Source organism: Nesterenkonia haasae (assembly GCF_010119385.1).
GTDB classification, from domain to species: domain Bacteria; phylum Actinomycetota; class Actinomycetes; order Actinomycetales; family Micrococcaceae; genus Nesterenkonia; species Nesterenkonia haasae.
This window is the reverse complement of record NZ_VFIE01000018.1, coordinates 120484-178154: the sequence shown is the minus strand read 5'-3', so window position 1 is coordinate 178154 and position 57671 is coordinate 120484. Positions and strand designations below refer to the sequence as shown.

Here is a 57671-nt window from a genome sequence, read left to right as displayed (position 1 = left end):
AACTGCTCACCGATCTGGCCGAGCGCGAGATCCCCGCGAGCCACGTAGCAGATGAACTGGAGCTCGCCTGGTGGCAGTCTGCCCTTGAGGCGATGATCTCCGGGGACGAATACCTCGCTATGACCTCCGGGGAGAACCTCCGGACGATCGAAGCTGAGTTTCGCGCAGCTGATGCAGCCCATATCGCGACCGGTGCTCAACGTCTCAACCACACCCTGGCAGTGCGGTGGAAATCTGCGGTGGAATCCCACCCAGAGGCAGCTGCTCATCTGCGAGGCCTGCTGCGGGAAGCCCAACCCACCGTGGCGGACCTGGAGTCAGTAGCGGCCGAGCTGACCCAGCCTCTGGTGCCGATCTGGGCAACGTCCCCGCTGGGCCTCGCGGCACACTTCCCCGTGGCCGGCGAAGAGCCTAGTTTCGACGTCGTTGTCCTACTCGACGCCGCAGCACTTGCCGTGCCAGCCGCTCTGGGCGCTATCTCACGAGCTCACCAGGTGGTGGCATTCGGTGATCCCGCCAGTGGGGCCCCCAAGCCGATGATTGTCTCGGCAGATCCGATTGCTCGCGAAGCTGAGGCCCAGGTGCCGGAGTCCAGTTACGCAGAGTTGGCACGCATTCTCCCTGAGCATTCGCTGCGCCACGTTCATCGTGGCGTCGACCAGGAGCTGACCCAACTGCTCTCAGCGGAGCTCTACGGCGACATGCTCGTGCGCCTGCCTGACGCCTCCCAACTCACAGGCCAGGGAAGACGCTTCAGCGTGGAGGAGGTTCAGGGCAGCGGGGGTCGGGAACCAGTTGAGTCGCCCACCGCTGAGGTCAATCGCGTGGTGGATTTGGTGTTCGAACATGTCCGCGCTCACCGGAACCGGTCATTGGCCGTCATTACGGGCTCCGAATGGCACGCCAAGCGGGTAGCGGACGCGATTCGCCTCCACCTGGCAAACCATCCCTGGGCTTCCCCGTTCTTCGAACACGGCGCAGCCGGCGTCCCAGGTGGTTCCGGTGCCGGAGCGGCAGGTGCAGGAACCGGAGAGAAGTTCGTCGTCGCCCCTGTGGAACGCGCTCATGGCATCGTACGAGACGATGTGATCTTCTCCATTGGATTCGGCCGGAGCTTCAAGGGAGAGCCTGCCCATGAATTGGGTGAACTGTCCGGACCTCGGGGCAAAGAGTACTTTGCACAGGCCGTCACTCGAGCTCGGGGGCGGTTGACCGTGGTAAGTTCGATCGCTTCTGCGGACCTGGACCGCAGCAGGCTCACCCAGGGTGCGGCGCTTGTCTACGACCTCCTGAAGCTCGGAACGGGGGACAGCTCCAATCCATCGGGATCTGCAGAACTCGACGACCCCCTTGTCCTCGATCTGGTGGACCGCATCAGGGCACGCGGCGGCCGGGTTGAGGACGGTTTTCGGGGCACCTTGGATCTTGCGGCCTGCCCGCGCCGGATCGCGGCCGAGAGCCCTGTGACGCCCGTGGCCATGGTGTCCGACGGGACACAGCAGTATGCGGCGCTCACAGTGCGCGAGCGCTCCCGACTGCGCCCCGAACGCTTTGACACCCTCGGATGGCACTACATGGTCCTGTGGACCATTGAAGTATTCAGCGATCCCGGTGCCACGACCGAAATGGTAGCCCAGAAGGTAGGGCTTGGCTCCGGTCCTGAGTTCGCTCAGCATGGCCGTGGAGTGCTGTCACACACCACAGGGCCGGTGCACTTCGGTGGAGCCGCTGATGCGCAGGACGAGGACTCTCACCGCCGCAACAAGCTCTGGCTCTCCCCCCAGGAGCGCAGACGCCAGTCATGAGCAATCCTGAGATGTCTCCACCCGAAGGAGAGGAACAGAAGAGGCCGCCCCACGGGCGGAGGAACCGCCGTGTCACGGCACCGGCCACCTCAGGCCAGTCGGAGGCTGTGGAATCACAGGTCTACGATCCGTTGAGCGCTGAACGCACCGGAGCCGAGAATGAGGGCCAGCAGAGAACAGATTGGCTTAAGTCGCAAAGGCCCCCCCACTGGGAAGGCTGAATGGCCCCCCTGGCACAGGTAAGAGTGACAGGCCTCAGGAAGCGGATTCGGCCAGCAGCACCTCAGCCGCCAGCTTCCCGAACGCATTCGCAGCCTTGGGGCTATCACCAGTGATGAGGCGGCGGTCACGGTGGCACGTGCCATTGGCCGTGGAATTCACCACGTTGACGCCCAGCTGAGCCAGACGCTCCCCGCAGAACCACGGCATAGGGCCGGGCATGTACCCCAGGAACGGCGTGACCCTGTCCATTCGGTCGGGGAAAACTGCCATCGAATACCCCCGATAAGCGAAGGCAGACGGAGATTGCCCAAGATTCTCCGCGAGCAGCGCTGCAGGGCCGTGGCAGATGCTGAGCATAAAGAGGTCTTCCTCGATCGTCCACCTGATGACCCTCTGCAGATCCTCGTTCTCGGGTAGGCCGAGCATGGCACCGTGACCGCCGGGAATGAACACAGCGGCGACGTCCTGATGCGCCTCCAATGTCGAGACGAAGTCACTGAGGGAATCCGGATTGGCGAAAGCATCACGGTAGCGGTTATAGATGTCCTGTACTGCCTCGTCCTGGTCTGGCATGGCCCACATTTCGATAGCCACCGGGCGTCCTGTCGGAGTGACTATGCCAATATGGAAACCGGCCTTTTCCAAATGGAGCATGGGCACCAGCATTTCCACAGGATGATTGCCAGTGGAGAACTTCTTGCCATTGCGCATCGTCATTTCACGCTGCTCGGTGCACACCATCAGGATCTTTTTTCTCGATCCCCGGGGCGAGCTTTGGTAGATCGTGTTGTCGTAGTCGGTCACAGAAGTAGTGGCCATCTTCAGCGCCAGGCGCGAAGGTGAGTAGCCACCGCGCTCATCGGCCTGCGGACCAATTCTGACGACGGACCTGATGTTCTGCCACATTTTCCAGCCTCCATTCCTGAGAGGTCAGCGGATCTCATAATTGGACTCATCATAATTCTCTCCGCCGATCAGGGGAGCATGTCTCAGCGAATTTCGGCGATTTCCCCACCGCCTGGGCGACGCCGCCCAACACGCCGCGCACTCCACACAAGAGTGGGGGTGGGCTCCCCTCGCCTACAAGATTCCGCACGCTGGGCGTCATGACCAGTGACAGGATCATCCGCCCTGTGCCCAAGCGTGCCCGCAAACCCTCCGGAGCGGGCCCGACTGCAGTGGTCGATGTCAACGATCGCCCACAACAATCCGTCCCCTTCATCCCCGAGCCCCCAAAGGGGGACAAGTCACCGGATCGGAGTCGCACGCGGGGCCAACAGCCGCCCAGGGAATTGTCCAGACCCAATAATCCTCGCCGCGTCCGGCGGCGCCTGAAACCGGGTGGGCTCTTCCGCTTGATACGACGGTTTCGGATTGGGGTTGCGCTGGCTCTCGCTCTCGCCGCAGCCGCCGCTGCACTCCTAGCGGGCGAACGTTCGGACGTGGAGATGGCAACAGCCGTAAGAGTGACCACGGATGTGGTCGCCGGCGAGGTACTCAATGCCGCGGTGTTGGAGCAGGAAGAGGTCCATGCGGTGGCAGTACCTGATCACTACAGCGCAGATCTCGGCGACGTAATCGGTCAGACCGCGGCAGTGGCCCTGCCCGCTGGGTCAGTGGTCCATCCGACCCAACTGGTGGGCCCCGGTCTGCTCACCGGACATGAACCCGGCACGGTGGCGGTGCCGGTGCGTCCCGCAGATACAGCAATCATCGGACTGCTGTCACCGGGTCAGCGGGTCGATGTTACCGTTTCACCTGACGCTCCGGAGTCACAGGGAGGCTCTCGCCGGATCGCAGAGGCTGTCCCGGTGATATGGATCCCGCAGGACGAGTCAGAGAACTGGCTTGGTGCCACCAGTGAGTCCAAGAACGTGGTCATCGTGGCAGTAGACGCTGCTACGGCGGGGGAGATCGCTGAGGCTACGAGTTCGGGCAGGGTACACGTGAGCCTGGTCAGTGCAACTGAGTGAGTAAAGAAGTGGCGTGGAGCCGTCTCTAGTGTGAGGAGGCTGCTGGGGTCTTAGCCGCGGAACTTCCTGAGTCCGTGGAGGCACCACTGGTGGAGGCTGGCTTTTCCGAGGCAGAACCTTCACTGCTTCCAGCGGCAGCTGTGCTCTCCCCTGAAGAGTCACTGCTGGAGGACGCCCCGCGTGAATCAGTCCGGTAAAAACCCGACCCCTTGAACGTCACACCTATATTCCCGAACTTCTTGCGCAGCCGACCGTGACATTGCGGACATTCCGTCAGCGAATTATCGGAGAAGGACTGCACGACGTCGAACGCGTGATCGCAATCCTTGCAAGCATAGGCATAGGTGGGCATGACAGCGGTCCTTCACGATTGGCACTCTAGAACTTCGAGTGCCAATTATAGGGTCTAGACGCCAAATACGCGGTATTCAGTCACTGCCCGGGAAACTCGCAGGTCGTGGCGTTCGACAGGAAAGGACCCAGGCGGCATCACTTCCTCAGAATGCACCACAGCGATCAACTCGCAGCTCAGGCCCGGGTGATTCTGCAGCACGGACGTCAACCGTTCGGTCGTCGTGTCGTAATACCCACCACCTTGCCCCAGGCGAGCGCCTCCAGAGTCCAGCGCCAATGTGGGAACGAGCACCACAAGTGGGCTGGGGCACTTCCCACGGGCCGCAGCCGCTTGCACGACCAGCGCTTCGACGTCATGGGTGGAGCTCGTTGATGGTTCGCTGATCGGCAGCTTCGAATGCTGGCGCAGCTGCGTCTGTGGGGTCCAAGGTGCCCACCTGAGAATCCGCCCTTTGGGCGGCACCACCGGCAGGTACACGCTTCCTGCGCGGGCAACGTGCCGCTCCAAGAACCGCAATACATTCGGCTCTCCGGGAAGTGGCACGTACCCAGCAACCACAGCCCTGGGGTGGACATGGCGTTCCAGCGAGGCAGCGATCGCCTCGCCTCGGCGTACAAGCTCCGCAACGGAGAGCTGGGCCCTGCCAGCCCTCACCTTCCGCCGGATCTCGGCTTTGGTGACCTCACTCATATCAAATCCACGATTGCACCCACATGCGCAGCCGCCACTGGTCGTAGGGAATGAACTCTGCGGTCCACACGGGCCAAAAGAACACCGATACAGCCACTGAGAGCAGAACGAAGCAGAGCACCATCACGGTATTGCGTTGCCGGGCAGACGCGATCTCGGCCGCCGACCGAACCTGTCCGCTCCGGAGGACGGTCCCAGTGCCTACTCGCAGAAGCAGGGACGCCAGTACCACCACGGTGAGGATGACGAAGGGGTGGTAGCTGATGGTGTAGAAGAAAAACATGGTTCGGTCGGGGAACATCAGCCACACAGCGCCCCCGGCGATGAAACCGGAGAGTATTGCCCCGTGTCTCCAGTCCCGGCGCCCCAGCCACAAGACCAGGACTACCAGCAGGCCCAGACCTCCGGCCCACCAAATGAGCGGATTCGCCAGGTCTACGATCGCTGAGGAGCAGGACTCTGCCTGGCATATTTCCGCTGTGTGTTCATACTCTTCGCCCTGACTCCGACTTTGATAATGCATTGACACGGGACGGCCCACGAACGGCCACGTCAAAGGATGTGAGGCGTACTCATGTTCTGATTCCAGACCAGTGTGGAACTCCGCGGCAGATCCGTGGTAGTTCCACAGGGCGCGAATAGCGTTGGGTACCAGCGCCACCAGACCGCTGGGCTCAGTGTCATAGGCTTGGCGTCCCCAACCGGTGTCACTGACCAACCAGCCGGTCCAGGAGGCCAGGTACGTTCCAGCAGCCACCGGAAGAACCGTCACTATTGCTGGAAGAGCGTCGAACAGCAGCCCGGCTCGAAGCCAGTTGCGGATCCCGACGATGCGGCGGGCTTGGACATCCCAGAGCACGACCATAATGCCGAAGACCAGAACAAAAGACAGAGCTGAGAGTTTCACCGCCACCGCACAGCCCAGCAACACCCCAGCAATGAGTCGCCAAGGACGCCACAGCAGCATAGGGCCTCTCGCCCATTGTGGAGACTTGCCCGGGGTCGCGGCAGCCCAGGCGGCCAGACGGCGTCGACCGCTGTATCTGTCGGCCAGAAGAGCCCCGAAGGCTGCAAGAACGAATAGCATCAGAAAGATGTCCAGCAGGGCGACCCGTGACATCACAAGGTGGTGGCCTTCCACGGCGGTGAGAACCCCAGCGACACCACCGAGAAACACCGAACGGAACATGCGTTGTGCGACCAATGAGATCAGCAGTGCACCCAGGGCACCGGCGACGGCTGATGAGAACCGCCATCCGAAGGGATCCTCCACCCCGAAAGGCAGGATCCCCAGAGCAATCAGCCACTTACCCAGCGGGGGGTGCACCACATAGGAGCCTTCGTTGGTAGGCTGTGGATCGCCGGCCAGCCAGTCATCATCGGCGCTATCCGGCCAACTCAGTTCATAACCAGCCTGCAGCAGCGCGTAAGCGTCTTTTGCGTAGTAGGTCTCGTCGAAGATCAGTGCGTGAGGATTGTTGAGGCCGTAGAGCCGCAGCCCCAGCGCGCAAGCGAAGATCGCCAGCGGAACGACCCACCCCATGAGGCCAGGCGCGAAATGCTCAGCGCCGAGCTTGGCCTCGAAGAACAGCCGGGTCCCTCGCGATCCGGTGGGGGAGCGGCGCTCAGTCAGGGTCTCGGCGCGGTTCACCCTGGATATGCTACTTGCCAGCAGAGACATTTCAGTGGAACGAAGGAGAACATGCAGGTGCTAGACCCGTCCGAGGATTGGCTTTGGGATGCCCCAGTCGTCCTTGCCGCCACTCCCATCGGGAACCTGGCCGACACCACCGAGCGGTTACGGATGTTGATTCGCAGCGCCGAGGTGATCGCCTGCGAGGACACCCGCAGCACACGCCACCTGCTCCAAGCCCTAGGTGAGCGCACAGAGGCCCGGTTGGTGAGCCTGCACGAACACAATGAAGCCAGCCGTTCGGTTGAGCTCGTTGAGCTGGCCCGCGCCGGGACCCGAATCCTTGTGGTCTCTGATGCGGGCATGCCGGCAGTCTCGGACCCCGGGCGCCGCCTCGTGGCGGCTGCGATCGAAGCTGAAGTTGCCGTCACCGCAGCCCCGGGCGCCTCCGCCGTCCCCACAGCGCTCGCACTTTCTGGCCTCCCCACTGAGCGGTTCACCTTCGGCGGATTCGTCCCCCGCAAACAAGCAGATCGCCGCAGGCTGCTCGACCGGCTGCAGCATGAGCACTGGACGACAGTCCTGTTCGAATCCCCACATCGGATCGTTGCCACCATCACCGAATTCGCCGAGGTGCTCGGCGGACGGCGCCGTGCGGCTGTCGCCAGAGAACTCACAAAAAAATACGAGGAAGTTCTGCGCGGAGAGCTCAGCGAGCTGGCAGAGGCGCTCGCACAGCGTGAGCGCGACGCAGGAATCAAGGGCGAGATCGTCCTGATCTTGGACAGAGCAGCACTCAGCGATGGTGGTGAAGTAGAGCCTCTGTCAGTGCAGGACGCCGCCGGGATCGTTCTCCAGAGCGCTGCCGCGGGCGAACGGCTCAAGGTCGCAGCGAAACGAGTCGCTCAGGAGCACGGGATGAATGCAAGCGAGTTGTATGACGCGGCGAACCAACTCAGAGGCTCTGACGGCTGACACTGCCGTTGCCCGTCCAGCTTGGCGCTGGTTCATCATCGGGTATGCCCAGGGACTGGTGGTTAGACTGGCGCGGTGACTACTGCTCAGCCTATTCATGAAACGACTACCGAGCCGATCACCCGAATTGGGGACCACATCAACGTCACCCACGGTGTCGTGGCGTTGGGCGAGGCGGAGCCTGGGCACCCCGTCTATGCCGTCAGCAACGGGGCCGGGGGATGGCTCGACATCACCATCAGCAGTTTCCTCGAGCAGGTCAGGAAAGTTGCCAAGGGGCTCATAGGCCTGGGTGTGAAACCCGGAGACAAAGTGGCCGTGATGTCAGCGACCAGCTATTCCTGGGCAGTGGTGGATCAGGCCATCTGGTTCGCCGGGGGAATATCAGTACCGATCTATGAAACCAGTTCAACCCACCAAGTCGCCCACCTGCTGGCCAACTCCGATGCCCAGCTCGTCCTCATCGGCGACGAGGGTCTTCGGAGCACAGTCCAAGGCGGAGCCAATATGGCCGGTGGCAAAAAATCTGGCCTAGAGATCTACTCCATAGCGTCAACCGCCGACCTGGATGAAATTGCTGCGAATTCAACCAACGTCACCAATAGCCAGCTGGAGACGGCCAGGACGACCGCTCGCGCTGATGACGTCGCCACATTGGTCTACACCTCAGGAACCACCGGAAAGGCCAAGGGCGTAGAGATCACCCACCGCAATCTCGTCGAGGGAGCGGCCAACATCGTGCCTTTCGCCTCCGACATTTTGGGCGAAGGGGAATCGCGGACACTGCTTTTTCTCCCCCTCGCCCACGTGCTGGCCCGTGCGGTCCAGCTCATCTGTCTGCACCGCGGCATCCAGGTCGCGCACACTGCTGATACTTCGACGTTGCTGGATGATCTGGGCACCTTTAGGCCCACCTGGCTGCTCGTGGTGCCGCGGGTGTTGGAGAAGGTCTACCATTCGGCAGCAGCTAAGGCCGCAGAGGATGGAAAAGGTGCCATCTTTGAGGAGGCCCGCAAAACGGCTGTTGCCTATTCGCAGGCCCTGCAGTCTGGTGCTGACGGTACAGCTTCCGGCCCGTCCCTGGGTCTGCGCGCCAAACACGCGCTGTTTTCCCCGTTGGTCTACTCCAAACTGCGCGCGAAACTCGGAGGAGAAGTCACCCACGTGGTGTCAGGTGCTTCGCCCCTCAACTCAGAGATCGCCCATTTCTTCGCAGGGATTGGCCTGCCAGTGCAGGAAGGGTACGGGCTCACTGAGTCAACCGCTCCCATCACACTGAACATCCCGGGAGCTACCCGCGTCGGCACAGTTGGCCTTCCTGTGCCTGGCAATACTGTGAAAATCGCCGAGGATGGGGAGATCCTGCTCAAGGGGCCAGTGATTTTTCGCGGATACTACAAGCAGCCGGGGGAGACGGCGGAGGCCTTCGACGACGAAGGATTCTTCTACACCGGGGACCTCGGTTCCTTGGACGCCGACGGATTCCTTTCTGTGACCGGCCGGAAAAAAGACCTCATCGTCACCGCCGGTGGTAAGAACATCTATCCGACGCCGTTAGAAGAGGCCGTGCGCAGTGACCGCTTGGTAGCCCAGACGGTTATCGTGGGTGAGGGCCGGCCGTTCGTCGGCGCTTTGGTATTCCCCGATCCGGAAGCAGTGCACGCATGGGCGGAACACCACGGATACGGTGAACTCACCCTTCGGGAAGCGCTCGCTGACGGTGTGGTGTCTGAGGCGCTCCACGCGGAGATCCAGCAGGCGGTGGATCAGGCCAATGCGCATGTGTCTCGGGCGGAATCGATCCGGTCGTTCAGGATCGTCGATGCGGAGCTCAGTGAAGACTCCGGGCACCTGACACCGTCGATGAAGCTCATCCGCGCCAAGGTGCTTGAGGATTTCGCCGATGTTGTCGAGGACGTGTATACGGCCTAGTTCCCGTCCTGTCTTCCATGCATGAGTGGGGACAGCGGGCGTTCAGGGCCGGTCGGCTGCGCGCAACGCGGCGGCGATGCGCGTGAAATCGTGGATGTTCAGCGTCTCACCACGGGCTTGCGGGTCCACCTCAGCCGCACGCAGAGCCTGCTCGGCCAGTGCTCCAGTGCCTACGAACCCGCTCAGGGCTGCGCGCAGCGTCTTACGCCGCTGGGCGAATGCGGCGTCTATCACGGAGAAGACTTCCTGCCGGGTCAGCTCCTCCGAGGCAGGCTCGCCTCGGTCGAATCGCACCAGTCCAGACGATATGCGAGGCTCGGGCCAAAAGACTCGCTTACCCACGACCCCAACTTTCCGTGCCTCAGTATCCCAGGCGATTTTGGCGCTGGGGACACCATAGATCTTGGACCCGGGTGCAGCCGCCAGCCGGTCAGCGACTTCATCCTGAACCATCACTAGGCCCTTCCTCAGACTGGGGAGGACCTCCAACAGGTGAAGGACCACCGGCACCGCCACGTTGTACGGAAGGTTGGCGACCAGGACAGTGGGTTCCCCCAGCGACCCGGGTTGGAGCCGCAAGGCATCCTCGCGGACCACAGTGAGGTTCGCGGACTTCTCGGGACGCATACGCTGCACGGTCTCAGGCAGCTGCGCCGCCAACTTCGGGTCTATCTCCACGGCCGTGACATGTTCGGCCTTGTCCAACAGGCCCAGGGTCAGCGATCCCAGTCCGGGCCCCACTTCCAACACATGCTCATCACCGGCCAAGTCGGCCAAATCCACTATCCTGCGGATGGTGTTTGGGTCGATGACGAAGTTCTGCCCCCACCGCTTGGTCGGCCATATGTCCAGTTCCTGAGCCAACCGGCGGATATGCGCTGCAGAGAGCAGACCTGGCAAGGCCCCGTCAGCGGGAGGTGAGGTGGTGCCGGTCATCGCGCTGCAGTCCACTGCCCGTAGGCCTGGTGGGTATTGAACATGACCTGCTGGCACAGCTGACTGAGCTCAGCTCCCCGCACCTCGGCCATGAGGCGCATCGTCTGCGGCACCATATACGGTGCGTTCGGCTGACCCCGGAAGGGATGCGGTGTCAGGAAAGGGGAATCAGTCTCGACCAGAATCAGGTGTGGATCTGCGATTCTCAACGCCTCCCGCAGATCATGCGAATTCTTGAACGTCACGCTCCCGGAAAAGCTCATGTACCAACCATTGCGGTTGCATATCCGCGCCAGCTCAGCGTCGCCGGAGAAGCAGTGGAAAACCACCGAGGAGGGAAGTGACGGGGCATCGTGGAGGGCTGCCACCACATCGCTATGCGCATCGCGGTTATGAATCTGCATGGCAAGCCCGCGCTCTGACGCCAGCTGGATGTGATCAAAGAAGCTCTTGCGCTGAGCGTCTCGACCCCACTCGGCGGTCCGGAAGTAGTCCAGACCGGTCTCTCCCACGGCGACGACCTCGGGCCGGGTGGCGAGTTCGGCTATGCGATCGAAGGCGGCGTCGTAGCCGCCCGTTTCCGCCAGGTGCGGAGCGTCATTGGGGTGCAGGGCCACAGCTGCCTTGGCACGGTGATCTCCTAGGGCCGCGCGAACTGCAAACTCGCTGCTGGCGGCGTCGTAGCCGACCAGGATCGCACCGGCGACTCCCACGCTCTGAGCAGTATCGAGATGCTGGGCGACGCTGACCTCCACCAGGCCGTCCCTGAAGTCCAGATGCGCGTGATTGTCGATTACCGGTACCGGCAGCGGCTCCGGGGCCGGCGGATAATCCAGTCGGCGTTTCTTCTTGGACTTTTCGTCACTCTGGCTGCGCACCGGCCCGTCAACCTCACCCGTGGTGGGGCTGATCTCCGGCCGGTAGGCGGATGGTGTCTCACCGGAATTCGCAATAGCCTCACTCACAGCAACCCAGTGTATCCACAGCCAGCAGGGCAGCAGAGCGGGACGATGTGCTGTGCAGAAAACGGAGGCCGGAGAAATGGGTGGTCAGGGCTAAGGTTGAGGGAATGAGAGACAGCGAGTTCTTCGGCCATGTCACGGCCTTGGCCCCGGGTAAAGTGAACCTGAGCCTGCGGGTCGGGCCGCTGCGTGCCGACGGCTACCACGAGGTGGCCACCTTGTACTATGCCGTCTCCCTCTATGAGGAGGTCCTCGCCAGTCCCCGGCAGGACGGCGCGATCACCGTCTCCCTGTCGGAGCGCTCAGCTTTCACAGGCGTAGAGCATCAAGACCAAATGACTGGCGGGACAGTTCCGGCGCAGATCCCTCTGGATGAGAATAACCTCGCCTATCAGGCGGCGGCCCTGCTGCGTGAGGCTCTCCAAGCGCGCGAGGCTGCGACCTTGAGTTTCCCCGGCACAGAGCGTCCCAGCTACGGCGTGGACCTCACCATTACCAAGAATGTGCCTATTGCCGGTGGTATGGGGGGAGGCTCAGCCGACGCCGCGGCCACGCTGGTCGCCTGCTCGGCGCTCTGGGAGGCGGGACTCACCAAAGAGCAGCTGGCGGAGCTGGGCGCACGCCTAGGCGCTGATGTGCCGTTCGCGATCTTCGGCGGCGCGGCCGTTGGGCAAGGCGTGGGGGATAACCTCTCGCCTCTGCTGACCCGCGGAGAGCTCCACCTGGTTATTGTCCCGGCCAGCACGGGCCTCTCCACACCGGAGGTGTACAGAAAGCTCGATGCTATGCGCGACGCCGTTGAGCTGACGGCTGATCAGCCCGAACTCGACGACGACCTAGTCCGGGCTGCCTGTGCTGCGGACGCGGAGATGATCACCACTCTGATGACCAATGACCTGCAGGCTCCGGCAGTCTCGATGCTGCCAGCCCTCGACGACATGATGGACGCCGGCATGGCAGAAGGTGCGATGCAGGGTATGGTTTCCGGTTCTGGTCCCACGGTGATGTTCCTAGCACGGGATGCGTCGGCGGCCAGCCGGTTGGCCACCGGATTGCAGGAGCGGCTCGATGTCTGGGCCATTCCAGTCTCGGGTCCAGCGCCCGGGGCACGGCTGCTGTAGATCATGGGCGAAGAAGGCGTGCTCCTCGCTGTAGTTTTCGGCCTCATCTTGGTGGCGGCGGTCCTGCAACGGATCACCGGCCTGGGATTTGCCATGATGCTCGCCCCCTTCCTGGTGGTCATCCTGGGTCCACACACCGGAGTGATGCTGACGAACATGTTGGCTTTCGTGGCCCCACTGCTCATGCTTGCCCTCGTCTGGCGAGAGATCGAATGGCGGCGTCTGCTGATTATCGCTCCAGTGGCGCTCCTGGTCATGCCACTGTTCGGCTGGATTGCAGCCGTTTCGGCACCCGGACCGCTTTACATCGTGGTGGCATCGTTGGTGCTGATCGGGTTGTCCCTGTCACTGATCGTCAGCCGCATCCACGCCCGGGCGGACGGTCCCCTGACTCGAGTCCTCACCGGGATCGGGGCTGGCGGCGGCGTCGTCTTGGCCGGAGTGGGAGGACCCGCCATGACCGTGTATGCGGTGGTCTCACGGTGGAATGTCAGATCTTTCGCGGCCACTTTGCAGCCCCTGTGGATCCTTCTCTCGGTTGCCGGATTTCTGACCAAAGTCACCTTTAGCGGCGACGAAATTCCCGTTTTCCCCTGGTGGTTTTGGATCGGAAGCCTGGTCGTCATCGTGGCCGGACTGGGCATCGGCACCTTGATGCGCAGCTGGGTTCGTGATGCTGCCGTGCGAAGGCTGGTGATCTTCCTGGCATTCGTGGGGGCGCTGCTGTCCCTGATGACCGGGATCCGCGAGACCATCGGGGCTTAGACGCTTCGATTTGTCCAGGCCCAGAGTGTCACTACCCTAGACAAGTGGCACATCTACTTGGCGCTGAGGCTCTGCACATTGAGTATCCGACGCATACTGTCTTCGAATCCATCACCCTGGGCGTGAACGAAGGTGACCGGATCGGCATTGTCGGTCATAACGGGGGCGGCAAATCGACGCTGCTCGGGATGCTCTCCGGAAGCGTAGAGCCAGACTCCGGACGAGTGACTCGCCGCAATGGAGTCCGCTTCGGAGTGCTGGACCAGTCTGATGATCTGCGACCTACCGAGTCAGTGGGTTTCTCGATCGTCGGCGATCAGGCCGATCATGAGTGGGCCTCGGATGCAAAGATCCGTGAGGTCATCTCCGGGCTGGTCACCGACCTTCCATGGGAAGCCACCATTGACTCGCTCAGCGGGGGCCAGCGCAGGCGCGTCGCTCTGGCGAAGCTGCTCGTGGGGGAGTGGGATCTGATGGCCCTCGATGAGCCGACGAACCACTTGGATCTGGAAGGTATCGCATGGTTGGCGGACCATTTGAAGCGCCGCTGGGCCAAAAACTCCGGTGGGTTACTGATCATCACTCACGACCGATGGTTCCTCGACGAGGTGTGCACGACCACCTGGGAGGTTCATGACGGTACGGTGGAACCCTTCGACGGCGGCTATGCCGCCTACGTGCTCCAGCGCGTTGAACGGGACCGCCAGCAGGCCGCAGTAGAGGCCAAGCGGCAGAACCTCATGCGCAAGGAACTCGCCTGGCTACGCCGCGGCGCCCCCGCGCGCACCTCGAAGCCAAAATTTCGGATCGATGCCGCTAATCAACTCATCAGTGATGTTCCTCCGCCGCGGGACAGCATCGAGCTGAAGAAGATGGTGACGGCACGGTTGGGCAAAGACGTCGTCGACCTGTTGGATGTCTCCGTCTCCTACGGAGAGAAATCTGTCTTGCAGGATGTTACGTGGCGAATCGCACCGGGTGAGCGCACAGGAATTTTGGGTCCAAACGGCGCCGGAAAATCTACACTGCTGGGATTGGTCGCCGGCACAGTGGAGCCCAGCTCCGGGCGTGTAAAGCGCGGCAAGACCGTTGAGGTCGGCATCTTGGACCAGCAGTTTTCGCAGCTGGCAGAGATCGAAGGTGATCGGGTCCGAGACGTGCTCGCCCGGGAAAAGACCGAAGTCATGGTCGAGGGCAAAGAGCTCACCCCGTCTCAGTTGTTGGAACGCCTAGGCTTCTCCCGCGCGCATCTGTCCTCGCGGGTGGGGGACCTCTCAGGCGGCCAGCGCCGTCGTCTGCAGCTGCTGCTGGTGCTGCTCAGCGAACCGAACGTGATGATTCTCGACGAGCCGTCGAACGACGTGGACCTGGACATGCTCGCCGCGATTGAGGACCTGCTGGACTCCTGGCCCGCCACGCTTCTGGTGGTCTCTCACGACCGCTACCTTCTCGAACGCGTCACCGACCAGCAGTACGCCATCCTCAATGGCACGTTCCGCCACGTCCCCGGTGGGGTGGACGAGTACCTGAAGCTCAGAGAGCAGCAGAACACCACAATCTCCAACCCCAAGCAGCCGAACCCCACGGGCTCAGCAGAGCAGAAGGAGGCAGCCCACAGCATCTCCGGTCCTGAACGCCGCGCCGCACAGAAGGAAGCCTCCTCCATTGAGCGGAAGCTGCAGAAACTTACGGAGAAGGTCCGGGACCTCGACACGCAACTGGCCGCACATGACCAGAGCGACTTCGAAGCCCTGGGGCAGATCACGGCAGAGCGGCAGCACGTCGCGGCGGAAGTGGACGAGCTTGAGGAACGTTGGCTGGAGCTCTCCGAATTGACCGACTGATATCGTGCACGCTGGAGATCCCCAACGCAAGAGGAGACAAAGTCGATGAAGGTCACACCTGCCACCCGGTTTGTGGCTCTGCTTCTCGTGGCCCTACTGATCCTCAGCATCGGTGCCGGAGCCTTCTCGAGCTTCATGTAGGGGCCCAATGCCCACCGCGCCCAGACGTCACCCGGTCGCGGTGTGAGGTCTCAGCCGCCGACAGTGTCGTAGAGTTTACGGGAGCAAACTGACTGCACAGGAGTGTGAGCCTTGAGTGATACGACCCACACTAACCGGGAGGCCCAGCGTGCCGCCTATGGCGAGCCGTTGAATGAGACGTTCGATCGAATCAGGCAGGCCCTCGGACTCAACCAAGCTAGCCTGGCAGACATCATCGGGTTGTCCGCGCCCATGCTCTCGCAGCTGAACAGTGCCCAGCGGGTAAAAATTGGCAATCCCGCGGTGCTCTCTCGTGTCCATCAACTCATTGAGCTGGTCGAGCAGCTCAACGCCGGACACGTCCAGAGCCACGATATCCCCGCCCAGCTGGAGCACATCAAAAGTTCCCAGGGTTCGATGGGGTGGACCACCCAGCCGATGACGGATCAGGCCTCCGATGCGGCAGTCGTGGCAGGAATGCGCAGTCTTCTGAGTGCCGTCGCTTCGGCTGCTGAGCTCCGAGAAGCGGCCGATCTGCTGGAAGCTTCCCACCCGAAGTTGGCTGAGGTTCTGCGCGTCTATGGCACTGGACCGGTCCATTCGGCAGTTGAACACTTTGATGAACTCAAAGACCTGTTCTGAGATCTGCTCCGAGACCGGTACCATGTATTGCGCGCTTAGAGCGCACAGTCCGCCATGGTGTAAAGGCAGCACATCGGTTTTTGGTACCGGTAGTCTAGGTTCGAGTCCTAGTGGCGGAGCTTGATGACAACTGAGAGCAGGAGTGCCCGCGTGTCAGACACCGATGTCCGCCCCGTAGCAGTCATTGTGCTAGCGGCCGGGGCCGGGACGCGTATGAAGTCACGAACTCCGAAAATTCTCCACCCGCTCGGTGGGCTCTCCATGATCGGTCATGCGCTGGCTGCCGCGCGTGCCCTGAACCCACACCACCTCGTGGCGGTCGTGCGGCACCAGCGTGAGAAGGTTGCCGAGCACATCACCGCTCATGATCCGGAAGTCCTCCTCGCCGACCAGGACGAAGTTCCCGGCACAGGACGGGCCGTCGAATGCGGGCTCGAGGCGCTCGCTGCACGCGGCATTTCCACCGACACCGGAACAGTGGTGGTCTCCTACGGAGATGTCCCGCTGCTCACCCCGGAGCTGTTGGGCGAGCTGGTCTCGGAACACCAGGCTGCCGGCAACGCTGCGACAGTCCTCACCACCACATTGGAAGACCCCAGCGGATATGGCCGCGTGCTGCGGTCTGGCGATCAGGTGGTGGGAATTGTTGAGCAGAAGGACGCCGATGAAACTCAGCGCCAGGTCAAAGAGATAAATTCGGGGATTTACGCATTCGACGCAGGAGCCCTCACCGAGGCCCTAGCTCAGGTCTCCACGGAGAATGCTCAGGGCGAAAAGTACCTCACGGATGTGCTCTCCCTGGCAAGGGCGTCCGGCCGTCGGGTCTCGGCTTTGGTGACCGAAGACCGCTGGCAAGTCGAAGGCGCCAACGACCGGGTTCAGCTCCAAGCGCTTGGCGCTGAGCTGAACCGGCGGACGATCTTCGCAGCCATGCGCGCAGGAACGACGATCATTGACCCTGCCACGACCTGGATTGACTCCACTGTCACTCTCGATGAGGACACCACCGTGCTGCCTGGAACTCAGCTGCACGGTAAGACTCATGTCTCCCGCGATGCCGTGGTGGGCCCGGATACCACCCTGCGCGATGTGACAGTCGGAGAAGGCGCCCAGGTGATACGCACCCACGCGACCGGCGCACGTATCGGTCCAGGCGGCGTCGTCGGGCCTTTCAGCTATCTGCGCCCGGGCACAGTCCTCGGCGAGGACGCCAAGATCGGCGCGTTCTACGAGACGAAGAACGTCACAGTTGGCCGCGGCTCCAAGCTCTCCCATCTGGGTTACGCCGGGGATACCACTATCGGTGACTACACGAATATCGGCTGCGGCAACATCACAGCCAACTACGATGGGGAACATAAGCACCGCACAGTGATCGGATCGCATGTCCGCACCAGCTCCAACACGGTGTTTGTGGCCCCGGTCGAGATCGGCGACGGCGCCTATACCGGAGCAGGTGCCGTGGTGCGCAAAAACGTGCCTCCGGGAGCGCTCGCCCTGTCGGTGGCCCCGCAGCGCAACGCTGAGGGTTGGGTTCAGGCCAAACGGCCCGGCTCAGCCGCAGCGCAGGCGGCAGACGATGCACAGAAGAACGACGACGCCCCCACCGCCACGGACTGAAAGTAGGAACACCCGAGCATGGACGAAATCAGGCAAAGCACTGAGAAGACGATGGTCATTGCTTCGGGGAGGGCACATCCGGAGCTGGCGCAGGAGATCGTCGAAGAGTTGGGCACCCAACTGCTTCCGATGAGCGCCTACGACTTCGCCAACGGAGAGATCTACGTGCGCTCCTCTGACTCAGTCCGCGGGAAGGACGTCTTTCTGCTGCAGTCTCACCCGGCGCCGCTGAACAAGTGGCTTATGGAGCAGCTGCTCATGATCGATTCCATGAAGCGCGCCTCGGCCAAGCGGATCACGGTCGTCTCCCCGTTCTACCCCTACTCACGTCAAGACAAGAAGGGCCGCGGCCGTGAACCCATCTCCGCCCGGCTGGTTGCCGACCTCTACAAGGCCTCAGGTGCCGATCGCATTATGAGCGTAGATCTGCACACGGATCAGATCCAGGGATTCTTCGACGGGCCGGTGGACCACCTGTTCGGTATCCCGCTTCTTGCTGATCACATTCGTCAGCAGGTGGCAGGCGAGGACGTCACCGTCGTGTCCCCGGACACCGGACGAGTCCGAGTAGCTGAACGGTGGGCTGACCGCCTGGGTGGGGTCCCGTTGGCCTTCGTGCATAAGACGCGTGATCTCACTCAGCCAAATAGGGCCGAGTCCAAGCAGGTCGTCGGGGAGATCGAAGGGCGCACCTGTGTGTTGATCGACGACATGATTGACACCGGGGGAACTATCGCCGGGGCTGTGTCAATTCTCAAGGATGCTGGGGCAAAGAGCGTCATCATCGCGGCGACTCATGCGATCCTCACTGCACCGGCAACGGAGAAGCTTTCTAACTGCGGAGCACGTGAGGTGGTGGTGACCAACACGCTTCCCATACCAGCAGAAAAGCGTTTCGAGCAGCTGACTGTGCTGTCTATCGCCCCGATTCTTGCCCGAGCGATCAACGAAGTCTTCACCGACGGCTCGGTCACCACTCTTTTCGACGGCGAGGCGTAGTCCCGCACAGGGTGTAGACTAAGTCGCTGTGCCCAGGCGAGGGGGCTGACGTCTAATATGATGCCAGTCCCGTGATCGACGGGGTGAGTTCTTTCTGCCGGTTGCTTGACGCGCCGCCGATCTCTCTCCTTCTCATCAGCCTGGCGAAACGACCACAACTGTTGAAGGATTCCCAATGGCTGACAAGATTCTCATTTCCGCTGAAGTGCGCACCGAGTTCGGTAAGGGCGCAGCCCGCCGTGCCCGTCGCGCCGATCAGATTCCCGCTGTGATCTATGGTCACGGTGACGATCCACGTCACGTGGTGCTTCCTGGCCACCAGACTGCACTTGCGGTGCGTAACCCCAACGCTCTGATCACTCTTGACATTGAGGGTGACGAGCAGATGGTGGTGCCCAAAGATATCCAGCGTGACCCGATCAAGCCGTTCATTGTGCACATGGACCTGCTGGCCGTGCGTAAGGGCGAGAAGATCGTCGTGGACGTGCCGGTGGAGGTTCTGGGCGAACCAGCCGAAGGCTTCGAGTTCATGCTCGACCAGCCCACTGTTCCTGTCGAGGCCGATGCACTGAACCTGCCTGACTCCGTCAGCATCGACATCACCGACCGCGATGAGAACGCTCTGCCGGACTCGCTTGTCCTGCCTGCTGACGCAGAACTGGCGCTGACAGACCTCGAGTCCCCGATCGTCTCCATCTACGAGCCGCAGGAGCAGCCGCTGGAGGACGAGGACGCCGAAGCAGCAGAGGGCGAAGACGGTGCTGAAGGTGAAGAAGCACAGTCCGGTGAGGCCGAGGGTGACGACTCCGAGTGATCCCCACGTCCTTTGTGGCTTAGCCTGTCTCTATGGCAGATAACACGTGGCTGGTAGCGGGTCTTGGGAATCCTGGGACCCGCTACCAGGGTACTCGGCACAATATTGGTCAAGTGGTCCTCGACGAGCTCCTGGAGCGGATGGGTGCCCGCTATACGCGGACCAAGGTCGGGGCGAAGGCCGTAGGTGCTCGTCTAGGCGATGGCGGCCCCAAAGTGGTCTTCGCGATCTCGGAGGGCTATATGAATGTTTCAGGCCAGCCCATTCGGAAAGTGATGGACTACTTCTCTGTGCCAGCGCATCAGTTGGTGGTCGTTCATGACGAGCTTGACCTGGACTTCGGGCGGCTGAAACTCAAACGTGGTGGATCCGAGGGCGGGCACAATGGCTTGAAGTCCATCACCCAGCACCTCGGGGGAGACCGGGAGTACATCCGTGTGCGGGTAGGTGTCGGTCGCCCTCCCGGACGTATGGACACAGCGGCCTATGTGCTGCAGAACTACTCTGACAGGGAGATGAAAGAGCTCCCTGAAATCGTCGGAAGAGCTGCCGACGCTGTGGAGTCCGTCCTGCTTGAGGACCTCCCCACAGCGCAGAACAAGTTCCACTAGCCTGTGATTGGTCGGAAATCAGCGAGTTGTTGGGATATCAGGACCCTATGGGCAGCCTAAGTTCCAACAGCGCACTGACATCCGCAGTGGATGCGGCAGGACGCGATCATCCCTGTGAGTCGATGAACTTACTGACCTCGTTGGCCTGCAGCTCGATGAACTTGGCCATATAGGGCTCGGCCTGAGCCTTCAGCTTTTTGCCTATCAGCGGGATCTTCACATCCACATCCCCCCGCACCGTCGCGAGAGTCTCCGATTCACTGCGCGAATGCAGGTTCTGCGAGCCGATCGCCTTCACCGGAGCGTTAGCTACGTTGACCAGGGTGTCCGAGCGGCGTGATCCGCTGGCGTCCGGGGCGCCCCAAGTGTCGGTGATGTTCACCGTGACTGGGCCCTTTATGACTTTGCGTGCAATATCAGGCAGCTTCTCCGCGCCCATTGCCTGAACTGAGCTGATCACCACAGTGCCGTCTTCAGATCTGGTCACTTCGAAGCTCTTGAGCTCCGAACCGACTTTGGAGGCCAGGTGCTTGTGGAACTCTTCTGTCGTGTACGCCTGAACGATGTTCTCGACCGAGTGGGGGATCACTTTTTCAGCTTCGATGGCCACAGTTGCTCCTTGGCATTGAGAGGGCGCCTACATTGCTCTGTCATCCTAACGGCACATTGAGACTGAGACCGTGTCCTCGTCGGCGTTCCCGTGTGCTGGGCACTGAGTAGTATATGGCGGGTGACCTTCCTGAGTATCATCTTGCTGATCAGTGGTTTTGTCCTCCTCGTCTTGGGAGGTGAAGCGCTGGTCCGCGGTGCTGCATCCCTGGGGAAGACGGTCGGACTGTCCTCACTGATCATTGGCCTGACTGTGGTGGCGTTCGCCACCTCAACCCCAGAGCTGGCGGTCAGCATGGGCGCCGCCTTCAGCGGATCGCCCGGGTTAGCTGTGGGGAATGTGGTCGGGTCGAATATCGCCAACATCCTTTTCGTGATGGGCCTGACTGCGATCTTCGGCGCCCTGCTGGTCAAAGTCCAGCTCATCAAAGCAGATATCCCCATTATGATCGGGTTCTCAGTCTTAGCTCTGCTGCTGGCGCTCGACGGCGGTTTCTCCCTGCTTGACGGGGTCGTGATGCTCAGCCTGCTCGTGGTCTACCTCGTGGGAACCATCTGGTACGCCCGCCGGAGAGTGGCACAGGGGGAAGACCCGCAGCTCGGAGTTGAAGGCATCCTCGATCAAGGCGCCGGGCGACTCACCTCCCGGTTGCGGTCCACCACACTGAGATCCACCACAGTGGACACCATCCTGATAGCTGTGGGTGTGGTCATGCTGGTGATCGGTGCTCAATTTCTTGTCAGTTCAGCAACCAGCATCGCAGCCGCACTGGGGGTCAGCGATCTGATCATCGGCTTGACCGTTGTGGCCATAGGCACATCTCTGCCAGAACTTGCCACATCCGTCATTGCCGCAGTGCGGGGCGAACGCGATATGGCCGTGGGCAACCTCGTAGGCTCCAACATCTTCAACATCGGCGCAGTGCTGGGACTGACCAGCATCGTCTCGCCCACCGGAATCGATGTGGACCAGGCTGCTGTGTATTTCGACCTGCCAGTCATGCTCGCCGTTGCGCTGGTACTGCTGCCTTTGGCGTTCACCGGTCAGGCGATCGCCCGCTGGGAGGGATTTGTATTGGCAGGCATGTACCTGGCCTATGTGGCGTATCTTGTGCTGGCTGCCGCCGATCATGAGGCGCTGGGCCCGTTCAGCGCCGCGATGCTGTGGTTCGTGGTGCCGTTGACAGTCCTCTGGGTGAGTACTCTGGCGGTTTACGAGCTCGGCATACACCTGCGCAGAAGAGCGAAACCAGCCGCCTAGGCCCCCACCACGTACCATCGGTGTATGCGTCTGGATTGTCTTGGTCAGGTCTGCGGTCTCAGCCTCATAGGACTTCTCACACTGACATCTTGCGGTGGTGGCGAGGACCCTCGTTCGACAGTCACGTACGAACCAGCTTCACTCAGTGAGGCTGAGGCGCTCACTGACGTGGTCAATGCCACTACTCGGTTCGGCGCCGAGTCTCTGTCTGAGCTGGCCCAGAGCCAGAATACGGTGGTTTCCCCGGCCTCGATTCTTCTGGGCTTGGCCATGCTCGCTGAAGGCGCCCAAGGTCCAGCCGCTGAGGAGCTGGACGGATTGTTAGGTGCTGCTGGGGCGGAGCGAACTGCCGCGTTCAGCGCCCTGCAGGCGGCAGTTCTGGAGTACGACGGGGACCCAGCGCTCGTGCAGGCGGACGAGCTTCCGGAGACGCCTGTCCTTCATCTTGCGAACCAGTTGGTACTGGCCGACTCGACTTCGCCGGATGGTGAATTTATCGATGTGCTCGCTGCCTCCTTCGACGCTGGGGTTGTGACCACCGACTTCGGGGCAGCGGATTCGCAGCGGCTCTTGGATGAGTGGGTGAATGAGCACACTGGCGGGTTGATAGAGGAGTCTGCTGTGGAGACGCCTAACGCAGACCTGATCTTCGTCCTGCAGAACGCGATTCTCATGGCAGCACGGTGGCAGACGCAGTTCGATCCCGCCGATACCGCCGAAAGGGAGTTCACCACCATCGATGGGGACACTGTCGAGGCGGAGACTATGCAGCAGACTCTCGAAGCCGAGTACATGGAGTACGACGACACCCAGGTCATTCGGTTGCCCTATGCCGAGGCATTTGCCATGGATGTAGTACTGCCGCCGGAGGGATCGGCTCCTACGGACTTTACCGATCAGGACTGGGCTGCGGTGGACGCCGCTTTTGCAAGTCAGGAGCGCACCATGGTCGAGCTGGCACTGCCTGCTGTTGATCTGCAAACTGGTGAAGATCTCGTCGCCCTATTGCAGGATTTGGGCGGGCCAGAGACGGTGGCGGGCAACGACCTGTCGCTGATCGACCCTGCGGTGGAAATCGATCAGCTGGCCCACCAAGCGGTGCTCACCGTTGATGAGGAAGGGACAGTGGCTGCCGCAGTCACGGAGATCGCTGGCGTTACGTCGGCACCTGTGGACCCACCGGAGGCTGTGGAGATGACAGTCGACCGGCCGTTCGCCCTCAGAATCGTGCATGAGGAAACCAACTGGCCGCTGTTCATGGCTGCCATCTTTGATCCCACTGAGGATTAACTCTCGGCGCGGTGAACCGCACCACCGCTGCCCAGAGCAGCACTGCCGTCAGCAGCACTGCCTAGGGCAGAGAAAGTAAGCGTTTGCCCTGTCCACAGACAACAGTGGACCCTATGAGCGAAGAGAATATGGGCAGGTATATGACCGCCCACACCCACGAAGAGTTAGCCCACCGGCGAGTACTGATGCTGGACGCAGCTCTGGAGGATCACAATGCCTCCTGGCTGATGAGCAAACTGCTCACTATGGCCGCTGACACTCCGACCCAGGGCATCTGGCTGTGGATCAACTCACCCGGCGGTTCTGTTCCGGCCATGCTTGCCATACGCGATGTCATCCGCACCATCCCCAACCAGGTTTCCACGCTGGCACTGGGTATGGCAGCGAGCGCAGGACAGTTCCTCCTCTCTGGCGGCACTCGCGGACGGCGCTTCGCGCTGCCGCATGCCAAAGTGCTGCTCCACCAGGGATCGGCGGGCATTGGAGGCACAGCGGCAGATGTGGAGCTGGCGGCGGAGGAACTTCGGGACATGCGCAATACGGTGCTCAGCATCGTCGCCGCAGACACCGGCCAGCCCATAGACCGGGTTTTTGAAGACTCACTGCGCGACCGGTGGTTCACCGCTGAGCAAGCTCAGCAGTACGGCTTCATCGATCACATCGTATCGAGTTTCGCCGATATCTCACCCAAAATGCCGCGGCACGCAGTGGGTCTGACAACAGCAACGGAGAAGACGACGTCGTCCGGCAAAGGAGACCAGTGGTGAGCAGCTATACGATTCCCAACGTCATCACCAGAGATATCCGAGGCGAACGCGTCATGGACGTCTATTCGCAGCTGCTGTCGCAGCGGATCATCTACCTGGGCACGGCCATCGACTCCGGGGTGGCCAATGTGGTCATCGCCCAACTGCTGCACCTGGAGGCCGAGTCGGCGGAGAGCCAGGTGAATCTCTACATCAACTGTGAAGGAGGTGACCCCTCAGCAATGATGGCGATCTACGACACGATGCAGTACATCGCCGCGCCGGTTGCCACCACGTGCGTAGGACAGGCATTCGCCGCGGGAGCAGTTCTGCTCGCCGGTGGAGAGGCTGGACGTCGGACAGTGCTGCCGCATACCCGGATCGTGCTGCACCAGCCGGCCATGAACAGTGGGCGGGCCTCGATCCCAGACCTCATTCTGCACGCCGATGAGCTGGTCAGGGTTCGCGGGGAGATCGAACAGGTACTTAGTTGGCACACAGGACAGAGCGTGACGACTCTGCGCGAAGACACCGCCAGGGACCGGGTATTTACTGCCCGGAACGCTGTTGACTACGGTCTGGCCGATGAGGTGCTCAAGGGGAGAACCGGAGTGTTCAGCACGACGAGTTAGGCCACCAGGGCAAGCTGAGCCCAGCTGTTGGAATCCGGCTGCAACAGCTGGTCAACATGTGTAGACGACGCGCTTCGCTGTAGTTCGTCAGCCACATGCGAGGTGAGATCTATCAGGGTGAGCCCGAGCGCCCCGGAGATCGCCGCAATCATTTCGGAGGAGGCTTCTTTGCGTCCCCGTTCCACCTCGGAGAGGTATTGCGGGGAGACGCCAGCCCTCGCGCCCAGCTCTGTGAGAGTGAGCCCCCGGCGCTTCCGCAGCCGGCGCAGGCGGGCCCCCAAGACTTCTCTCCACAGTGGTTGCGGGGTAAGGTGCTGCTCCCTGCGTGATTGCCGGTACTGGGCGAGCTCATCCATGGCCGCCACGATACAGAGAGTCCCGTTCCGGCGGCCACAACTTCTGCCTTGAGCAGAGAGCCATCACATCCGGTAGGCGGCTACACCCAGGGCGTGGGTGATCGCTGAGTCATCAGTCAGCTGCGCAGCCTGACGGGTCATCCCTTCGATCATTTCGCGCGGGTCGGGGTGGTCTCCCAATTCCGACAGGTAGGCCTGGTGAGCCTGTAGGGAGCGGATCGCCTTCTCCACTGGGTCACCGGAGACGTTAATAGCATGATCGGGCTCCCCATTGGGCACCAACAGCCATCGCGCGCCCCAGGGCTCCAAACCTTCGTCCTCACGCAGGTCGCGAAAGACCCAAGGGTTGTCGGCATCGCGAATCGCATCCATTGTGGCGATTCCGGCGGCGCGGTGATCGGCGTGGTTGAGCCCCCACTCGACGTACACATCCCATGGTTGAGTCAAGACAACCTCGGGTCGGAACCTGCGGATGTGGCGTGCGATGTGTTTCCGGGTGGGCAGGTCAGGTTGCAGCATGCCGTCGGGAAGGTCGAGCACAGTGAGGTCGCTGACTCCCACTTCCGAACAGGCTTCGCGCTGCTCTTCGATTCGCAGCGCAGCGGCCCGGTGAGGTTCGACACTGCGCATCCCTGCCTCGCCGGCTGTGAGGAGAAGGTAGGAGACTTCTACGCCCATCGCGGTCCACCGGGCAACTGCGGCTGAACCGCCGTACTCCATGTCATCAGGATGAGCTACCACGCAAAGCACTCTGGTGATCGCGCTGTCATCGAAGAGAGGTAAGAGGCTCATGGTTTCAGCATAGGGTGCCGTCGAAGCGTTGTCTCGTGAGGGGTTCACAGCGCGGGGTGAGCAGGCGTAGCCTGAAGCCATGTTGGTTGCTTTCTCCGTTGCGCCCACCACCACTGAGCACGACGACGCCTCGCTCACCAGAGCCGTTTCGGAAGCCGTCAAAGTGGTCAAAGAATCGGGACTGCCCTATGAGCTCAACTCCATGTTCACCATTGTGGAGGGGGAGTGGGATGAGGTCTTCGACGTCATCAAACGTGCGACCGAGACCGTGGTTGCGACCAGCCCTCGGGTGAGCCTCGTGGTGAAAGCCGATATCAGGCCTGGCCACACAGATCAGCTCACGGAGAAGGTGCAGCGGGTCAAATCCCAGCTCGGCGGGACCTAAACCCAGGCCGCAGGAGCTTAGTGCCCCGCAATGCGGCGGATGATGTCTGCCGCAGGATCAGTCGAGGCCTCGGCGAACCCGGTGCCGGCCCACAGATTCACAGCGCGGCTGTCCTCTTGGGCAGCGGCGGCTTTCCGCAAGGGATGAGTGAGATAGTGCACTGCTGGAAACCCTGAGGGGGCGGACGCGGTGAACTCTTCCGTGAACTCATTGCGCAGCGCACGCGCCGGTCTTCCCGAGAACGCCCGAGTCAGCACGGTGCCAGAATGATCTGCGTCAGCTAAAGCGCTCTTATGCGCGGTAATCGCTCCGCTCTCTGGGGACCGTAACAGTACAGTTCCCACCAGAACAGCTTCAGCACCCGCGGCGATGGCGTCCTGTGCCGCAGCGGGCGTTGCGATTCCGCCTGCAGCCCATATGGGCAATGTGGATTCGGCGCGAATTCTGCGAACCAGCTGCGGCGTCGTCGTCTTACCCAAGGGTTGATGTGGTGACCAAGTCCCTGAATGACCCCCGGCCTGATTCGACTGCACAATCAGGCCGTCCACACCGGCTTCCTGAGCTAGCGCTGCCTCTGTGCTGCTGGTGACGGTCTGCAGGACCCGTGAGCCCACTCTCTGCAGACTTGTGATGGCGTGGCTTTCCGGCAGCCCGAATGTCATGCTCACCACGGGGACTGGCTGCTGGATCAGCAGCTGCAGTTTCTCCTGCCAGGCATCGTCGTCCTCCTGAGGATTTTCGGGCAACTCCACACGATAGTGTCGAGCCCAGGTCTCCAGCCGAAGTCGGTAGCGCAGATACTCACTGGGGTCCACGAGGACAGGATTCGGCACAAAGAGGTTTACGCCGAACAGGGGCGCTGCTGCCCGGACCTGATCGATCTGTTCCGCCAACTTTGCTGCAGAGACGTAACCGCCGGCCAGGAACCCGATACCGCCGGCTGACCAGGTGGAGACCACCAGCTCTGGGGTGGTGGGTCCGCCTGCCATGGGCGCAGCGATAATAGGAGTCTGTGCGCCGAGTTCCGCGGCCAGGCCGGTGGCGCGCATCTGTTCACTCATGATCGGCATCCTACTGTGGAGCTCTGCAGGTTATGACTCCGTGCGGTCACTGCCTCAGAGTGTTCGCTTGTACCCCACGTGACTGGGGGTGTATCCGAGATTCTCATAGAATCGAAGAGCATCCGCCCGGTCGTTGTCGGAGGTGAGCTGCGCCAGCCGTGCACCGCGGTCGCGGCCGAACTGATGAATCCAGTCGAAGAAGGCCGAGCCTAAACCGCGGCCTCGCTCCCGCGCTGCCAGTCGCACCGCTTCGATGTGCAGCCTCATCGTTCCGCCTCGGACGAGGTATGGAATGAACGTCACTTGGGCAGTGCCGACGATGTCATCCTGCGCATTCCGCAGGACCAGCAGATATTGCTGCGGGTCAGCATCGACCTGGTGGAAGGCCTCAAGATATTGCTCTGCTGAGGCTGTTTCACGTTGCGCTCCGAGGGGGTCGTCCCTGAGCAGCGCCACCAGCTGCGGAACATCGTCAGCTACGGCACGAGTCACCGAATACTCGGCATCGGCGACCATCAAAGTGTCCAGAAATGTCATCGGTATCACCCTCGCTTACGGCACCAGAGACTGTGTAATCAGTTCCGCGGCATCGTGGTCACCGTAAGTGGGTCTCCATGGGACACGGTGCCACACCAGCAGCAGGAGCTCTGGAGCCGGGCCGTGGACTTCAACGGTCTGCTCAGCGTCGCCGATGACGATCGGTTCGGCGTCGAGATCGGTTGCCGAGAAGGCCAGATTCTTCTGCAGGGGCGCCACCCTTTCAGCTCTCACCATCCGCGGGTACATCACATCGCGGACCTCCGCCACACCGTCGAAAGATAGTGCGGGATCCATCTGAAGCCTCTGTCCCAGGGCATGGCGCGCATCCCAGAGGTGTATCAGCGTTTCGTGCACCTGTCGGCGCTGCCAGAACAGTGCTGTCCGCTGGTCCTCAACCAACGTCCAGCAGGCAGCATCGGGACCTGCTAACGCCAGCTCCTTCCGCAGTGTTTCAGCTTCTGCGGCGTACCACTCGGAGAGCAGGTGCTCCGGCTCCGGCTGGTTCTGTGGCCGCTGCCTGGGGTCGGCGCCCTCCAGGATGCCAACTGTCCAGCGGTGAGTTCTCCCCAAGTGCACAGCGAGGTCCCGAAGATCCCATCCGGGGCAGGCCTGCACCGGAGAGGCGAGGACGGCGCTGTTCCGTTCAGCAGAGACGAGCACAGCCGCGAACTGTTCGGTCGCAGCTGCCAACTCATCAATCCAAGGTCTTCCGGTGGGACAGATCACATCACGAGCATACAACTCCACGCGCTGCGCATTACCGGTAATGTGAGGGAGGTCTTTTTCCCTGAGGCTGAACATGGTGAGGTATTTGACGTGTCACTGAAAGGTCTACGAGATGCGCTGGCGGCATCCTCGTCCTACGCGCGTGTGGTCTCAGCGGCCGCCCATCCTGCTGCCGAGCGCACCGATGAGCTGCAGATCGCCGCGACCTCGGGGTTGCGACCTGCCCTGATTGCTGAGGTTGCCGCCGGTTTGCGCAAGAACCACCACGACGCCGTGGTGCTCACCATCACTGCCACCGACCGTGAGGCAGAAGAACTCCAATCAGCGCTGAGTTGCTTCGCTCCGGATGCCGAAGTCGCGCACTTCCCCTCCTGGGAAACCCTGCCTCATGAGCGGCTCTCCCCACGGTCTGACACAGTAGGGCGGCGTCTGGGCATCCTTCGGCAGCTTGCACATCCTGAGCAGGCGGGGCACTTGGATGTGGTGATCGCGCCCATCAGGGCCGTCATCCAGCCCATCGTCGCGGGCTTGGGGGATCTCCAGCCAGTCACTCTGAACAAGGGTGAGTTCTACCAGTTCGATGATGTGGTCGCGCGGCTCTCCGGTGCCGCGTACAACCGGGTGGACATGGTGACGCGCCGCGGTGAGTTCGCCGTCCGTGGCGGCATCCTGGACATCTTCCCACCTAATGAGACCCACCCGGTACGCGTGGAGTTCTTCGGGGATGAAGTCGAACAGTTGCGTCACTTCTCGGTCGCTGACCAGCTGTCTATCGAATCCGATGATCCTCCAGGTGTGGTGCACGCGGTGCCCTGCCGGGAATTGCTGATCAGCGAGGACATTGCAGCTCGGGCTAAGAGTCTGATGAGCTCCATGCCGCATGCTGTCGACATGCTGGAGAAGATCAGCCAACACCAGGCGGTCGAAGGCATGGAGTCATTGACCCCGGTGCTGGTCGACTCGATGGTGCCGTTGGTTGCAGAGCTCCCTGAGGGATCGCTGGCCGTAGTGGTGGAGCCTGAGAAGGTGCGTACCCGCGCCCACGACTTAGCTGCGACGAATGAGGAGTTCATGGCTGCCGCCTGGCAAGCCAGCTCCGATGGTGCCTCAGCACCGATCGACATTACTGCTCGGGAACAATCATCCCTGGACACGGGGGCCTTCGCCTCCCTGACCGAAACCCGAGAAACGTCACTGGAGTTTGGTGTCGGTTGGTGGTCGATCACCTCTCTGGGGTTGGACTCGGAGCTCGAGCAGGACGCTGATATCGTCTCCCTCGACTCGCGGGAACCCATCGGCTACCGCGGCTCCGTGGAGCAGGTGATGGAGTTTTTGGCCACCCGGGCCAAGGACAAATGGTCAGTAGTCGTCACAACCGCCGGGTCCGGATCTGCCCAGCGTGTCGCGGAGCTGCTTACCGAGCATGACGTGCCGCACCAGCTCTCCGGAACGCTCGACGCCGCGCCCCAGCCAGGTCAGATCACCGTCACCACCGCGAACGTCTCCGAAGGTTTTGCACTGGACTCACTGCAGTTGGCGCTGCTGACGGAGTCAGAAATGCTCGGCCGGGCAATCCGCCAAGACTCCCGAGCGGGGAAGGGCCGAGCGACCCGCCGGAAGAAAAACCCGGTGGACCCGCTCTCTCTTGCCAAGGGTGACTTCGTGGTCCACGAACAGCACGGGATCGGTCAGTTCGTCGAGCTCATCCAGCGGCCCGTGGGATCTCCCCAGTCGATCCGCGCCGGGACCGCCGGTATGCGCGAGTACATGGTGCTGGACTACGCCGCATCAAAGCGCGGCGCTCCCAAAGACAGGCTTATGGTCCCCACCGACCAGCTGGACCAGGTTTCTCAGTATGTGGGCGGAGACGAGCCGAAGTTGTCCAAGATGGGCGGCTCCGATTGGTCAGCTACCAAACGAAAGGCACGCAAGGCGGTTAAGGAAATCGCTGCCGAGCTCATCAGGCTCTATGCGGCCCGGATGGCTTCGCGGGGTCATTCATACGCTTCTGACACACCTTGGCAGGCTGAGTTGGAAGACGCCTTCCCCTACGTCGAAACCCCAGATCAGCTCTCTGCTATGGACCAGGTCAAGGCAGATATGGAAGCTGAGGTCCCCATGGACCGGCTGATTTCTGGGGATGTGGGGTTCGGTAAGACGGAGATCGCCATACGCGCTGCCTTCAAGGCTGTGCAGGACGGCAAACAGGTAGCAGTGCTTGTGCCCACCACGCTGCTCGTCTCCCAGCACTATGAGACGTTCACCGAACGCTATGCAGGGTTCCCAGTCCGGGTCCGCGCACTTTCCCGCTTCCAGAGTCCCAAAGAGTCCAAAGAAGTCATGCTTGGGCTGCAGGAGGGGACCATCGATGTGGTCATCGGTACCCACCGCCTGCTGAGCAAGGATGTCCAGTTCAAGGACCTCGGACTGGTTGTCGTTGATGAAGAACAGCGGTTCGGTGTCGAGCACAAAGAGCAGCTGAAGAAGATGCGTACCAATGTCGATGTGCTTGCCATGACCGCAACTCCCATCCCCCGCACACTGGAGATGTCCCTGGCGGGTATCCGCGAGACCTCGGAACTGAACACCCCACCTGAGGAACGTCACCCTGTACTGACCTACGTGGGGCCCTACACTGATAAGCAGGTTTCGGCTGCCATCCGCCGTGAACTTATGCGCGAAGGTCAGGTCTTCTTCGTGCACAACCGGGTCGCCGATATTGACCGTGTGGCCGCACGCATCCGCGAGTTGGTGCCCGAGGCCAGGGTGGAGGTCGCCCATGGGCAGATGGGTGAGACTCAACTGGAGCAGATCGTTCAGGACTTCTGGGAACGGCGATTCGATGTACTGGTCTCCACCACCATCATCGAAACCGGTTTGGACATCTCCAATGCCAATACGTTAATCGTCGACCGAGCTAGCGCATTCGGGCTCAGCCAGTTGCACCAGCTGCGCGGACGAGTCGGCCGTTCCCGGGAGCGTGCCTACGCCTACTTCCTGTACCCCGCTGAGAAGCCGCTGGGTGAGGACGCTTTGGAACGGCTCAAAGCAGTCGCGGCACATAATGAGCTGGGCGCCGGCTTCCAACTGGCCAAGAAGGACCTCCAGCTTCGCGGTGCCGGAAACCTTTTGGGAGGAGAACAGTCCGGACACATAGAAGGTGTTGGGTTCGACCTCTATCTGCGCATGGTCGGAGAGGCAGTGGCCGATTTCCGCGGCGAAGAGGACACTCACCCGGAAGAGGTCAAGATTGAGCTGCCCATCAACGCTCACCTACCGGGGGTCTATGTTCCCTCGGAGCCCCTCCGGCTAGAAGGTTACCGGAAGCTGGCGGCGGCGGACACGGAGGACAAAGTCCAAGAGGTGGTGGCCGAGTGGACGGATCGCTACGGAGAGCTGCCGGCGGCGGCGCTGAACCTCGTGGAGGTCACCCGCTTCCGCAACCGGGTCCGCGCTGTGGGCATCACTGATGTTGGAGCACAGGGTAAGTTCATTCGGTTCGCGCCAGTGGCAGAACTGCCGGAGTCACGGCAGCTGCGGATGGAGCGGATGTTCACAGGTCAGCACAAGGCGTCGATGCAACAGGTTCTGCTCACCAAGCCCACCACCAAGCGGATCGGAGGCGAGGACCTTACCGACGGCGCCCTGCTGGAGTGGCTGAATCAGGTCTACGACGCCTTGTTCGCACCTACTGCATAAGGAGACGGTTCAGCGCTGATCAGAAGGCTGGCGTTCTCCCCGAGGAGCAGCCGACTCGGCCTCCCTGGAAGCCATGGCGTCGAGCGGTTCACCGTGCTCACCATGGAGGTCCTGCGTTTCCAGGGTGTCGGAGACTCCGATCACTTCCTTAGCGATCAGGAAAGCCCCGGTGTACAGCGCCAGGAAGGCCAGCCCAGGCCACCATGCTGCATCGAGGTCCCAGAAATTGAGTGCCACCATCGAACCCAGCAGAAGGCCGAACACGAAGAGGAAGGCAACCAGGTTGCCGAGGAAGTGTCCCTGTCCGGAGTAGGCCTTGACCTGGCCGCGAGCGTCAATCATGCGATCCCTCTACTGTGCAGTGGTGTCCACCGGCGATGTCGCTACTAATAGCCGTCACCGGTGCTGGAATTTTCTGCTCCCACAATATCAAGAGACGAGCTGGCCCCGATCCGTGTTGCCCCAGCTCGGACTACAGCCACGGCGTCGTGATAGGTTCGCACACCGCCGGAGGCCTTAATGCCGAGCCGCCCTCCGACTTCACGGTGCATCAGGGCGATGTCCTCGACCGTCGCGCCACCGCCGGCGAAACCGGTGGAGGTCTTCACGAACTCGGCCCCTGCGGCCTCAGCCGCGCGGCAGACCAGAACCTTGGCCTCGTCTGTCAGCAAGGCAGTCTCGAGGATCACTTTGAGCAGAGCTCCTCCCGCGTGGGCAGCCGCCGCAATCGCGGCAATCTGGGCGACTACGGCGTCGTCGGCCCCAGCGTTGGCATCTGCGATGTCCACGACCATGTCGATTTCTTCGGCCCCAGCGGCCACCGCCTCCTGAGTTTCGAAGACCTTCTGCGCTGTGGTCGTCGCCCCCAGCGGGAACCCCACCACCGTGCAGGTCTTCACCGCGGTGCCGACCAGCCCTTGAGCTGTCAGAGCCACCCACTTGGGATTGATGCAGACCGCGGCAAACTTGTTCTCGATCGCTTCGGCGATCACCCGGCGCACGGTGGCCTCATCCGTATCGGGTTTCAGTACAGTGTGGTCGATGATGCCGGCCAAGCTGCCTGGTGTTGGAGTAGCACTCACAGGGTCAGTCCTTTCCCAGGATCTCTTGCATGGAGCTGCGCATACGTGTCAGGTGCGTCTCGGCCTCAGTGCGAGCAGCGGAAACAGCGCTTGAATCCTCTGACTCGGGAGCCGACACGGCCTCCAAATAGCATTTCACCTTCGGCTCCGTGCCGGAGGGTCGAACAATCACTCGATGGCCGGCAGCTGTCAGGTAGATCAGCGCATCGGTGGACTTTGCAGATGTGAACTCTTTGCCGGGCAGCGGCACTGACTGCAGGTCCAGTGAATCGACCACAGCATCCCCGGCGATTTCCGCAGGCGGCGCTTTGCGCAGCGCAGCAGTGACCTCACCGAGTTGGGACAGATCGTCCACCCGAATGGTCACCTGCCCGGTGGCATGGACTCCGGCTTCGGCGGCGATCTCATCGAGCGCCTCAATGGCGCTGGTGCCCTTGGCCTTGAGGTCAGCCATAAGCTCACTGAAGATCAACGCAGCCGAGACTCCGTCCTTGTCCCGGACATGAACCGGGTCCACGTCGAATCCGATGGCTTCCTCATAGCCGAAGATGATGTTCGGAACCCGGGCCAGCCATTTGAAACCTGTGAGAGTCTCTTCATGCCCCAGACCGCGGGACTCTGCGAGCTTGCCCAGAAGTCTGGAGGACACCACAGAGTTGCCGATGACCGGCTGGTCATCACCGTCCCTGGTCTGCCAACCGTCCCGCAGCGGGCCGCGTTCCAGAATGTGCCGACCCAGGAGGGCTCCGATCTCATCTCCGGAGAGTTGCCTCCACGACTGGGTGGTCGCATCGTAGACCGCCGCGGACAACCTGTCGGCGTCGGGATCATTGGCCAGCACCAGGTCTGCATCGTGGTCGCGAGCAGCTTTCAGCGCCAGGTCGAGTGCGCCGTCCTCTTCCGGGTTGGGGAAGTCCGCGGTGGGGAATGCAGCATCAGGCTCGAACTGCTCTTTGACGGCGACAACCTCAGCGAACCCGCCAGCCTCCAGCAGATCGGTGACAGCTTGGCCACCGACTCCGTGCATAGCTGTGTAGACAATGGTGATGTCTCGGTGGGGGTAGTTCTCCGGATCCAGCAGCTCCAGCGCCTCACGCTGATAGCTGTGCCTGGCGTGCTCTCCAATGGAGTTCACACCAGTCGGGCGGGTCACCTCAGTGGCGGGCAGAGCGGCTGGTGCCGCCGCATGGGGGGCGAAATCCTCTCCCACGACAGTTTCGATGGTCTGCGCAATCTCCTGATCCACCGGAGAGACGATCTGTGCGCCCACGCCGAGCCCATCGGGTTCGAGGTGCCGGGAGAGCCCACCGCCCAGATAGACCTTGTAGCCGTTGTCACGTGGCGGGTTGTGGCTAGCGGTGACCATCACCCCCACGTCTGCGTCCTGTACCAGTACTTGCCGAGCCAACAGGGGAGTGGGCCCCGGCTGATCGAACAGGTGGACGTCCCATCCTGCGTCACGGAAGATCTCTGCGGTGTCAAAAGCGAACTCATCGGACTGGTAGCGCGCATCAAACCCGATGACGATCCGGCGAGCTGAAGGAAGCTTCTCATTGGCGTACTTCAGCAGACCCACAGCCGTCTGACGGACCACCAGACGGTTCATGCGCAGCGGACCTGGCCCAAGCTCAGCTCGGAGTCCAGCGGTGCCGAATGCGAGGCGACCGGCGAACAGCCGTTCCAGCGAGTCGTAGGCTACCTGACCGCCGCCCTGGGCGTCCTCGAGCAGTTCGGTGAGTTCGGCGCGCGTGCCTGGGTCAGGGTCGAGTTCGATCCAACGCCCAACAGTCGTCAGCAACGTATCGCTGCGCAGCTCCGTCATGATCAGCCTTCCTCCAACGTCTTGTCGACAATCCCGGCCAACAAAGCAGCAATGCGTGGTGCGGCCGCCTGCCCCGATTCGATGACTTCCTCATGGCTCAGCGGCTGAGTCGAGATACCTGCGGCCAGGTTGGTGACCAAGGAGATGCCGAAGACCTCCATGCCGGCTGCGCGGGCCGCGATAGCTTCCAAGGCCGTCGACATTCCTACAAGATCCGCCCCGATGGTCTTCAGATAGCGGATTTCCGCTGGAGTCTCATAGTGCGGACCAGGCAGTTGGGCGTAGACCCCTTCTTCGAGTGCGGGGTCAATCTGCTGGGCTATTGCTCGGATACGCGGGGAGTAGAGGTCTGTCAGGTCCACGAAGTGAGCACCGCGCAGAGGTGAGTTTCCGGTGAGGTTCAGGTGGTCGCGAATCATCACCGGGGTGCCCGGGTTCCACTGGGGGTTCAGCCCTCCGCACCCGTTGGTGAGCACGACGACGCCGGCCCCAGCCGCAGCCGCTGTGCGCACCCCGTGTGCCACGGCATCGACACCGTGACCTTCGTAATAGTGCGTCCTGGCTCCGATCACCAACACATGCTTGCCGTTGGGTGTCCTGATGATTTTCAGTGATCCTGAGTGCCCGGGAACCCACGAGGTGCGGAACCCGGGGACATCCTGGGCGTCGATTTCTGTGACCAGTTCGCCCAGATGCCCTGCGGCCTCGCTCCAGCCGGAGCCGAGTGTGCAGGCAAGGTCGATTCGATCAGTTCCAGCGGCTTGCAGCAGGGTTCTGGCTGCGCTCTCCGCCTGCTGGTTCGGCAGACTGGTGGGGTCATTGGTGTGGTCGTCGCTGCTCATAGTCTCCAATCTACCGTGGGACACCGGTGCTGTTTCTGAGATGGACTACTTCTGCATGGCCCAGCGCAACGTGTCTAGGCCTAGGGCGCCTAGGTGGAGCAGTTCGGTGTGGAACGCGCGGAGATCGAAGTTCTCTCCGGCCTGGTGGGAGGCCCGCTCCCGGTTGGCACGGATCTGCTGGAAGACCCGCTGACCTACCTTGTAGCTCGGCGCCTGACCGGGCCAACCCAGGTACCGGGTCAGCTCGAACTCCAGCTGTGCCTCGGAGATTGGTAGGTGTTCTTGGAGGAACGCCCTGCCGTTGACGGGGTTCCACACCTGGGAGCCCCATTCGGCCGGCGCGCGGAAACCACAGTGCACGCCGATGTCGAACACCACTCGAGCAGCCCGCATCCTCTGCATATCCAACATTCCCATCCTGTCACCGGGGTCCTCCAGGTATCCCAGCTCAGCCATAAGATCCTCGGCATACAGCGCCCACCCTTCGGCGTAGCCGGAGGTGAAGCAGCCGTTGCGCCGCCACGAGTTGAGGCGGTCCTTGATGAGCACAGCAGTCGCGATCTGCAGGTGGTGACCGGGGACTCCTTCGTGATAGACCGTGGTGGTCTCTGCCCAGGTGGTGAACTCCGTATCCTCAGGCGGCACAGACCACCACATGCGGCCCGGGCGGGTGAAATCCTCAGAAGGTCCTGTGTAGTAGACGCCGCCGTCCGTAGTTGGTGCGATCCGACACTCCAGCAGATCAATGGGGGAGGGTATATCGAAGTGCGTATCTTTGAGGTCGGTGATGGCCTGATCGGACAGTCGCTGCATCCATCTCTGCAGTTCCTCAGTACCATGCAGCGTTCGGGCGGGATCGACGTTGAGCTTCTCTTTGGCCGCCGTGACGGAAGCTCCGGGGACGATCTTTTCGGCGAGGGCCTCTTGGGCAGCGACCAGGCGCCGCAACTCCTCAAGTCCCCACTGATAAGTCTCTTCCAAGTCCAGCGCGGTGCCGGTGAAGCTCTGCGAAACAAGCCGGTAGTAGTCAGTCCCCACAGCGTCGACTGCAGGTGCATGGGGCAGCAGATGTTCTGTGAGTTTCAGCGACAGATCAAGGTACGCCTGGCAGGCTCCGCTGACGCCACGGCGAACGTCATCAACCACGCTTTCGCTGACTCCTGCAGCCTGCGCGACTGTGACCAGTTGCTCCAATGCACCGCCTTCGGCGGCGTAGGAGGCGAATTGTCCTGCGGCCGCCTGCACCTGCCGTACGGCTGAGACGTTCCCTGAGCGTCGAGCGGCGCTGAGCGATTCCCAATAACCGGCGAGGGCACCGGGCAGATTCTTCAACCGGCCCGCGATGTTGGCAAAGTCCTCATCAGTGGATTGGGGCATCAGGTCCAGGATCTGGCGGGCCCCGTGGGCGGCAGTAGCAATGTTGTTGAGATCTTCTCGCCCGGTTTCATCCAGCGCTCTGAACAACGTGAGGCGCTCTCGCATTGCGTGCAGCGTGACTTCATCGGTGTGATCGACGGGCACCAGTTCGTCCAACTCACGCAGTGTGGCGGCGTCGAGTTCTGCTTTCTGCTGCTTACCTGCAGGGGAGTAGTCACCGTACTCAGTCTCCCTGCCGGGCATGCCGAGGTACGTCGCTTCTTCCGGCGAGAGCTTCAGAGTCTTCGCGTAGTACTGCTCAGCAAATGCGTCGACGGATGTGGGCTGGCGAGACTCAGTCATGGGGCCAAGCTTAACCCGGCGATGCTCACTCCTCGGCAGGGTCGAGCACATGCAGGTGAAGCCGTCTCGCGGCCTCAGCAATCGAACCGGTCAGGGAGGGATACACCGTAAACGTGGATGCAACATCATCCACGTGGAGCTTGTGGGTCACGGCGAGAGCGAGAGGGTAGATCAGTTCGGAGGCGCGCGGGGCCACGACCACCGCGCCGATGACCGTCCCGGAGCCCTGGCGGGCGAATATCTTAACGAAACCGTCGCGGATGTTCATCATTTTTGCCCGCGGGTTCGTGGCCAGGTCCAGTTTGACCACATCGGCCTGGTACTTGCCGGAGTCCACCTGAGCCTGGGTGACTCCCACGGTCGCGAGTTCCGGTGAGGTGAACACATTCGAGGCCACTCGGTGCAGCTGCAGCGGCTTCACAGCCCCGCCTTGCATATGGGCTACCGCTATCCTGCCCTGCATAGCTGCGACAGAGGCCAGTGGGAGCAGACCGGTGCAATCCCCGGCCGCGTAAATGTTCGTCGCTGTGGTGCGGGAGACGGTGTCGACTCGGATATGCCCTGATTCCGTGGTGTCCACCCCGCATTCCTCCAGCCCAAGCCCGGCGGTGTTGGGGAGCCCGCCGACCGCCATGAGGCAGTGTGACCCCTCCAGCACACGGCCGTCGTTGAGCGTGACGCTGACTCCGTTGGCTGTTCGCTCAGCAGAATTGGCCCGCGCCCGGGCGGCAACCTTGACACCGACTCGGGTGAAGGCGTCTTCCAGAACGGCGGCGGCGTCTGTGTCCTCCCCGGGCAGCACCTGGTCCCGCGAGGAGACGAGCGTGACCTCTGCGCCGAGCCTGCGGTACGCCGAAGCGAACTCAGCACCAGTGACCCCGGACCCGACGACGATCATGTGATCAGGAACTTCGGTGAGGTTATAGGCGTGGGTCCAATTCAGAATGCGCTCGCCATCAGGCTTCGCGGTGTCCAACTCCCGGGGATGGGCCCCGGTGGCAATGATGACGGCGTCGGACTCCACGAGCTGGGTTTCACCGTCAGGACCGGTGACCTCTACGTTGTGCGGCGGCACTAGGCGGCCACGGCCAGAAATTATCCGGACCCCCACCGCCTCCAGAGACCGGTGAATGTCGCGAGACTGCTGCTTTGCAAGTTTAAGTAGCCGTTCGTTGACCCTGCCGAAGTCCGCCCAGGCGGAGGTTTCATATTTGTCTTCACCGCTTTCGCCGAAACGGACACCGAATGCAGTAGACGCATTGACGCGGCGCATGGCGTCAGCTGTGGCAATGAGCGTTTTGGAGGGCACGACGTCGGTGAGGACTGCTGAGCCGCCCATACCCTTGTCCTCCACGATAGTCACTTCCACCCCAGCGTCGGCGGCCACCATGGCCGCCTCGTATCCGCCGGGGCCGCCGCCGATGATTGCCACGCGGTCAGGGGCGAAGTGCTTCATTGGTTTTGCAGGAGTCATGACCCCATTCTTGCCGACGGACAGGCATACTGTCACAGCGGTTCGTGTATATGTCGTCGGTATGGTGATCCCTTCGATACTCTTGGGAGATCAGCGACACCCCCGTCGCTCCAGAGCTGTACTGATGAGACCCCAAAGCAGGTGGACACCTCCATGACATTGGGCCTCTGGCCGCAGATGGCAGGGATTATTGAGATGATCCCCAGCCTGCCCATTCACTCATCAGTGCTCATTCCTCTGGTCGCCGGGCTCTTCCTGGCGGCGCTGATACTGAGAGCTCAACGGCTACCGAAGCAGTCTGAACAGCAGCACCGGGGTATGACGACGCGTCAGGCCAGGGCTGCGCGCAGGCGTGCGTACCGCAGCGGCCGGCTGCGGAGCGCTGGACGTGACAACAGAGGGACACAGATGAGCAGTATCGACGCCAAGGAATCCGGACGACCGAACACGCAGGCGAGCAGCCCAGGAGCCCAGCCTTTCCGCATCCACTGGGGCCGTACTATCCTGGCCGCAGTCGGCCTGGTGGCACTCCTCATCGGCATCGGGAGTGCGCTGGCTGTTCCCTTCGTCACTGCCATGACCTGGACCGTTCCCGGAGTCTCCGCAACAGTCCTGCTGGCTGCTCTGGTGAGTTTGCAGGTCACGGCCGCGCGGAGGCGTCGTGCTCAGCGCAGAGACCGCGTGGAACGAGCCATGCGTGAGGCTATGAACCCTCATCCGCAGGTGCGGCAGCAGCCCCATACCCCCGCCGCTGCAGAAGAGACAGATGCCCAGGAGCAGCCCTCAACCGCGGTTGCCGCCGACGGCCGCCGCAGTGGACCTTTCGACGCGCTCAGCGCAGATCCGGCAGGCAATGGTGGCCCTGACTCACTCGTGACTTTCGACGCCGATGGGCTCCCTGACAGCGCGGACCGGCTCTTCAGCCAGCCGGATTCACCGACTCCGATTTTCAATCAGACGCCTAGTGTCGGGCACCCGGCCTCCACCTCAGGTGAGAGCTGGGACGTGCGCACAGTTCCGGCCGCTCACTACATGGTGGCGGCCAAGGCAGAACGGCCTGCTCCGGAACCTCTGGAGGAGCAGGACCCGGTGCGCTCCAGTGATGTGAAGCTCAAACAGCCGGCGGCCAGCCCGGAGAAACCGGCCCCAAGCTCAGGTCCTCAGGAGTCCATCAACCTGGACCAGGTCCTGCAGCGCCGACGCGCCTAGCCATCCTCCGGTACTCTCACTCCATGTCGTCGCTGAACTACTCGTCCGCAGAGTCGCGGGCAGATCCTGGACAGAAGCGGGATGAGGGGGAGATTCACCAGCTCGCCTATCTCCAGTCTGAGGCCGTCCACCCCCTCATTACGGACGCGTTCCTGGGTGAAGGTCTTCCCGCTGCGGAGGTGACCATGGAGGCAGTCCAGCACCGCCCAGGCGCTGGGGCAACCGGGATATACCGGATCACCGCTCATGAGGACATTTATGTCGGGGTCACCACAGAGCGCATCAATGATCACGTGGATGGGGTCCTGCGCACAGAATCAGAGCAGGGACAGTTGGTGCTGTGGCAGCATCCCATGGATCCATCGCTGCCCGGGCTCCAGCTCGCCACCGATCCCGAGAGAGTTGTGTCCACGTGGGGAGGAGGTGCTGAACTCACCGCGCTGGAGACCATCAGTTACCGACCCCTCCGCCGTGCAGTGATCGCAGCTGACTTCGCCGACGGCCGCCGTGTCTACCTCAAAGTTCTTCGCGAAGGACATGCCGAGGACCTGGCACATCGACACCGGATGCTGTTGGATGCCCAGGTACCAGCCCCCGTCCCGATCTGCGAACCAATCCGGGATGTGATGGCCCTCGAACAGGGCAGCGGAGTTTCGCTGGCTGAGTTGTTTCTCGCCGACGGTGCCGCCGTGGTTCGTCCAGCGGACTTCATCGAGCTTCTGGACGCGATGCCGGCCGAGGTGATGGGTCTACCGGCACGCGATGCCTGGACCGACCGGCTGCCGGCGTACGCCTCAGCGGCCGTTTCCGCGCTGCCGCAGTGTGAACGCAGAATACGTCGGTTGGAAGAGGAGGTCTTGGCGGGTGTCCCCGTCACTGACCGCGGTCCGGTGGTGCCGACCCACGGAGATTTCTATGAGGCCAACCTACTGATGAACGGGTCGCAGATATCCTGCCTGCTTGATGTGGACTCGCTCGGTCCGGGGTACCGGGTGGATGACCTCGCGTGCTTTCTCGGACACCTGGCGGTGCTGCCAGCTGTAGACTCCCGCTACATCCATGCCCCTACGGCCTTCGACCGTTTCGCGCGAGCATTCGCCGCCGATGTGGACTCAGAGAGCCTCAGAATTCGTGCGGCCTCAGTAGCTCTGTCCTTGGTTTCAGGCGCACGGGATGTGCGCGGCAATGGGTGGGAGTCCAAGGCCGAGCACAGGCTGCGCTGCGCCGAGGTGCTCTTGGGCCTCACTCCGACTGCGGGAGATCTTCCTCATTGGCCAGCTGTGCTTTGAGAGCCTCGAGATCGGCCGTCAGACCTGCGGCCTCGTCGTGTCTTCCCAGAGCTGTGAGCGCCTCAGCCCGCCCCTCCAACGAGGTTGCCAGCAGGGCGTCAGAGATCTCGCGGGACTCTGCGGCCATGCGGAACAGCGTTTCTGCCTCCTGAGACTGCTTCATTTGCATCAGCACAGTCGCAGCGAATATCTCCGCATCGGCTGCAGCCTCCTCGTCTCCTGAATCGGCGAACATATCTGCCGCTTCGAGGGCCGCAGCCACAGCTTCATTTCCGCGTCCCAGTGCTGTCAGGGATCTTGCTCGGGTGTCGGTAATATCGGCGCGTTGCCAATCCGTGCCATGTTCATCGACGATGGACATAGCGCGATCGAGATAGATCAAACCCGATTCCTCTTCATGGCGGCACAATAGATGCCCCAGTGAGTGCAGGGCCTGCAGCAGCATCAGAGGGTCGGTGTCCTCGCCCTGATCGGCGAGTGCAAGACCCTGCTCATAGTGTTTTCGTGCGGCCTCCACGCGGTCCAGTGAGGCGGCAAGGGCACCAGCAGCGAGGTGTGCCCGAGCAGCCTCGTCAACCTCCTCGGCGGAGATGAACTGAGCTGCGGCTTCCTCCCAGTGAGACATGGCTTCCAGCGGCCGCTTCTGCTGGGTGACTGCGTGGCCAAGCCCCATCAGGGCTCGACCTCTTGTTGAAAAGTCGCTTTCGCCTCCGGTGAGACGCAGGGAGAGGGCTTCGAGGACTTTCTCCGCCTCGGCGTAGTCGTCCATGTCCAGGAGCTGCTGCCCCAGGGCCAGTGAGAGCATTCGGGACTCAGAGAATTCACCGAGTTCAGCCTGCTGGACCGCTACCCGCCAAGCCAGCACAGCTGTCTCAGCCTCATTGAGACTGGAAGAAATCCCTGCCAGGAGTGCCGCAGCTGAAGCTGCGCCCTTCCGAACCCCGCAGGCTGAGTAGAGCTCCACTGAGGTCATAGCGTCCGCGACGGCCTCAGTGGGCCGCTCTGCCTGATGGTGCACCGTGGCGCGGAGCATGGCCATGGCGCCCCGCACAGCGCGATTGGCGGGCGCGGAGAGGACCTGGTCCGCGGTGGCCAGCGCTGCCTCTGGGTCATCGGAGAGCAGCTGGGCATGAGCCAAGAACATGCGCGCCCCTGCCAGAGCTTGGGGCCGATCGAGAGTCTCGAGGATCTCGCAGGCTTCGGAGATGAGGTTCAGTGCCGCTTCGGGCCCTTCATCGTGGAGGCTGCGCACCGCCAACGAGGAGAGCACATCGGCACGGTGCACGCTAGGGCCGGTTCCATCGTCAAGTTCCTCTGCCATGCGCCGGAGAATTTCAGCTTCGACACGATCGGGCTCACGGAGCAGCATGGTACCGAGTTGGGCCTCGACCTCGGCCTGACGAGTGCGTCCAAGTTGGCGCAACAGTTCGATCCGCTCATTGAGGAAGGGCGCGGAGAGCGCCGACTCACCGCGCATCTCATGCACCCCGGACAGGATCCGCAGCAACATCAGTCTGTTCTCCGGGTCAGTCGCCCCGGGCGCATTCAATCCACGTTCGGCAGCTTCAGCGGCCGCGGCGTAGCGTTCCCCGTAGGCCGCTTCATAAGCCAGATCTACCCAACCGCGGGCCGTCTGCGCCTCCTCATGCACCGATGTCGGGTGCTGCAGTAAAGAGTGCAGGCGCGTGGTCAGCGGAGCCGAGCCGGGAATCTCGACAGGCAGGTCAACAGATTCGCCTCTCATCTTTCCCAGGATAAACCCGTCGCACCCTCCACGTAGAATGTCGCCCATGACTTTTCAGCGCAGGGATCCCATCATGCCTGCGCGCATGCCGTTTTCCGCAGCGCCTTTCGGGGCTTGCGCCTTGGCTCTCGGGTTGCTTCTGTCCAGCTGCTCAGACCCTCCGCAACCTGCTCCTGAACCCACCGGGGAAGACATTGAGAGGGCGTGGCACCTCGCTGTGGGCAGTGATCCTCTCGATCGCACTATTGCTCAGGTGTATGCGATGGCACTGAACTCTCACGAGGCTCCCACCATCGTGGTCGAAGAGGACGGCCAAACGGCGGTTGGTCTCGCGGCTGAGCTTGCTCATACCGGCACGGAAGAAGCCTCTGAAACTGAGGAAGCCGGTGGCGAGGACGTAGACGATCGGTACGAGATAGTGATTGCACGCACTATGCCTCTGGCGGAAACGCTGGACCCAGATGGCTACGCCGAGCTGACGGCCCCCGAACCGGAGAATGGCCTGGGCCCGGCAGCAGCACCGGAGGACCTCGTAAGACTTGTGGAAGCCCAGCTCACTGAGGCGGAGCTCTTCGAGCCGACCGCCGCTGTGCTGCGCAGCGGGGTGCACATCACCAGCGTCACCGCTGAAACATATGGCGTCGACGGTGGGGAGGACACCGACTTCGACACTCTGGCCGCGGACTGTGGGGATCTGGTTTTCGGGGTCTCGACTGAGCTCCCAGATGTTGAAGATCTCTTGGACGAAACGTATGCATGCGTCCCCGAGGACTTGCGCAGGACTGACGAAGACACACTTGTCGAACTTCTGATCACCGCCGAGATCGATGCTGCGCTGTTCACTGCGTCGCATCCAGGGGCTGCTGACCACGCATTGGTCAGTCTGGAGGACGTCAGACGAGCCCTACCCGAGGATCAGTACGCGCCCATCGTCTCTCTACGAGTGGCTGACGAGGTTCCGGCCGTGGTGGAGGAGATATCTGCGGCTCTCGACGATGAGGCACTGCTGACAATCCGCCGCCTCATCTACGGGGATGACGCTCTCGATCCTGAGGATGCTGCGACCTATTGGCTGGTTGAAGAGGGTCTTCTCGCCGAACCCGAGGACTGGGGATGAGCTGCGCCGCGTGAAATTCGCGGATTGTTGACAATGTGAGGCAGAATCTCATCATGGAGGAGTTTCAGGATTTCACCCAGGCGAATAAGTTGCGCAATGTCCGTTACGACGTGCGCGGGCCCATCGCGGTGGAGGCCGCCCGCCTTGAGCGGGCTGGACATCGCATTACCAAGCTGAACATCGGAAACATGGCGCCTTTCGGGTTCGAGGCACCGGATTCGATCATGATGGACATGATCAAGCACCTTCCGACTGCGCAGGGCTACTCTGATTCTGCGGGCATCTACTCAGCTCGGACTGCGGTGGCTCAGTACTACCAGACCAAGGGCATGCGGGACGCCCATGTGGACGACGTCTACCTCGGCAACGGGGTCTCCGAGCTCATCACCATCACCTTGCAAGCACTGATCAACCCCGGTGACGAAATTCTGATTCCAACGCCTGACTACCCTTTGTGGACAGGCCTGACCGCGCTCTACCAGGGCATTCCGGTTCACTACATCTGCGACGAAGAGAACAACTGGTGGCCGGATCCGGAGGAGATCGAGGCGAAGGTGACCGATCGCACCAAAGCACTGGTGATCATCAATCCGAACAACCCTACGGGGGCGGTGTATCCGCGGGAGATCCTTGAGGCGATGGTGGACATTTGCCGTCGGCACAATCTGATGCTGTTGGCTGACGAGATCTACGAAAAGATCACCTATGACGGCGCGGAGATGATCAATGCGGCCACACTCAGTGACGATGTCTTCACCATCACTTACTCCGGGCTTTCAAAGACCTGGCGCGTTGCAGGATACCGGTCAGGGTGGATGTATATCTCCGGACCCAAACACCGGGCCAAGAGCTACTTGGAAGGCCTGCAGCTGATGTCGAATCTGCGCATGTGTCCCAACGTTCCGGGCCAGCACGCAGTGCAGACCGCCCTTGGTGGATACCAGTCCATCGTAGAGCTCATCAACCCTGGCGGTCGGCTCTACGAGCAGCGCAGCGTAGCCTATAAGCTGCTCTCAGAAATCGAGGGCGTGGATGTCTGTCAGATGGACGGCGCCATGTACTTGTTCCCGCGTTTGGACCCGGAAATCTATCCGATAGAAAGCGACGAGGCTTTTGTGATGGAGCTGCTGCGTCAGCAGAAGATCCTCGTGTCTCATGGGCGTGCCTTCAACTGGATCGATGACCAGCATTTCCGTCTCGTGGCATTGCCCGCCGTGGAAGAGCTGGAAGAAGCCATTGACGGAATTGCTGCGTTCCTCGCTCAGTACCGCGATGCGTTCGCCAAACCCCAACCTGTGACCTCGATCACCGGCTGAAGCCCGAGGGTTATTGATGCCACCGAACTCGGAGTTTTTGGTGCATGATGAAGGGATGCAGAACTTTTCCGAGGAGTTTCTCCAGTCGCCCAAACTTGCCGAGGTCCGCTATGACGTTCGGGGGCCGATCGCGCAGGAGGCCGCACGGCTGGAACGGGCTGGGCACCGCATCACCCGACTGAACATCGGTAATCCCGCACCCTTCGGATTTGAGGCTCCGGAACAGATTCTGCAGCACATGATCAAGACGTTGCCCACCGCCCAGGGGTACTCCGACTCACAAGGTGTCTATTCTGCCCGTGTGGCTGTGGCTCAGTACTACCAGGCACGGGGGCTCCGGGAGGCCTCGCCGGATGAAGTGTGGTTGGGCAACGGGGTCTCGGAATTGATCTCGATGGTGCTCACCGCCATGATCGCACCCCAAGACGAGATTCTCATCCCTGCTCCGGACTACCCGCTATGGACCGGCGCCACTAAACTCGCCGGTGGCCACCCTGTGCACTATATGTGTGATGAGAGCAATCGGTGGTGGCCGGACCCGGAAGAGATCGAGTCTAAGGTGACGGAGCGGACGAAGGCTCTGGTCCTGATCAACCCCAATAACCCGACGGGGGCGGTGTATCCGCGGGAGATCCTTGAGGCGATGGTGGATATCTGCCGTCGGCACAATCTGATGCTCTTAGCCGATGAGATCTACGAGAAGATCACCTTCGACGGCGTGGAGATGATCAACGCGGCCACACTGAGCGATGATGTTCTCACCATCACGTTCTCCGGATTGTCCAAAACCTGGCGTGTGGCCGGGTTCAGATCCGGCTGGATCTATCTCTCCGGGCCCAAACACCGGGCCAAGAACTACATCGAAGGTCTGAACCTTCTGATGAACATGCGAATGTGCGCCAATGTTCCCGCCCAACACGCCATCCAGGCTGCTTTAGGCGGATACCAGTCCATTGAGGAGCTGATTCTGCCCAAAGGCAGACTCTACGAACAGTCCCGGACGGCACACCGCCTGCTCTCAGAGATTGAGGGGATCACGGTGGAGAAGTCAGACGGGGCCCTGTACCTCTTCCCGCGTTTGGATCCGGAGATCTATCCGATAGACGACGACGAGGCTTTCGTCATCGAGCTGCTGCGCCAAAAGAAGATCCTTTTGTCCCATGGACGCGCTTTCAACTGGGACGACACCCAGCATTTGCGCGTGGTGACGCTGCCGCACGTCGAAGATCTCGAGGTCGCGATTGCTGAGATCGCCGATTTCCTCGCAGACTATCGCGACTCAGCGGCTCGTTCCTCATAAGCTGCCGCCTCTTTCTCGTTGAGTGACTCGCGCACTTCCTGCAGCCGGGCAGAAGCTCCGTCGAGCCATCGTTCGCAGCGGTCGGCCAGAGCTTCTCCGCGCTGCCATAGGGCCAGCGACTCTTCCAGAGGGGCCCCGCCGGTTTCCAACTTGGTCACAACTTCCGCGAGTTCATCGCGCGCTTGTTCATAGGACATCTGCTCGATGTCATCTGTGCGGGCGGTGCTGAACTGATTCTCGCTCATTGGTTTTTCTCCTCTGTCGTTGTGGTGACGTCGGCGGTGAATTCCCCGGAAGCTACCTTCACGTGAACCTCGGCCCCGGGCTGGAGCTCTCCGGCGTGACGCACAATCCGCCGTTGATGGTGCACCACTGCATAGCCGCGGTCCAGGGTGGACTGTGGTGAGAGTGCAGTGACCTGGGCACGGGTCGCCAGTACCCAGTCTCGTGTCCGATCGACCGTGGTCTGAGCAGACATCAGAGCACGTCGCCGCAGCCGCAGAAGATCCTCCGCGCGCACCTGGATCATGGCCTCCGGGTGGGCGAGCACGGGCCGCGACCGCACCGCTTGGAGCCATTCGGTCTCACCGGAGAGCATTCGCTCCAGTCCCTGGGACATCCTGGTGCGGGCGAGCCCGATGTTTTCGCGTTCCAGAGCCTCCTCAGGTACCAGGAGTTTCGCAGAACCGGTCGGCGTCGAGGCACGTACGTCGGCGACCTCATCCAACAGGGGCCGGTCCGCTTCATGGCCAATAGCTGAGACGACCGGTGTTTGAGCGGCTGCGACTGCGCGAACCAACCGTTCATCTGAGAAGGGCAAAATGACCTCTTCCAGTGCACCTCCGCCCCGGGCGATCACAATCACGTCAACATGCTCCAGGGCGTCCAGCTGCTCCAGGGCAGCTGCCACTTCAATCGGAGCCATCGGTCCCTGAGTGGCGACCTCTCTGATCTCAAACTGCGCGGCAGCCCATCGAGCGCTGACATTGCGCAGAATATCTTTCTTGGCATCAGAGTTTCGGCCAGTGATCAGACCGATGCTCCGCGGCAGCACCGGCAACGGCTTCTTCAGGGCGGGACTGAACAGGCCTTCTGCGGCCAGTTGCTGCTTCATACGCTCGATCCGGGCCAGCAGGTCTCCAAGCCCCACCGGTTCCATTCGCTGCGTCACCAGGGAGAGTCGCCCGGACTTCTCCCACAGTGAGGGCTTGACCAGTGCAACCACGCGGGAGCCGGGCTCTAGTCCTTTGCCTGCCAGGCCGCTTGCCACGTTTCGCCAGGCGACGGCTTGGAAAGAGACTTCCTGCTCCAAATCCCGAAGTGTCATCCAGGCCGTACCGTTGCGCACGTTGAACTCGACCAGTTGGCCTTCGACCCAGGTCGGGTTGACCCGGTCGATATGAGCCCTGAGCTTCCCTGAGAAGTGGCTCAGCGGCCACGGCGTGTCTTCGCTGGTCTCTTGGGAACTCGTAGGCAGCGCGGCCAGCGGGGGTCGGTCTTTGGCAGTTGGCTCCTGATAATTCATACTGCATACAGACTAGCCCGACTCACGGAGGCCAACATGGCCCACGACCGCTCAGGAGCTTCATGCGCCACCTGCTCAGCGTGCTGTGCCTGCTGCTGGCGGGAATGTTGTCCGTCGGAAGCCTCGCTGGTTACCAGCTTGATCAGCTGTTGCGCAGTGCCGAACCTGTTCGTGACATCGCTGGATCCCTGCCTCAGGAGGAGGATTTCGCAGAGGCTGTGACGGATATCATCATGGAGGATCTCACGGGTCGATTGCCCGACCAGTTGCAGTGGGCTGTGCCGGGTGGCGCCGATGAACTGCTCGCGCCGGTCGTAGCCGCGGCCTTTGACAATGAGCGAACCCTCGACGCCTGGGACGAGGTCCTCCAGGACACCCGCATCGGTTACACCGCGCAGCTGGAGGATATTTTCGCCGAGGGAACCTCCGGAGAGGTCCGCGAGCTCGATATTGAGCTGGACCTGACACCGGTTTCTGAGGCGATGACCCAGCCGATGCGTGAAGGTCTTGAGGACGCCTTCAGCTGGGTCCCTGGCCTCGATCCCGGCAGCTTCGACATCATCGCCCCCGAGATTACGGTCGACATCGAGGCCGCGACCGAGAACACTGCCGATCCATATTCGTGGGCTACCGTCGCAACAGCCAGCCAGTACTGGCTCTTCTTCGCGGGAGGAGCAGCGGGACTGATTCTGCTCGGAGTGCTGATCGGACACGGTCGAGGTCGGTGGTTCGCGCTGGCTGCAGGTGCGCTGGTGGCGGCCACGCTCGGCTTATGGATCGCGATGACCGCTGCCGCGCCAGAGTTCCAGCACCCCGCTGGGGTGCCGGAGGCGGCCGGCACAATCCTCGACCACATTCAGGTTCAGTACACGCAGTGGGCGCAGCCGGCTTGGTGGATGTTCAGCGCCGTCAGCGGCATTGCCGGCCTTGCCGCAATGATCGGCGGACTGCTGAGTCCGTCTCGTCGCCGTTAAGGTCGCGCCGGTACACTTGCGATCATGACAACGACGACGCCGGAAGCCCCGACGACGCCCCGCAAGCACATCTCGGTGCCCACTCCCACGGTGCCGCGCAAGCGTCGCAGTCCTGAGGAGATTGCCGCTGAGCAGACGTTCGAGGGGTCTAAACGCATCCTCCTGGCGGCTCCGCGAGGATACTGTGCAGGAGTCGACAGAGCGGTGATCGCGGTAGAGAAGGCCCTGGAGCAGTATGGCGCTCCGGTCTATGTTCGCAAGGAAATCGTGCATAACCGGCATGTGGTGGACACGCTCACCGAAAAAGGCGTCATCTTCGTTGAAGAGACCGACGATGTACCCGAGGGTGAGCTGCTTGTTTTCTCCGCCCATGGAGTTTCACCCGCGGTCAAAGAGGCAGCCTCCCAGCGTGGCCTGCAGACCATCGATGCCACCTGCCCACTGGTGACCAAGGTGCACCGCGAGGCCGTTCGATTCACCACCAAAGACAACTACCACATCATCCTCATCGGCCATGACGGGCACGAAGAGGTCGAAGGAACGTTTGGTCATGCCCCGGACAGCACCACCATTGTCAACGGTCCGTGGGAAGTCGACGACATCGAGGTTCCTGATCCGGACAACCTCATCTGGCTCTCTCAGACCACACTTTCGGTGGACGAGACAATGGAGACGGTCCAGAAGCTCCGCGAAAGGTTCCCGAACCTCCAGGATCCTCCTTCGGATGACATCTGCTACGCCACATCTAACCGTCAGGCTGCGATCAAGAAGATCGCCCCGGAGTCGGACCTGATGATTGTGGTGGGCTCGGCCAACTCCTCCAACTCAGTGCGGTTGAAGGAGGTGGCTCTGGAGTGCGGAGCGCGGCGTTCGGAGCGGGTCGACTTCGCCAACCAGATTGACGAGTCATGGTTCGCGGAGGCTCAGACTGTAGGGGTCACCTCCGGGGCTTCAGTGCCTGAGGTGCTTGTCGACGACGTGCTGCGCCTGCTGGCGGAATACGGCTACGGCGAGCCGGAAGAGGTTGTGACCGCGGAAGAGGACATTGTCTTCTCACTGCCCAAGGAGATCCGTAAGGCTCTCCAAGAGGCTGGCCACGATGACGTGGGTCGCGGCGGGCGCAGGCGCAGTGCCTGTTCCACCAACTGAGGACCAGCCACTGAGCACTCTTCCGCCAGCCGTTCGCGCTCCCGGGGAGCGCCTGCCATGAGCGTGCCTGCAGGAGGCTGACGCCGCTTTCGCAGCGCTGGTCTACGATGACACGGTGGACATTCTCGGCACTCTTGCGATTATCGTTGCCGCAGTCCTGATCGGTACCATTCTTCAACGGCTTTCCGGCACCGGGGTCGGCCTCGTGGTAGCTCCGGTGCTGTCTCTTCTTTTGGGTCCTGCCTTCGGTGTTCTCGTCACCAACATGACCACCGTGGTGTCCGGGTTTCTCATTATGCTCAGCGTGTGGGCTGCCATTGACTGGCGAAAGTTCTGGCTGATCATCCCAGCTGCCGTGATAGGGGCGTGGCCGGGTGCCTGGCTGGTGGGAGTGCTCTCCGCCGGTTGGCTCTCGATCATCCTCGGCTCGATCGTGGTGGCTGCCCTACTGGTGACCTTCACATTGGGTCGACTCCCAGAGTGGGGAGGTCGGGTACCTGCTGTGGCTGCAGGGCTCATTGGGGGGTTCTTCAACACCACGAGTGGAGTGGCGGCCCCGGTGATGGTGATTTATTCGCGACTCTCGCGGTGGGACCAGGTGAGCTTCGCAGCAACTCTGCAACCAATCTTCATGACGATGGGCGCCGCTTCCGTCGTATCGAAACTCGCGTTGGGGTCTGTCGCTACCGACGGAGATGTGGGGGTCCCATTCGGTTGGCTGTTGACAGGGATCCTGACCACTGTGGTGATCGGCATATTGATCGCATCCCGCCTGGCAAAGGTTGTCTCAGTTGCGTTCGCCCGAAGGTTGGCGTTGACGCTGGCCGGGCTCGGCGGAGTCGGAGCGATTGTCCGCGGTGTCGTTGATGTCCTCTGAAGGACTTCAGCCGGGTTCGCCTCCTTACCGCCGGCTGCTCGTGGCCTTATTCTTTGTCGGGGTGGCGACCTTCGCTCAGCTCTACTCGCCCCAGGGGTTGCTTCCGCTGATTGCGGAGGACCAGGAGGTGAGTGCGGATCAGGCAGCCCTTATGGTCTCGATGGCAACCCTGGGATTGGCCTTGGGGGTCATTCCCTGGTCCTACATCGGCGATGCATATGGTCGAAAGAAAGCCATGGTGTGGGCAGTGACGCTGGCCTGCGTATTCTCAGTGCTGACTGTCATCATGCCCACGTTCGCTCTGGCGCTGACGATGCGCTTCGTGGAAGGGGTCATGCTCGGGGGCGTCCCCGCCCTGGCGGTCGCGTACCTCAGTGAGGAGGTGAGCCCCCGAGTTGCAGCTGTAGCTGCGGGGACCTACATTTCCGGTACCACAGCGGGTGGCTTATCGGGTCGGCTTCTCGCAGCGCCGGTCGGAGAGCAACTCGGCTGGAAGCCTGGGATGCTTACGGTCACCGGATTGGCGGTGGCCTGCGTAGCCGTCTTTGTCCTCACTGCTCCCCGCGCACGGAACTTCACGCCGCGTCGAAGCAACCCCAGACAGGCTGCAGGTCAGTTGGTTGGAAATATGCGATCTCCGGGACTGCGGGTCATCTACCTTCAGGGCTTTCTGACAATGGGCGGGTTCGTGGCGATGTACAACTTCATGGCGTTCCACTTGGCGGAACCGCCTTTCGGGCTGCCGGTGGGAGTAATCAGTCTGATCTTCCTCGCCTATGTGGCCGGTACGTTCTCCTCACCTCGGGCCGGAGCCCTTGCCGCCCGAGTTGGCCGCAAACCTGTGCTCATCGGAGGCAATGTGCTGATGCTCTCCGGCGTCGTGCTGACCCTTGTGCCTAATGTGTGGGTGCTCATCGTGGGGATGGTGGTGATGACCAGCGGGTTCTTCGCCTCACATGCGGTGGCCTCAGGGTGGTCCGGTGCATTGGCGGTCGCGGGGCGGTCGCAGTCCGCGTCGCTGTACAACGTGGGATATTACGGAGGCTCGTCCCTTTTCGGCTACGTGGGCGGGATCTTTCTCGCAGCTGCGGGATGGGCGGGCACTGTGGGAATGGTCATTGCACTGACGGTGCTTGCGACGGTCCTTGTCACAGCGGTTTTGCCGCGGGACAGCTCAGGGTAAGGTGCCTACTGTCCCCTGTGATCCACAACATATGTGCAAGGAGCCGACGCTCATGACGCCTCCCCGTTCCCGAGTCACCGGGGCCCATTTGCAGCAGTATGATCCCAACGAACAGTCGGGGCGTGAACAGTCTGAGCTCTCGGCAGGTCACCAGGCTGAAGGGTTTGCTAAACCCACCTTGCTCCGCCGTCTGATCGGCCTCTTCGGTGGGGTCCTAGGTGCGGTTCTCGTCTACTTCATCATGCCGGCGGACATCGAGATGTGGCCTCGACTGACGGCCGCCACGGCTGTTCTCATGGCGGTCTGGTGGATGACGGAGGCCATTCCCATTCCCGCCACGGCGCTGATCCCACTCATCGTTTTCCCCATCTTGGTGCCTGAAGGAGAGATGGGATCGGGGGATGAGCCCGCCGGGGGAGTGTCCTTTGACGATGTGGGGGCCTCATACGGCAACAACATTATCTTTATCTTCATGGGCGGCTTCATGCTGGCCCTGGCGATGCAGCGGTGGAATCTGCACCGGCGTATTGCTCTGGTGACCCTCCGATTCATGGGGTCGAAGCCGACGTCGCTCATTGCCGGATTCATGATCGCCACGGGTTTTCTTTCTATGTGGGTCTCAAACACAGCCACTGCGGTGATGATGCTTCCGATCGGCATCTCGGTGCTGATGTTGGTACGCAAGATCTTGGCCGGGGAGGACCCGGAGTCTGTGGGGGATCCCGGCGAGGAGGACGAGGAAACCCAGCAGTCGGTCATCAAATCAAACTTCGGCACAGCCCTCATGCTGGGCATCGCATACGCTGCCTCGGTGGGTTCGTTGGGCACGATCATCGGGACTCCGCCGAACACACTGCTTGCCGGCCATATGCGTGAATATCACGATATGCCCATCACGTTCGGGCACTGGATGCTGGTGGGTGTCCCAATGTCGATCGTCATGATGGTCATCACCTGGTTCTTGCTGACCAAGGTGATCTTCCGCCCGGAGATGGACAATATTCCAGGTGGCGGTGATTTGATTCGCAATGAGCTGAGCAAGCTCGGCTCGATGAGCCAAGGCGAGATCCGAACCCTGTTGATCTTCATTTTGGCTGCGTTGTCTTGGGTCTCGATTCCTCTGGGCACTGATGCGCTTATCGCGTTTGGTGTGCTGGAGGAGGAGACAGAGCCATTTATCGATGATGCCGGCATTGCCATGTGCATCGCGCTGCTGCTTTTCTTGCTGCCAGCCGGGGGCGATGCGAAGAAGGGCGTCCGGCTTCTGGACTGGGATTACGCAGTGAAGCTCCCCTGGGGAGTCTTGCTGCTCTTCGGCGGCGGCTTGGCGCTTTCTGGTCAGTTCGGCGACTCGGGTCTCTCCGAGTGGCTCGGCGGGCAGGTCGAAGGCCTTGCCGGCATTCCAGTGTGGGTGTTGGTGGGAGTCACGGCGCTGGGCATCCTCATTCTGACTGAGATGACGTCCAATACTGCTACCGCGGCGACTTTCCTTCCGGTGGCCTCGGGTGTGGCCATGGGCACCGGCGTGGATCCACTGGTGCTGGCCGCGCCGGTGGCTCTGGCGGCGACGTGTGCGTTCATGCTGCCGGTTGCTACGCCGCCGAACGCTATCGCCTACGGCTCGGGTTATGTGACCATCGGTCAGATGATCAAGGGCGGGTTTCTGCTCAACCTCATTGGCGTGGTGGTCATCACGATTGTCTCAATGACTCTGCTGGTGTGGGTCTTTGGACTCACGTTGTAACTGGGCCCTCATTGGACAGACGTGGGCCGAGCGGGTTGACGTCGGCATTGACTCGGTCGGCCCTAAGGGTTTCGCCTAGGTCTTCCAGGCCCCCCGCAGCCGGTTCGCCGACCTCGAGGCGACCCAGCGCCTCGGCCTGGGGGAGAACCCGGCGCTCAATGCTGCCGATCAGCTTGTTGTAGGAAACCACGGCCTGGGCGAGGCGTGTCCCTGTATCGGTGAGGTGTCCACTCATAGTGGCGAGACGCTTGTACAGCTCCCGCGAATTGTTCACCACTTCGGTGATATTGGCTGCCAGTCGCTCTTGCCGCCAGGCAGTCTCGACGGCTTTGAGCGCTGCAAGGAGCGAAGCGGGTGAGACGAGGGTGACACCTTTTGCCAGAGAACCGTCCAGCAGTCCCGGGTCGGCGTGGAGGGCAGCTGACAGAAGTGACTCTGCTGGCAGGAAGCAGAATACGACGTCGGGAGACAGTTCCACTGCTTCCCAGTAGCGTTTCTTGGAGAGTTCATCCACTCTGGCGCGCAGTGCCTTGGCCTGCAGCGTGGAATCTTGGGCGTGCAGGGGAGCCTTGGCATCGATGACCAGGTGCCGCCCACCGGGTAGTTTGACGACCATATCCGGCCGCAGGACTTCTCCGGCGGTGCCGGTACCGGTGTGCTGCTCCGTGAAATCGACGTGGGGCAGCATGCCGGCGGCTTCGACTACCCGACGCAGCTGGACCTCCCCCCAGTAGCCCCGCGCTGACGTGGAGTGCAGGGAACCAAGCAGCGCCTGAGTAGATTCGATGATGGTGGCATCAGACTGGGCAGCGTTCTTCAACTGGAGGCTGAGTTGGGAGTGTTGTGCGGCGCGCTCACGTTCGAGCTCTTGCATGCGCCGCTGGACTTCCGTGACACCTTGCCGGACGGGGTGCAGCATCTCGAGGAGCGATTCACGTTCCTGTGCGGTGTCCTGATCCTCGCCGCGGCGGCGTTCGATCTCTTCCAGCCTGCCCCGGGCGACGGCCAGGGACTGTTGTGATTCAGTGAGTGCAGCGGTCGCGGCGTCATATTGCCGGCGTGTAAGAACCCAGCAGATTGCGGCGCCGAGTGCCCCACCCACTAGAAGCCCTAGGAAAATCATTGGCCAATCCATGACTCCACTCTGCCACCAGGTACGGAGATGGGGCGGATCCGCCGCGTGCTGCGGCCAGATGGATCTGGTTGGATGGGTCCAACCTGCTACTGAAGATGAGGATGCCACTGATGCCCGCGAATTCTGAACCGTTGAACGTGAATTTATCCGGAGTGCCGGGACCCGATACCAGCGGAAATCCTCTTGCCGTCGATCCGAGGAGTTTGTGGCGGGTTAGGCAGTTCGACTCACCTCTGGACTTGTCGGCTGTGCCGACACGGCGTCGTGCGGGATTCGACGCTGGGAAGAAAGCTGGCAAAGAGGCGCTCATGGAACGCGGTGAGCTGCTGGCGGATCTGCAGGAGCTGCTCTGGGCTCATGAGTTTGCCGCGCCTGAGGCGGAGCGGGAGGCGGTGGTGCAGGGGATCGCTGCACGAGCCCCGGAGAGTGCCCAGGATGCGACCCGTCGAAAGGAGCTTTTCGGCCCTAGAGTGCAGAAGCTGTTTGATGAGCTTGAACCTGGTCCACGCGTTCTGCTGGTGCTCCAAGGGATGGACGCTTCGGGCAAGGGCGGCATGGTGAAGTCGGTAGTGAGCATGATGGACCCGCTGGGCGTAGAGGTGACGGCGTTCGGCAAGCCCACCGAGCAGGAGCGCCAGGAACATTTCCTGGAGCGAATTATCCGTCGGCTTCCGAGACCTGGGCATGTGGGTGTATTCGATCGCTCGCATTACGAGGATGTGCTGGTCCCGGCGGTGACGGGGACGCATGACGCTGATGAGTTGGCCGAGCGGGTGGAGACGCTGCAGCATTTTGAAAGTGAACTGGTTCGCCACGGGTTCGTGATCGTGAAGGTGATGCTCCACGTGTCAGCAGCGGAACAGTTGGATCGGTTGGTCGCCCGCCTGGACAGGATTCATAAACACTGGAAATACGACCCTTCCGATGCGGATGCACGTGCTGAGTTCGGAAGGTTTCAGACTGTCTATGCGAGCCTTTTGGAGGCCACTGATGCGGTCTACGCTCCGTGGCATGTGGTGGGCGCGGATCGGAAGTGGTACGCCCGGTTAGTGGTGCAGGAGGTCCTCATTACTGCGCTTGCTGACCTCAATCTGCGCTGGCCGGCTGCGGACTATGACATTGAGACTGAGCGACGTCGCCTGATGGAGAGTTGACAGCGTGAGTAGCGAACCTTCAGACCCCGCGTCCGAACGGGTCGACGCCGCTGAGGCTCTTGCCGACCGTTTGGACCGCCCGATGGGTTTCTTGGGGGTCTTATTCCTCTTCGTATTTCTTGGACAACTTCTGGTCTCCGAGCCGGGATGGTCTCAAATCCTCGGCGTGACAGGGTGGGTGTTTTGGTTACTCTTTGTGGCTGAGTTCATTCTTCGTGCCTATGTCGCAGAGTTCAGTTCAGACTTCTGGCGGCGAAACTGGTGGCAGGTCGTTTTCCTTCTGATCCCCTTCCTGCGGTTTGTTCGGGCATTGCAGGCAGTTCGGGCTTTGCGAGTGGCCCGTGTGGCTCGTGTGGGCGGAATTGTCTCTGCCGGTGTGCGTGGGTCCCGCTCTGCAGGGCGCTTGCTCTCGAGCAGGATTGGTTGGTTGGCTGCTGTGACGGTGGTCGTAGTTTTGGCTTCCAGCCAGTTGCTATACGCATTCGAGTCTCAGACTGATTACACGACGGCATTGTTTGAGGCCGCGCTGGCGACGATTACCGGTACCGGCATCACAACAGAGGACCCATTCTCTCAGGTGATGAAGTTGGTGTTGGCTGTCTATTCGGTCGCGGTGTTTGCCACTCTCGCCGGCTCATTGGGCGCCTTTTTCCTCCGAGATGAGCATCGGCCGACGTAGCCAGACAGGACGCCAGTCCTCCGGGCTCGTGTATGCAGGTGGTGGCTAGTGTTTGATGGGTATTGAGGCCCATATCATGGTCGCTCTCACCTGGGCAGTCTCTGCTGGGGCAGGCGTGGGTCGCTTCTGGGTGGAGTGTTGATGGTGTCTGGCTGGCGGTGGTCTATGCCGTGGTGGGGACTGTGCATGTTTTCCCCTAG

The 57671-nt window shown here is 61.7% G+C and carries 52 protein-coding genes, 1 tRNA gene and 1 pseudogene (1 of these 54 running past the window's edge); 32 read left to right on the top strand and 22 right to left on the bottom strand.

Going from position 1 to position 57671, the window contains the following annotated elements; all coding sequences use genetic code 11:
- Positions 1-1805: the final stretch of a DUF4011 domain-containing protein gene (locus FH975_RS04190; RefSeq protein WP_162320210.1), read on the top strand. The gene continues 2200 nt to the left of window position 1, outside the view; the window shows 1805 of its 4005 coding nt (coding positions 2201-4005); the start codon falls outside the window, past its left edge; the stop codon is at positions 1803-1805.
- Positions 1806-2060: 255 nt separating this feature from the next.
- Here the strand turns inward: FH975_RS04190 and hchA are convergent, their stop codons facing one another.
- A complete protein-coding gene (hchA, locus tag FH975_RS04185; RefSeq protein ID WP_162320209.1) occupies positions 2061-2933 on the bottom strand; it encodes a glyoxalase III HchA in 873 nt (290 codons plus the stop codon).
- 200 nt (positions 2934-3133) lie between these two features.
- Between hchA and FH975_RS04180 the strand changes: the two genes are divergently transcribed.
- Together FH975_RS04180 and FH975_RS16875 are read left to right on the top strand one after the other, a co-directional pair.
- On the top strand, positions 3134-4000 hold the full coding sequence (locus tag FH975_RS04180) for an RcpC/CpaB family pilus assembly protein (protein WP_162320208.1): 867 nt from the start codon (positions 3134-3136) through the stop codon (positions 3998-4000).
- A 74-nt stretch (positions 4001-4074) separates the two neighbouring features.
- Positions 4075-4197, top strand: a complete 123-nt coding sequence (locus tag FH975_RS16875; protein WP_328821803.1) for a hypothetical protein — start codon at positions 4075-4077, stop codon at positions 4195-4197.
- Positions 4198-4259: 62 nt separating this feature from the next.
- On the opposite strand, the pseudogene FH975_RS16870 reads toward FH975_RS16875, so the two are convergent.
- The 3 genes and pseudogenes from FH975_RS16870 to FH975_RS04165 all read right to left on the bottom strand — a co-directional run.
- Positions 4260-4352: pseudogene (locus tag FH975_RS16870) on the bottom strand (FmdB family zinc ribbon protein); the annotation flags it as partial.
- Between the two features lie 54 nt (positions 4353-4406).
- On the bottom strand, positions 4407-5045 hold the full coding sequence (locus FH975_RS04170) for a 5-formyltetrahydrofolate cyclo-ligase (protein ID WP_162320206.1): 639 nt from the start codon (positions 5043-5045) through the stop codon (positions 4407-4409).
- A 1-nt stretch (position 5046) separates the two neighbouring features.
- A complete protein-coding gene (locus tag FH975_RS04165) occupies positions 5047-6696 on the bottom strand; it encodes a dolichyl-phosphate-mannose--protein mannosyltransferase (protein WP_328821772.1) in 1650 nt (549 codons plus the stop codon).
- 51 nt (positions 6697-6747) lie between these two features.
- On the opposite strand from FH975_RS04165, the gene rsmI reads away from it, so the two are divergent.
- Both rsmI and FH975_RS04155 read left to right on the top strand, forming a co-directional pair.
- Positions 6748-7653 carry a 16S rRNA (cytidine(1402)-2'-O)-methyltransferase gene (rsmI, locus tag FH975_RS04160; protein ID WP_162320204.1) on the top strand — a complete coding sequence of 302 codons (906 nt, stop codon included), beginning with the start codon at positions 6748-6750 and terminating at the stop codon, positions 7651-7653.
- Positions 7654-7728: 75 nt separating this feature from the next.
- Complete coding sequence (locus tag FH975_RS04155) at positions 7729-9585, top strand: AMP-dependent synthetase/ligase (protein WP_328821771.1); 1857 nt, start codon at positions 7729-7731, stop codon at positions 9583-9585.
- Between the two features lie 42 nt (positions 9586-9627).
- Here FH975_RS04155 and rsmA read toward each other — a convergent pair whose 3' ends face one another.
- Entirely contained in the window at positions 9628-10521 is an 894-nt protein-coding gene (gene rsmA / locus FH975_RS04150; protein ID WP_162320203.1) for a 16S rRNA (adenine(1518)-N(6)/adenine(1519)-N(6))-dimethyltransferase RsmA, read from the bottom strand.
- Positions 10518-11486 carry a TatD family hydrolase gene (locus FH975_RS04145; protein WP_328821770.1) on the bottom strand — a complete coding sequence of 323 codons (969 nt, stop codon included), beginning with the start codon at positions 11484-11486 and terminating at the stop codon, positions 10518-10520. The genes rsmA and FH975_RS04145 overlap by 4 nt, the downstream gene beginning before the upstream one ends.
- Before the next feature lie 104 nt (positions 11487-11590).
- Here FH975_RS04145 and FH975_RS04140 point away from each other — a divergent pair, with 104 nt between their 5' ends.
- From FH975_RS04140 to pth, 9 genes are all read left to right on the top strand, one after another.
- Entirely contained in the window at positions 11591-12604 is a 1014-nt protein-coding gene (locus FH975_RS04140; protein WP_162320202.1) for a 4-(cytidine 5'-diphospho)-2-C-methyl-D-erythritol kinase, read from the top strand.
- A 3-nt stretch (positions 12605-12607) separates the two neighbouring features.
- Entirely contained in the window at positions 12608-13369 is a 762-nt protein-coding gene (locus tag FH975_RS04135) for a TSUP family transporter (protein ID WP_162320201.1), read from the top strand.
- Positions 13370-13413: 44 nt separating this feature from the next.
- Positions 13414-15213: an ABC-F family ATP-binding cassette domain-containing protein gene (locus FH975_RS04130; protein ID WP_162320200.1), complete on the top strand. Its 1800-nt coding sequence runs from the start codon at positions 13414-13416 to the stop codon at positions 15211-15213.
- Positions 15214-15465: 252 nt separating this feature from the next.
- Positions 15466-15996, top strand: coding sequence for a helix-turn-helix domain-containing protein (locus FH975_RS04125; protein WP_162320199.1), 531 nt, complete (start codon positions 15466-15468; stop codon positions 15994-15996).
- A 48-nt stretch (positions 15997-16044) separates the two neighbouring features.
- Positions 16045-16115 (top strand) — tRNA-Gln (locus FH975_RS04120).
- Between the two features lie 4 nt (positions 16116-16119).
- Positions 16120-17616: a bifunctional UDP-N-acetylglucosamine diphosphorylase/glucosamine-1-phosphate N-acetyltransferase GlmU gene (gene glmU, locus FH975_RS04115; RefSeq protein WP_162320198.1), complete on the top strand. Its 1497-nt coding sequence runs from the start codon at positions 16120-16122 to the stop codon at positions 17614-17616.
- 18 nt (positions 17617-17634) lie between these two features.
- Positions 17635-18615 carry a ribose-phosphate diphosphokinase gene (locus FH975_RS04110; protein WP_162320197.1) on the top strand — a complete coding sequence of 327 codons (981 nt, stop codon included), beginning with the start codon at positions 17635-17637 and terminating at the stop codon, positions 18613-18615.
- 175 nt (positions 18616-18790) lie between these two features.
- A complete protein-coding gene (locus tag FH975_RS04105; RefSeq protein WP_162320196.1) occupies positions 18791-19429 on the top strand; it encodes a 50S ribosomal protein L25/general stress protein Ctc in 639 nt (212 codons plus the stop codon).
- A 32-nt stretch (positions 19430-19461) separates the two neighbouring features.
- Positions 19462-20040: an aminoacyl-tRNA hydrolase gene (gene pth / locus FH975_RS04100; protein WP_162320195.1), complete on the top strand. Its 579-nt coding sequence runs from the start codon at positions 19462-19464 to the stop codon at positions 20038-20040.
- A gap of 106 nt (positions 20041-20146) precedes the next feature.
- On the opposite strand, the gene FH975_RS04095 is transcribed toward pth, so the two are convergent.
- Complete coding sequence (locus FH975_RS04095; RefSeq protein WP_162320194.1) at positions 20147-20650, bottom strand: DUF2505 domain-containing protein; 504 nt, start codon at positions 20648-20650, stop codon at positions 20147-20149.
- A gap of 120 nt (positions 20651-20770) precedes the next feature.
- Here FH975_RS04095 and FH975_RS04090 point away from each other — a divergent pair, with 120 nt between their 5' ends.
- The 4 genes from FH975_RS04090 (at position 20771) to FH975_RS04075 (ending at position 24578) form a co-directional block, all read left to right on the top strand.
- Positions 20771-21910 (top strand): calcium/sodium antiporter, encoded by a 1140-nt coding sequence (locus FH975_RS04090; protein ID WP_162320193.1) that lies wholly within the window; start codon positions 20771-20773, stop codon positions 21908-21910.
- A gap of 24 nt (positions 21911-21934) precedes the next feature.
- Positions 21935-23200 (top strand): serpin family protein, encoded by a 1266-nt coding sequence (locus FH975_RS04085; protein ID WP_162320192.1) that lies wholly within the window; start codon positions 21935-21937, stop codon positions 23198-23200.
- 113 nt (positions 23201-23313) lie between these two features.
- Positions 23314-23967, top strand: coding sequence for a ClpP family protease (locus tag FH975_RS04080; protein ID WP_162320191.1), 654 nt, complete (start codon positions 23314-23316; stop codon positions 23965-23967).
- Positions 23964-24578, top strand: a complete 615-nt coding sequence (locus FH975_RS04075) for a ClpP family protease (RefSeq protein WP_162320190.1) — start codon at positions 23964-23966, stop codon at positions 24576-24578. The genes FH975_RS04080 and FH975_RS04075 overlap by 4 nt, the downstream gene beginning before the upstream one ends.
- Here FH975_RS04075 and FH975_RS04070 read toward each other — a convergent pair.
- Entirely contained in the window at positions 24575-24934 is a 360-nt protein-coding gene (locus tag FH975_RS04070; RefSeq protein WP_162320189.1) for a helix-turn-helix domain-containing protein, read from the bottom strand. The two genes, FH975_RS04075 and FH975_RS04070, sit on opposite strands and share 4 nt — an antisense overlap.
- 63 nt (positions 24935-24997) lie before the next feature.
- Complete coding sequence (locus FH975_RS04065) at positions 24998-25726, bottom strand: PIG-L deacetylase family protein (RefSeq protein WP_162320188.1); 729 nt, start codon at positions 25724-25726, stop codon at positions 24998-25000.
- A gap of 79 nt (positions 25727-25805) precedes the next feature.
- Between FH975_RS04065 and FH975_RS04060 the strand changes: the two genes are divergently transcribed.
- Entirely contained in the window at positions 25806-26111 is a 306-nt protein-coding gene (locus FH975_RS04060) for an MTH1187 family thiamine-binding protein (RefSeq protein ID WP_162320187.1), read from the top strand.
- Between the two features lie 17 nt (positions 26112-26128).
- On the opposite strand, the gene FH975_RS04055 is transcribed toward FH975_RS04060, so the two are convergent.
- From FH975_RS04055 to FH975_RS04045, 3 genes are read right to left on the bottom strand one after another with little or no spacing between them, the layout of a single operon-like run.
- Entirely contained in the window at positions 26129-27172 is a 1044-nt protein-coding gene (locus FH975_RS04055) for an NAD(P)H-dependent flavin oxidoreductase (protein WP_235928439.1), read from the bottom strand.
- A 54-nt stretch (positions 27173-27226) separates the two neighbouring features.
- Positions 27227-27709: a GNAT family N-acetyltransferase gene (locus FH975_RS04050; protein WP_162320186.1), complete on the bottom strand. Its 483-nt coding sequence runs from the start codon at positions 27707-27709 to the stop codon at positions 27227-27229.
- 15 nt (positions 27710-27724) lie between these two features.
- A complete protein-coding gene (locus FH975_RS04045; protein ID WP_235928437.1) occupies positions 27725-28513 on the bottom strand; it encodes a maleylpyruvate isomerase family mycothiol-dependent enzyme in 789 nt (262 codons plus the stop codon).
- A gap of 15 nt (positions 28514-28528) precedes the next feature.
- Here FH975_RS04045 and mfd point away from each other — a divergent pair, with 15 nt between their 5' ends.
- Complete coding sequence (gene mfd, locus FH975_RS04040) at positions 28529-32137, top strand: transcription-repair coupling factor (protein ID WP_162320184.1); 3609 nt, start codon at positions 28529-28531, stop codon at positions 32135-32137.
- Positions 32138-32146: 9 nt separating this feature from the next.
- Here mfd and FH975_RS04035 read toward each other — a convergent pair whose 3' ends face one another.
- The 6 genes from FH975_RS04035 to FH975_RS04010 are packed head-to-tail and all read right to left on the bottom strand — an operon-like array spanning position 32147 to position 39076.
- Entirely contained in the window at positions 32147-32479 is a 333-nt protein-coding gene (locus FH975_RS04035; protein WP_162320183.1) for a hypothetical protein, read from the bottom strand.
- A gap of 44 nt (positions 32480-32523) precedes the next feature.
- Entirely contained in the window at positions 32524-33219 is a 696-nt protein-coding gene (gene deoC, locus FH975_RS04030) for a deoxyribose-phosphate aldolase (protein WP_162320182.1), read from the bottom strand.
- Positions 33220-33223: 4 nt separating this feature from the next.
- A complete protein-coding gene (locus FH975_RS04025; RefSeq protein WP_162320181.1) occupies positions 33224-35041 on the bottom strand; it encodes a phospho-sugar mutase in 1818 nt (605 codons plus the stop codon).
- A gap of 2 nt (positions 35042-35043) precedes the next feature.
- Positions 35044-35883, bottom strand: a complete 840-nt coding sequence (locus FH975_RS04020) for a purine-nucleoside phosphorylase (RefSeq protein ID WP_162320180.1) — start codon at positions 35881-35883, stop codon at positions 35044-35046.
- 45 nt (positions 35884-35928) lie between these two features.
- On the bottom strand, positions 35929-37602 hold the full coding sequence (locus FH975_RS04015) for a DUF885 domain-containing protein (RefSeq protein WP_162320179.1): 1674 nt from the start codon (positions 37600-37602) through the stop codon (positions 35929-35931).
- 25 nt (positions 37603-37627) lie between these two features.
- Complete coding sequence (locus tag FH975_RS04010) at positions 37628-39076, bottom strand: NAD(P)H-quinone dehydrogenase (RefSeq protein ID WP_235928435.1); 1449 nt, start codon at positions 39074-39076, stop codon at positions 37628-37630.
- 153 nt (positions 39077-39229) lie between these two features.
- Here FH975_RS04010 and FH975_RS04005 point away from each other — a divergent pair, with 153 nt between their 5' ends.
- Entirely contained in the window at positions 39230-40285 is a 1056-nt protein-coding gene (locus tag FH975_RS04005; protein ID WP_162320178.1) for a hypothetical protein, read from the top strand.
- A gap of 23 nt (positions 40286-40308) precedes the next feature.
- Positions 40309-41574: a phosphotransferase gene (locus tag FH975_RS04000; protein ID WP_162320177.1), complete on the top strand. Its 1266-nt coding sequence runs from the start codon at positions 40309-40311 to the stop codon at positions 41572-41574.
- Here the strand turns inward: FH975_RS04000 and FH975_RS03995 are convergent.
- Positions 41528-43318, bottom strand: coding sequence for a tetratricopeptide repeat protein (locus FH975_RS03995; RefSeq protein WP_162320176.1), 1791 nt, complete (start codon positions 43316-43318; stop codon positions 41528-41530). The two genes, FH975_RS04000 and FH975_RS03995, sit on opposite strands and share 47 nt — an antisense overlap.
- Positions 43319-43364: 46 nt before the next feature.
- On the opposite strand from FH975_RS03995, the gene FH975_RS03990 reads away from it, so the two are divergent.
- The 3 genes from FH975_RS03990 to FH975_RS03980 are packed head-to-tail and all read left to right on the top strand — an operon-like array spanning position 43365 to position 47051.
- Positions 43365-44435 (top strand): glycine betaine ABC transporter substrate-binding protein, encoded by a 1071-nt coding sequence (locus FH975_RS03990; protein WP_162320175.1) that lies wholly within the window; start codon positions 43365-43367, stop codon positions 44433-44435.
- 53 nt (positions 44436-44488) lie between these two features.
- On the top strand, positions 44489-45751 hold the full coding sequence (locus FH975_RS03985; RefSeq protein ID WP_162320174.1) for a pyridoxal phosphate-dependent aminotransferase: 1263 nt from the start codon (positions 44489-44491) through the stop codon (positions 45749-45751).
- Positions 45752-45806: 55 nt separating this feature from the next.
- Entirely contained in the window at positions 45807-47051 is a 1245-nt protein-coding gene (locus tag FH975_RS03980; RefSeq protein WP_162320600.1) for a pyridoxal phosphate-dependent aminotransferase, read from the top strand.
- Here the strand turns inward: FH975_RS03980 and FH975_RS03975 are convergent.
- Both FH975_RS03975 and xseA read right to left on the bottom strand, forming a co-directional pair.
- A complete protein-coding gene (locus tag FH975_RS03975; protein WP_162320173.1) occupies positions 47021-47296 on the bottom strand; it encodes an exodeoxyribonuclease VII small subunit in 276 nt (91 codons plus the stop codon). The two genes, FH975_RS03980 and FH975_RS03975, sit on opposite strands and share 31 nt — an antisense overlap.
- Positions 47293-48576: an exodeoxyribonuclease VII large subunit gene (gene xseA / locus FH975_RS03970; RefSeq protein WP_162320172.1), complete on the bottom strand. Its 1284-nt coding sequence runs from the start codon at positions 48574-48576 to the stop codon at positions 47293-47295. The genes FH975_RS03975 and xseA overlap by 4 nt, the downstream gene beginning before the upstream one ends.
- A 62-nt stretch (positions 48577-48638) precedes the next feature.
- Between xseA and FH975_RS03965 the strand changes: the two genes are divergently transcribed.
- From FH975_RS03965 to FH975_RS03945, 5 genes are all read left to right on the top strand, one after another.
- Positions 48639-49550 (top strand): hypothetical protein, encoded by a 912-nt coding sequence (locus FH975_RS03965; protein WP_162320171.1) that lies wholly within the window; start codon positions 48639-48641, stop codon positions 49548-49550.
- Positions 49551-49574: 24 nt separating this feature from the next.
- Positions 49575-50699, top strand: a complete 1125-nt coding sequence (locus FH975_RS03960; protein ID WP_162320170.1) for a 4-hydroxy-3-methylbut-2-enyl diphosphate reductase — start codon at positions 49575-49577, stop codon at positions 50697-50699.
- A 115-nt stretch (positions 50700-50814) separates the two neighbouring features.
- On the top strand, positions 50815-51576 hold the full coding sequence (locus FH975_RS03955; protein WP_328821769.1) for a sulfite exporter TauE/SafE family protein: 762 nt from the start codon (positions 50815-50817) through the stop codon (positions 51574-51576).
- Positions 51566-52759, top strand: a complete 1194-nt coding sequence (locus FH975_RS03950; RefSeq protein WP_162320169.1) for an MFS transporter — start codon at positions 51566-51568, stop codon at positions 52757-52759. Before FH975_RS03955 ends, FH975_RS03950 begins: the two co-directional genes overlap by 11 nt.
- Positions 52760-52811: 52 nt before the next feature.
- Positions 52812-54503: an SLC13 family permease gene (locus FH975_RS03945; RefSeq protein WP_162320168.1), complete on the top strand. Its 1692-nt coding sequence runs from the start codon at positions 52812-52814 to the stop codon at positions 54501-54503.
- On the opposite strand, the gene FH975_RS03940 is transcribed toward FH975_RS03945, so the two are convergent.
- Positions 54493-55638, bottom strand: coding sequence for a DNA recombination protein RmuC (locus FH975_RS03940; protein WP_162320167.1), 1146 nt, complete (start codon positions 55636-55638; stop codon positions 54493-54495). The genes FH975_RS03945 and FH975_RS03940 overlap by 11 nt on opposite strands.
- Positions 55639-55748: 110 nt before the next feature.
- Here FH975_RS03940 and FH975_RS03935 point away from each other — a divergent pair, with 110 nt between their 5' ends.
- The gene (locus FH975_RS03935; RefSeq protein WP_235928433.1) at positions 55749-56792 is read left to right on the top strand and encodes a PPK2 family polyphosphate kinase; all 1044 of its coding nucleotides are present in this window, start codon (positions 55749-55751) and stop codon (positions 56790-56792) included.
- Positions 56793-56796: 4 nt separating this feature from the next.
- Positions 56797-57471, top strand: coding sequence for a hypothetical protein (locus FH975_RS03930; protein ID WP_328821768.1), 675 nt, complete (start codon positions 56797-56799; stop codon positions 57469-57471).
- Positions 57472-57671 lie beyond the last annotated feature (200 nt).

Coding starts and splice junctions, on each gene's coding strand:
- FH975_RS04025 (WP_162320181.1), bottom strand. CDS start 35,041: ATGACGGAGCTGCGCAGCGATACGTTGCTGACGACTGTTGGGCGTTGG.
- FH975_RS04005 (WP_162320178.1), top strand. CDS start 39,230: ATGACATTGGGCCTCTGGCCGCAGATGGCAGGGATTATTGAGATGATC.
- FH975_RS04065 (WP_162320188.1), bottom strand. CDS start 25,726: ATGAGCCTCTTACCTCTCTTCGATGACAGCGCGATCACCAGAGTGCTT.
- FH975_RS04020 (WP_162320180.1), bottom strand. CDS start 35,883: ATGAGCAGCGACGACCACACCAATGACCCCACCAGTCTGCCGAACCAG.
- FH975_RS04070 (WP_162320189.1), bottom strand. CDS start 24,934: ATGGATGAGCTCGCCCAGTACCGGCAATCACGCAGGGAGCAGCACCTT.
- FH975_RS04140 (WP_162320202.1), top strand. CDS start 11,591: ATGAGAGACAGCGAGTTCTTCGGCCATGTCACGGCCTTGGCCCCGGGT.
- rsmA (WP_162320203.1), bottom strand. CDS start 10,521: ATGACCGGCACCACCTCACCTCCCGCTGACGGGGCCTTGCCAGGTCTG.
- FH975_RS04060 (WP_162320187.1), top strand. CDS start 25,806: ATGTTGGTTGCTTTCTCCGTTGCGCCCACCACCACTGAGCACGACGAC.
- pth (WP_162320195.1), top strand. CDS start 19,462: ATGGCAGATAACACGTGGCTGGTAGCGGGTCTTGGGAATCCTGGGACC.
- FH975_RS04045 (WP_235928437.1), bottom strand. CDS start 28,513: ATGTTCAGCCTCAGGGAAAAAGACCTCCCTCACATTACCGGTAATGCG.
- FH975_RS03940 (WP_162320167.1), bottom strand. CDS start 55,638: ATGGATTGGCCAATGATTTTCCTAGGGCTTCTAGTGGGTGGGGCACTC.
- FH975_RS04010 (WP_235928435.1), bottom strand. CDS start 39,076: ATGACTCCTGCAAAACCAATGAAGCACTTCGCCCCTGACCGCGTGGCA.
- FH975_RS04085 (WP_162320192.1), top strand. CDS start 21,935: ATGCGTCTGGATTGTCTTGGTCAGGTCTGCGGTCTCAGCCTCATAGGA.
- hchA (WP_162320209.1), bottom strand. CDS start 2,933: ATGTGGCAGAACATCAGGTCCGTCGTCAGAATTGGTCCGCAGGCCGAT.
- FH975_RS03935 (WP_235928433.1), top strand. CDS start 55,749: ATGCCCGCGAATTCTGAACCGTTGAACGTGAATTTATCCGGAGTGCCG.
- FH975_RS03950 (WP_162320169.1), top strand. CDS start 51,566: ATGTCCTCTGAAGGACTTCAGCCGGGTTCGCCTCCTTACCGCCGGCTG.
- FH975_RS04180 (WP_162320208.1), top strand. CDS start 3,134: ATGACCAGTGACAGGATCATCCGCCCTGTGCCCAAGCGTGCCCGCAAA.
- FH975_RS03945 (WP_162320168.1), top strand. CDS start 52,812: ATGACGCCTCCCCGTTCCCGAGTCACCGGGGCCCATTTGCAGCAGTAT.
- FH975_RS04135 (WP_162320201.1), top strand. CDS start 12,608: ATGGGCGAAGAAGGCGTGCTCCTCGCTGTAGTTTTCGGCCTCATCTTG.
- FH975_RS03965 (WP_162320171.1), top strand. CDS start 48,639: ATGCGCCACCTGCTCAGCGTGCTGTGCCTGCTGCTGGCGGGAATGTTG.
- FH975_RS03975 (WP_162320173.1), bottom strand. CDS start 47,296: ATGAGCGAGAATCAGTTCAGCACCGCCCGCACAGATGACATCGAGCAG.
- FH975_RS04000 (WP_162320177.1), top strand. CDS start 40,309: ATGTCGTCGCTGAACTACTCGTCCGCAGAGTCGCGGGCAGATCCTGGA.
- FH975_RS04055 (WP_235928439.1), bottom strand. CDS start 27,172: ATGAGTGAACAGATGCGCGCCACCGGCCTGGCCGCGGAACTCGGCGCA.
- xseA (WP_162320172.1), bottom strand. CDS start 48,576: ATGAATTATCAGGAGCCAACTGCCAAAGACCGACCCCCGCTGGCCGCG.
- FH975_RS04170 (WP_162320206.1), bottom strand. CDS start 5,045: ATGAGTGAGGTCACCAAAGCCGAGATCCGGCGGAAGGTGAGGGCTGGC.
- FH975_RS04080 (WP_162320191.1), top strand. CDS start 23,314: ATGAGCGAAGAGAATATGGGCAGGTATATGACCGCCCACACCCACGAA.
- FH975_RS03990 (WP_162320175.1), top strand. CDS start 43,365: ATGACTTTTCAGCGCAGGGATCCCATCATGCCTGCGCGCATGCCGTTT.
- FH975_RS03985 (WP_162320174.1), top strand. CDS start 44,489: ATGGAGGAGTTTCAGGATTTCACCCAGGCGAATAAGTTGCGCAATGTC.
- rsmI (WP_162320204.1), top strand. CDS start 6,748: ATGCAGGTGCTAGACCCGTCCGAGGATTGGCTTTGGGATGCCCCAGTC.
- FH975_RS04105 (WP_162320196.1), top strand. CDS start 18,791: ATGGCTGACAAGATTCTCATTTCCGCTGAAGTGCGCACCGAGTTCGGT.
- FH975_RS03980 (WP_162320600.1), top strand. CDS start 45,807: ATGCAGAACTTTTCCGAGGAGTTTCTCCAGTCGCCCAAACTTGCCGAG.
- glmU (WP_162320198.1), top strand. CDS start 16,120: ATGACAACTGAGAGCAGGAGTGCCCGCGTGTCAGACACCGATGTCCGC.
- FH975_RS04050 (WP_162320186.1), bottom strand. CDS start 27,709: ATGACATTTCTGGACACTTTGATGGTCGCCGATGCCGAGTATTCGGTG.
- FH975_RS03960 (WP_162320170.1), top strand. CDS start 49,575: ATGACAACGACGACGCCGGAAGCCCCGACGACGCCCCGCAAGCACATC.
- FH975_RS03995 (WP_162320176.1), bottom strand. CDS start 43,318: ATGAGAGGCGAATCTGTTGACCTGCCTGTCGAGATTCCCGGCTCGGCT.
- FH975_RS04035 (WP_162320183.1), bottom strand. CDS start 32,479: ATGATTGACGCTCGCGGCCAGGTCAAGGCCTACTCCGGACAGGGACAC.
- FH975_RS04110 (WP_162320197.1), top strand. CDS start 17,635: ATGGACGAAATCAGGCAAAGCACTGAGAAGACGATGGTCATTGCTTCG.
- FH975_RS04015 (WP_162320179.1), bottom strand. CDS start 37,602: ATGACTGAGTCTCGCCAGCCCACATCCGTCGACGCATTTGCTGAGCAG.